Origin of the sequence: Endozoicomonas sp. NE40, from assembly GCF_040549045.1 — a bacterium.
In the GTDB taxonomy this organism is placed as follows: Bacteria; Pseudomonadota; Gammaproteobacteria; order Pseudomonadales; family Endozoicomonadaceae; genus Endozoicomonas_A; species Endozoicomonas_A lisbonensis.
On the sequence record NZ_JBEWTB010000002.1, the window covers coordinates 527,501 to 585,171 of the forward strand.

At 48.7% G+C, this 57,671-nt stretch carries 49 protein-coding genes; 22 read left to right on the forward strand and 27 right to left on the reverse strand.

Going from position 1 to position 57,671, the window contains the following annotated elements; genetic code table 11:
- Positions 1–408 precede the first annotated feature (408 nt).
- Positions 409–1,794, reverse strand: coding sequence for a hypothetical protein (locus V5J35_RS03390; RefSeq protein ID WP_354009906.1), 1,386 nt, complete (start codon positions 1,792–1,794; stop codon positions 409–411).
- A 641-nt stretch (positions 1,795–2,435) separates the two neighbouring features.
- Between V5J35_RS03390 and V5J35_RS03395 the strand changes: the two genes are divergently transcribed.
- Both V5J35_RS03395 and V5J35_RS03400 read left to right on the forward strand, forming a co-directional pair.
- Positions 2,436–2,726 carry a hypothetical protein gene (locus tag V5J35_RS03395; RefSeq protein ID WP_354009907.1) on the forward strand — a complete coding sequence of 97 codons (291 nt, stop codon included), beginning with the start codon at positions 2,436–2,438 and terminating at the stop codon, positions 2,724–2,726.
- A 20-nt stretch (positions 2,727–2,746) separates the two neighbouring features.
- Entirely contained in the window at positions 2,747–2,833 is an 87-nt protein-coding gene (locus V5J35_RS03400; RefSeq protein ID WP_354011366.1) for a chalcone isomerase family protein, read from the forward strand.
- Here the strand turns inward: V5J35_RS03400 and V5J35_RS03405 are convergent.
- Positions 2,830–3,927 (reverse strand): radical SAM protein, encoded by a 1,098-nt coding sequence (locus V5J35_RS03405; protein WP_354009908.1) that lies wholly within the window; start codon positions 3,925–3,927, stop codon positions 2,830–2,832. The two genes, V5J35_RS03400 and V5J35_RS03405, sit on opposite strands and share 4 nt — an antisense overlap.
- A gap of 265 nt (positions 3,928–4,192) precedes the next feature.
- Between V5J35_RS03405 and V5J35_RS03410 the strand changes: the two genes are divergently transcribed.
- Positions 4,193–5,326, forward strand: a complete 1,134-nt coding sequence (locus tag V5J35_RS03410) for a hypothetical protein (RefSeq protein ID WP_354009909.1) — start codon at positions 4,193–4,195, stop codon at positions 5,324–5,326.
- A 416-nt stretch (positions 5,327–5,742) separates the two neighbouring features.
- The gene (locus tag V5J35_RS03415; RefSeq protein WP_354009910.1) at positions 5,743–7,311 is read left to right on the forward strand and encodes an AbgT family transporter; all 1,569 of its coding nucleotides are present in this window, start codon (positions 5,743–5,745) and stop codon (positions 7,309–7,311) included.
- A 57-nt stretch (positions 7,312–7,368) separates the two neighbouring features.
- Here V5J35_RS03415 and V5J35_RS03420 read toward each other — a convergent pair whose 3' ends face one another.
- Positions 7,369–8,832 carry a protein kinase family protein gene (locus V5J35_RS03420; RefSeq protein WP_354009911.1) on the reverse strand — a complete coding sequence of 488 codons (1,464 nt, stop codon included), beginning with the start codon at positions 8,830–8,832 and terminating at the stop codon, positions 7,369–7,371.
- Between the two features lie 239 nt (positions 8,833–9,071).
- Between V5J35_RS03420 and V5J35_RS03425 the strand changes: the two genes are divergently transcribed.
- Positions 9,072–9,242, forward strand: coding sequence for a hypothetical protein (locus V5J35_RS03425; protein WP_354009912.1), 171 nt, complete (start codon positions 9,072–9,074; stop codon positions 9,240–9,242).
- An 18-nt stretch (positions 9,243–9,260) separates the two neighbouring features.
- Here the strand turns inward: V5J35_RS03425 and V5J35_RS03430 are convergent, their stop codons facing one another.
- The 5 genes from V5J35_RS03430 to V5J35_RS03450 all read right to left on the reverse strand — a co-directional run bounded on the left by V5J35_RS03430 (position 9,261) and on the right by V5J35_RS03450 (position 16,281).
- A complete protein-coding gene (locus V5J35_RS03430; protein WP_354016265.1) occupies positions 9,261–11,015 on the reverse strand; it encodes an efflux RND transporter permease subunit in 1,755 nt (584 codons plus the stop codon).
- The gene (locus V5J35_RS03435; protein WP_354016266.1) at positions 10,897–12,423 is read right to left on the reverse strand and encodes an efflux RND transporter permease subunit; all 1,527 of its coding nucleotides are present in this window, start codon (positions 12,421–12,423) and stop codon (positions 10,897–10,899) included. Before V5J35_RS03435 ends, V5J35_RS03430 begins: the two co-directional genes overlap by 119 nt.
- 10 nt (positions 12,424–12,433) lie before the next feature.
- A complete protein-coding gene (locus tag V5J35_RS03440) occupies positions 12,434–13,690 on the reverse strand; it encodes an efflux RND transporter periplasmic adaptor subunit (RefSeq protein WP_354009914.1) in 1,257 nt (418 codons plus the stop codon).
- 155 nt (positions 13,691–13,845) lie between these two features.
- Positions 13,846–14,919 carry a hypothetical protein gene (locus V5J35_RS24315; RefSeq protein ID WP_472924765.1) on the reverse strand — a complete coding sequence of 358 codons (1,074 nt, stop codon included), beginning with the start codon at positions 14,917–14,919 and terminating at the stop codon, positions 13,846–13,848.
- 57 nt (positions 14,920–14,976) lie between these two features.
- Positions 14,977–16,281, reverse strand: a complete 1,305-nt coding sequence (locus V5J35_RS03450; RefSeq protein WP_354009916.1) for a dicarboxylate/amino acid:cation symporter — start codon at positions 16,279–16,281, stop codon at positions 14,977–14,979.
- A 197-nt stretch (positions 16,282–16,478) separates the two neighbouring features.
- Here V5J35_RS03450 and V5J35_RS03455 point away from each other — a divergent pair, with 197 nt between their 5' ends.
- From V5J35_RS03455 to V5J35_RS03470, 4 genes are all read left to right on the forward strand, one after another.
- Positions 16,479–17,093, forward strand: coding sequence for a C2H2-type zinc finger protein (locus tag V5J35_RS03455; protein ID WP_354009917.1), 615 nt, complete (start codon positions 16,479–16,481; stop codon positions 17,091–17,093).
- Between the two features lie 85 nt (positions 17,094–17,178).
- Positions 17,179–18,609 (forward strand): TldD/PmbA family protein, encoded by a 1,431-nt coding sequence (locus V5J35_RS03460; RefSeq protein WP_354009918.1) that lies wholly within the window; start codon positions 17,179–17,181, stop codon positions 18,607–18,609.
- 46 nt (positions 18,610–18,655) lie between these two features.
- The gene (locus V5J35_RS03465) at positions 18,656–19,024 is read left to right on the forward strand and encodes a PmbA/TldA family metallopeptidase (protein WP_354016267.1); all 369 of its coding nucleotides are present in this window, start codon (positions 18,656–18,658) and stop codon (positions 19,022–19,024) included.
- A complete protein-coding gene (locus V5J35_RS03470) occupies positions 18,972–19,970 on the forward strand; it encodes a metallopeptidase TldD-related protein (RefSeq protein WP_354016268.1) in 999 nt (332 codons plus the stop codon). Before V5J35_RS03465 ends, V5J35_RS03470 begins: the two co-directional genes overlap by 53 nt.
- Positions 19,971–20,026: 56 nt before the next feature.
- On the opposite strand, the gene V5J35_RS03475 is transcribed toward V5J35_RS03470, so the two are convergent.
- Together V5J35_RS03475 and V5J35_RS03480 are read right to left on the reverse strand one after the other, a co-directional pair.
- Positions 20,027–20,356 carry a PBPRA1643 family SWIM/SEC-C metal-binding motif protein gene (locus V5J35_RS03475; RefSeq protein ID WP_354009920.1) on the reverse strand — a complete coding sequence of 110 codons (330 nt, stop codon included), beginning with the start codon at positions 20,354–20,356 and terminating at the stop codon, positions 20,027–20,029.
- A gap of 218 nt (positions 20,357–20,574) precedes the next feature.
- A complete protein-coding gene (locus V5J35_RS03480) occupies positions 20,575–25,143 on the reverse strand; it encodes a hypothetical protein (RefSeq protein ID WP_354009921.1) in 4,569 nt (1,522 codons plus the stop codon).
- Between the two features lie 337 nt (positions 25,144–25,480).
- Here V5J35_RS03480 and V5J35_RS03485 point away from each other — a divergent pair, with 337 nt between their 5' ends.
- Positions 25,481–28,159 (forward strand): M1 family aminopeptidase, encoded by a 2,679-nt coding sequence (locus V5J35_RS03485; protein WP_354009922.1) that lies wholly within the window; start codon positions 25,481–25,483, stop codon positions 28,157–28,159.
- Positions 28,160–28,239: 80 nt separating this feature from the next.
- On the forward strand, positions 28,240–28,872 hold the full coding sequence (locus V5J35_RS03490; RefSeq protein WP_354009923.1) for an HNH endonuclease: 633 nt from the start codon (positions 28,240–28,242) through the stop codon (positions 28,870–28,872).
- A gap of 40 nt (positions 28,873–28,912) precedes the next feature.
- Here the strand turns inward: V5J35_RS03490 and V5J35_RS03495 are convergent, their stop codons facing one another.
- Together V5J35_RS03495 and V5J35_RS03500 are read right to left on the reverse strand one after the other, a co-directional pair.
- Positions 28,913–30,550, reverse strand: a complete 1,638-nt coding sequence (locus tag V5J35_RS03495; protein ID WP_354009924.1) for an IS1182 family transposase — start codon at positions 30,548–30,550, stop codon at positions 28,913–28,915.
- Positions 30,551–30,685: 135 nt separating this feature from the next.
- Positions 30,686–31,762, reverse strand: coding sequence for a hypothetical protein (locus V5J35_RS03500; RefSeq protein ID WP_354009925.1), 1,077 nt, complete (start codon positions 31,760–31,762; stop codon positions 30,686–30,688).
- Between the two features lie 117 nt (positions 31,763–31,879).
- On the opposite strand from V5J35_RS03500, the gene V5J35_RS03505 reads away from it, so the two are divergent.
- From V5J35_RS03505 to V5J35_RS03525, 5 genes are all read left to right on the forward strand, one after another.
- Positions 31,880–32,914 (forward strand): aldo/keto reductase, encoded by a 1,035-nt coding sequence (locus tag V5J35_RS03505; RefSeq protein ID WP_354009926.1) that lies wholly within the window; start codon positions 31,880–31,882, stop codon positions 32,912–32,914.
- Positions 32,915–33,000: 86 nt separating this feature from the next.
- A complete protein-coding gene (locus V5J35_RS03510) occupies positions 33,001–33,336 on the forward strand; it encodes a metalloregulator ArsR/SmtB family transcription factor (protein ID WP_354009927.1) in 336 nt (111 codons plus the stop codon).
- A 105-nt stretch (positions 33,337–33,441) separates the two neighbouring features.
- Entirely contained in the window at positions 33,442–34,443 is a 1,002-nt protein-coding gene (locus V5J35_RS03515; protein ID WP_354009928.1) for an ArsJ-associated glyceraldehyde-3-phosphate dehydrogenase, read from the forward strand.
- Between the two features lies 1 nt (position 34,444).
- Positions 34,445–35,671, forward strand: coding sequence for an organoarsenical effux MFS transporter ArsJ (gene arsJ, locus V5J35_RS03520; RefSeq protein ID WP_354009929.1), 1,227 nt, complete (start codon positions 34,445–34,447; stop codon positions 35,669–35,671).
- 216 nt (positions 35,672–35,887) lie between these two features.
- A complete protein-coding gene (locus V5J35_RS03525; RefSeq protein ID WP_354009930.1) occupies positions 35,888–36,616 on the forward strand; it encodes a BamJ family beta-barrel-assembly machinery protein in 729 nt (242 codons plus the stop codon).
- A 70-nt stretch (positions 36,617–36,686) separates the two neighbouring features.
- Here V5J35_RS03525 and V5J35_RS03530 read toward each other — a convergent pair whose 3' ends face one another.
- The 10 genes from V5J35_RS03530 to argR form a co-directional block, all read right to left on the reverse strand.
- Positions 36,687–37,274: a PqiC family protein gene (locus V5J35_RS03530; RefSeq protein WP_354009931.1), complete on the reverse strand. Its 588-nt coding sequence runs from the start codon at positions 37,272–37,274 to the stop codon at positions 36,687–36,689.
- Positions 37,271–38,257, reverse strand: coding sequence for an MlaD family protein (locus V5J35_RS03535; RefSeq protein WP_354009932.1), 987 nt, complete (start codon positions 38,255–38,257; stop codon positions 37,271–37,273). Before V5J35_RS03535 ends, V5J35_RS03530 begins: the two co-directional genes overlap by 4 nt.
- A 39-nt stretch (positions 38,258–38,296) precedes the next feature.
- Positions 38,297–39,094 (reverse strand): ABC transporter ATP-binding protein, encoded by a 798-nt coding sequence (locus tag V5J35_RS03540; RefSeq protein WP_354009933.1) that lies wholly within the window; start codon positions 39,092–39,094, stop codon positions 38,297–38,299.
- Between the two features lie 5 nt (positions 39,095–39,099).
- The gene (locus tag V5J35_RS03545) at positions 39,100–40,233 is read right to left on the reverse strand and encodes an ABC transporter permease (protein WP_354009934.1); all 1,134 of its coding nucleotides are present in this window, start codon (positions 40,231–40,233) and stop codon (positions 39,100–39,102) included.
- A 107-nt stretch (positions 40,234–40,340) separates the two neighbouring features.
- The gene (locus tag V5J35_RS03550) at positions 40,341–41,315 is read right to left on the reverse strand and encodes an ABC transporter ATP-binding protein (RefSeq protein WP_354009935.1); all 975 of its coding nucleotides are present in this window, start codon (positions 41,313–41,315) and stop codon (positions 40,341–40,343) included.
- A gap of 10 nt (positions 41,316–41,325) precedes the next feature.
- The gene (locus tag V5J35_RS03555; protein ID WP_354009936.1) at positions 41,326–42,330 is read right to left on the reverse strand and encodes an ABC transporter ATP-binding protein; all 1,005 of its coding nucleotides are present in this window, start codon (positions 42,328–42,330) and stop codon (positions 41,326–41,328) included.
- Between the two features lie 123 nt (positions 42,331–42,453).
- A complete protein-coding gene (locus tag V5J35_RS03560; protein ID WP_354009937.1) occupies positions 42,454–43,359 on the reverse strand; it encodes an ABC transporter permease in 906 nt (301 codons plus the stop codon).
- A 21-nt stretch (positions 43,360–43,380) separates the two neighbouring features.
- Positions 43,381–44,307, reverse strand: a complete 927-nt coding sequence (nikB, locus tag V5J35_RS03565) for a nickel ABC transporter permease (RefSeq protein WP_354009938.1) — start codon at positions 44,305–44,307, stop codon at positions 43,381–43,383.
- A gap of 163 nt (positions 44,308–44,470) precedes the next feature.
- A complete protein-coding gene (locus tag V5J35_RS03570) occupies positions 44,471–45,985 on the reverse strand; it encodes a glutathione ABC transporter substrate-binding protein (RefSeq protein ID WP_354009939.1) in 1,515 nt (504 codons plus the stop codon).
- A gap of 239 nt (positions 45,986–46,224) precedes the next feature.
- A complete protein-coding gene (argR, locus tag V5J35_RS03575; RefSeq protein ID WP_354009940.1) occupies positions 46,225–46,683 on the reverse strand; it encodes a transcriptional regulator ArgR in 459 nt (152 codons plus the stop codon).
- A 167-nt stretch (positions 46,684–46,850) separates the two neighbouring features.
- Here argR and V5J35_RS03580 point away from each other — a divergent pair, with 167 nt between their 5' ends.
- The 4 genes from V5J35_RS03580 (at position 46,851) to artM (ending at position 49,827) form a co-directional block, all read left to right on the forward strand.
- A complete protein-coding gene (locus V5J35_RS03580) occupies positions 46,851–47,585 on the forward strand; it encodes an ATP-binding cassette domain-containing protein (protein WP_354009941.1) in 735 nt (244 codons plus the stop codon).
- Between the two features lie 71 nt (positions 47,586–47,656).
- Positions 47,657–48,418, forward strand: coding sequence for a lysine/arginine/ornithine ABC transporter substrate-binding protein (locus tag V5J35_RS03585; protein WP_354009942.1), 762 nt, complete (start codon positions 47,657–47,659; stop codon positions 48,416–48,418).
- Between the two features lie 33 nt (positions 48,419–48,451).
- Positions 48,452–49,150, forward strand: coding sequence for an arginine ABC transporter permease ArtQ (artQ, locus tag V5J35_RS03590; RefSeq protein WP_354009943.1), 699 nt, complete (start codon positions 48,452–48,454; stop codon positions 49,148–49,150).
- Entirely contained in the window at positions 49,147–49,827 is a 681-nt protein-coding gene (artM, locus tag V5J35_RS03595) for an arginine ABC transporter permease ArtM (RefSeq protein ID WP_354009944.1), read from the forward strand. Before artQ ends, artM begins: the two co-directional genes overlap by 4 nt.
- A gap of 45 nt (positions 49,828–49,872) precedes the next feature.
- On the opposite strand, the gene V5J35_RS03600 is transcribed toward artM, so the two are convergent.
- The 5 genes from V5J35_RS03600 to V5J35_RS03620 form a co-directional block, all read right to left on the reverse strand.
- On the reverse strand, positions 49,873–50,403 hold the full coding sequence (locus tag V5J35_RS03600) for a hypothetical protein (protein WP_354009945.1): 531 nt from the start codon (positions 50,401–50,403) through the stop codon (positions 49,873–49,875).
- A 91-nt stretch (positions 50,404–50,494) separates the two neighbouring features.
- On the reverse strand, positions 50,495–50,860 hold the full coding sequence (locus V5J35_RS03605; protein ID WP_354009946.1) for a hypothetical protein: 366 nt from the start codon (positions 50,858–50,860) through the stop codon (positions 50,495–50,497).
- 453 nt (positions 50,861–51,313) lie between these two features.
- Positions 51,314–51,880 carry a hypothetical protein gene (locus V5J35_RS03610; RefSeq protein ID WP_354009947.1) on the reverse strand — a complete coding sequence of 189 codons (567 nt, stop codon included), beginning with the start codon at positions 51,878–51,880 and terminating at the stop codon, positions 51,314–51,316.
- Positions 51,881–51,987: 107 nt separating this feature from the next.
- Positions 51,988–53,085: an ankyrin repeat domain-containing protein gene (locus V5J35_RS03615; protein WP_354009948.1), complete on the reverse strand. Its 1,098-nt coding sequence runs from the start codon at positions 53,083–53,085 to the stop codon at positions 51,988–51,990.
- A 199-nt stretch (positions 53,086–53,284) separates the two neighbouring features.
- A complete protein-coding gene (locus V5J35_RS03620; protein WP_354009949.1) occupies positions 53,285–55,255 on the reverse strand; it encodes a DNA topoisomerase III in 1,971 nt (656 codons plus the stop codon).
- A gap of 101 nt (positions 55,256–55,356) precedes the next feature.
- Here V5J35_RS03620 and dgt point away from each other — a divergent pair, with 101 nt between their 5' ends.
- Together dgt and V5J35_RS03630 are read left to right on the forward strand one after the other, a co-directional pair.
- Positions 55,357–56,805: a dGTPase gene (gene dgt, locus V5J35_RS03625; protein ID WP_354009950.1), complete on the forward strand. Its 1,449-nt coding sequence runs from the start codon at positions 55,357–55,359 to the stop codon at positions 56,803–56,805.
- 13 nt (positions 56,806–56,818) lie between these two features.
- Positions 56,819–57,634, forward strand: coding sequence for an aldo/keto reductase family protein (locus V5J35_RS03630; RefSeq protein WP_354009951.1), 816 nt, complete (start codon positions 56,819–56,821; stop codon positions 57,632–57,634).
- Positions 57,635–57,671: the final 37 nt, after the last annotated feature.

Here is a 57,671-nt window from a genome sequence, read left to right on the forward strand (position 1 = left end):
ACATTGCTTTTCTGATATTCCCTCAATGGCTTCTGTTATTGGCAGATACAGCGATTCCCCACCCAAATGTCCAGAGCGAAAGAAAAGCCAGGACTCTTTATTTATTCAGGCGTTAACCAAAAGGTGTCGATGAGTCTTACTATGAATTCATTCGTAGTCGTTCAACTCAACCGGTATATTTTTTGGGCAGGTTCGGTTTTTGGGCAGGTTCGGTGGAACTCCAAACCATAGATTTAGTCAGAGACGCAGATTGGCAGGCGGTGCCGCACAGGACACGCTCCGAAATAGTAATCCGGATATTAATGAGGGAGAACAAACTGATATTCCTTTTAGCGAGTTCAATAGTCGCAATACACGATTACTGTATCATCAGGTTGATCAATTTTTTCTAACCCAGATCAATAAATTCTATTTTTTCAAGGCTTTACAGGCTGCCAGGCATCGCCACACCCCTTGCAGGCGGGAGTTTTTCAGAAAGCTGATCACCCAGTCACCGTGCCTGGAGAATTTAGGGTTGTATTTTAACCACGTTTCCTTATCGAGTGGTTTTTCAAGCTCTTCAGGAGAAGCTTTTTGTTGGAAGTTCAGGAGTGAGGATACAATGTCACGATCGTCTAAACCGTGTTTGGCAACGACCTCTCTGTGTCGACCGACCTCCAGAATAAGATCGTGCAGATAGGGAAGTGTTGTTCTACTCTCGTGCAGGTTTTCAGTGGATTTAATACTATCGCCCTGCGTAAATGTCCCTTCAATACCAGCGATGTGATCTGCAAACTCGTCATCAGTAAACGTTTTCAATGGTAGCTTCTGCAACCATAGACAGGCCTGTTCAGCCTCAGTATGAGTCACATCCCAGTACTGTTTTGGTAAGCCTTCAAAAAACATTTCATGGGTGTGCTCATGGATTGCTTTAAAAAATGCGCCATCGGGGGAGTAATTCTCTTCATTAAAATAAGCCTCCTCATGGAGGGTATAAAAAAGAGCCAGCTCTATCGCTTTAAAATTGACGCTCTTTATTTGGTTCTTGTTCTCATAAAGTTGTCTTATCCAGTGAAACAGGGTTTCATAGCTATTTTCAGTGGCTACTTTTTTTTCGTACTTCGCGCTTAGATGATACAGGTCATGTTCAAAAAAAGTAGCTGGATACAAGTCAAAGCCATCAGCCTGGGTAAACTCTGACAGGCTGAAACCAGTCAGCCACAGGTGCAGTGGCCATAAGCGGTTGAGATCTTCGATGCCAAGTTCCCGGGGGTAAGGGATGATAGGAATATTTCGGCCTAAACCGGACTCAGCGCCTACATTTAACACCCGACTGTAATGCACCTTTTTCAAAAGCGTCATAAACTGATCTGTATCTTCAAAAAGCATCGACCAGGGCAGGCGTTCGAGATCTTTCAGAGAGCAGTTTTTCTTATATAACGAAAGTAGTTTGGCGCCCTTAGACTCAAAAAATTCATATACATCAAATCGACTGGAACGAATTCGAATATCATGGTCAATGGTTTGGTCTGAAATGGATAATCTTTCCCTGAAATAAAGTAAAGATCGATAGTGCAGGTATTTATAAGTAACAATTAAAGAGGGTTGATAAGGGTATTCTGGTGACAAAGCCTCTAACTCTCGCCTGAGGTTCCGTAGAATGTCGTCCTCTCCCGGCAGCAGGGAGTAATTATTTCTGGCTTTTTCTAAATCAGTCCTGATCAAATCGGCAGTAATGGCCATGCAAGGCATTGGGAACTCATTGGGGTGCTTGTTTATCAGCCTCCTCAACTCATTTACTTTTGTTGGCCCCATGCTAATAAGGCGGGCTGAAAAATGCTCATCCGTAGTAAAATCAGGTACAAGTGAGCCATCTTTCAGGGTGACTGAATGAACCGGTTGCAGAGCCTTTTGTTGCGTTGTTGCGTCAGTGACCCTGTAGTCCGATAGTTCTTTTTGAAGCGTATGGGACACTTTTTCCGGAATATAGGGTGTAGTGGAATTGTTATCGGACCTGATTCGGTCAACAGGTTCAATGGGTAACGTTATTGAGCCAACTGCAGCATTGGGTAAAGCATTCATTTCAAGTCCTTTTGTACGGAAATGGAACAGCTCACGATTTCACTGGAGGCCATCGGGATTTTATTGAAGAGTTATAAGTTATGACTTTGGTTTTAAATAAGAGTTCCCCTCTGACTCAGGAAATTGGCTTGAAAATGGGGGTATGGCATCTGAATCGTCCTGCGTGAACTTAAAGGCTGATGCTTTATAGCGCCCTTACACACAGCGTATAATCCCGACGAATTCTGATATATATAGAAAGGAACAATAGTCCGGATATTAATGAGGGAGAACAAACTGATATTCCTTGTAGCGAGTTCAATAGTCGCAATATAACCCGTTATTCCAGAGTCGATATTGGCCGGAAAAAAAGACTGAGTATCGATAGTGTTATAGTGATTTTTGATCAAAACAAAAAAGTCAGCCCCGATACCGCCAGCTATATCCTGGGGCATTACGTATTAAGTCCATGGAATAACAGCGCTATACACCCAAAAACCAATGTTTCCTGGTTAAGCGACTCTTCACTCCTCGGTATTGTAGAGGCAGCCGTGATCGCCCTGGTGATGCCCGTTTTGTCAGACAGCTTACTGAAGCCTCCAACCCCCGACTGCGGGGATGGTAAATTACAGTTCCGTGGTTACGGTGGCGGCTATGGCGGTGAAGGGGCATCTCAGGCGTTTTAGGCTCTGTTAAAGGAGACAATTTGGGTCGTACACTGTTAAAAATCTGGCTGGGTGAAACGCCTGCCGATCGCAACCTCAAACGAAGTATGCTGAACAGTTGCATTTAACAATAATAGCGAAATCTCTGCATTTGATAGGGAACGATCTGTGCATCACTGCAAATGGATAAGTGCTTTTTCATCAGGCGTAACTCTTGTACACGCAGACTTCGGTCTACATTCGCGGATTCCAGTGGTGACAGATAGACAATATCCTTCCTTTCAAGTCCCAATGCTTTAATAAATGCAGCGGTACGTTGAACATTTTCCTGCTGGTATCCGGGTTCGCTGGCTCCGGCAAGAACCGTTATCCCCACACTGATGCCTGCCCGTTTGTAATCATGAACCGCGCGACAGACTCTGGTCAGATCAGCAGATTTTCCCAGCCTTCCTCTTAAAGCCCCCCATCCGGTTTCCAGACCAATCACCAGACGGGTAACGCCAGCATTCGCCAACTCCTGCCATTGCGCTGTGTTTCTCGGTGCTGAAAAGTCCGGATCGGCAAAGGCTGCGATCCCCCGTTTAAATGGATCAAAGCAGGAGTGAATTTGCTGAAGGTAAGCCATCAACCGACGCTGCGATAAAGCCATGGCATTGGCAGAACCAATAAACAGTCCGTCTTTTATCAAACATTGACCTCCAAGCAACGTCTGTACGCCCAGCAAGTGTTGTGCAAACCGATCAGACGGCAACATTTTATAGGGTTTGTCCTTATAAAACGCACAAAACGTGCAGGCACGATTCGGACAACCTGTGACCGGCTGAACCACCAGGTCGCCATAGCGATCAGGAGGAAGAATAGGAACGCCTTCGGGATAGACCGCCCTGTAAAGCGCAGCCTGATGGTTGTAATAGTTAAAGTCCAACCCGGAGGCAGTCTGTAAAACCGACTTTACCCGTTTGCACCCTTTCCAGCTCTGGCTCCACTGATCCAGTGTAGTAGCGATTTTCCCGACCAGCAGAACCTTATCCGAGCGGTGCAGTGGTATCTCACCCTTTCCGCAAACCACATCGCCGCCCATGCAGCGCCTGTAAAAACTGGCTCCACAGCGATAACTTAACCACCGTCCCTGACGATCCAGCCTTATCGTTATTTCACTCTGCGGGTGTTCAAATTTATAACCTGAAGACAGTTCCCGAACCTCGGGCTGGGAGTAAGACATCAGCAAACAAGCTCATCAGAAAACAGCCAACAGTTTGCCACCGGTTTATTGCCATCGCAAAGCCATCAAACACCATTGTTTTAAATTAACCTGAGTTTCAAATTAACCCACAGTGTCAAATTAATCTGGATGAATGGCTATCCCCCTGAAACCTTTTCAACCCGTTATGGATTTGACACAACATAGCTGACTCGCACAGCACACTATAGCTGTATTTCCTACTGCTATAGTGTTTAGCAACAAGACGTAAATCAGGACTTTAGCTATGCCACAGGGAGTCAGCGGTTCTAATAGCCCACAAAATACACGCATACCAGAAGGCGTAAATCCAATACCCAAACCTCCGCGCGCTGGCACTATGAAAAACAATAGTGTCACACCCAACGAAGTTGACCCAACGCTTCTTCTGAAAAAGCAACAATCTGACAATCCTTCTCAAAAAGAAACCCCTCTCAGTAAAAGAAACGTTGGCGATTCAAACACCACTGATCAGAGCAGTTCAGTACCGGCTCCTCCTCCGCCTCCTCCTTTGAGAAATAAGGCTTCTTCACAGATAGCAACACCTGCACCGATGGACGACACTGCAGCGCCTTCAGACAGCATCCCTGATGCTCAACAAAAGGCAGAGGTTTCCGACTCTGTTGACGAAAATACCAGTGCTGAAACAAACCGGAAAACAAGTAAGAGAGGCGGTATCGCAAAGAAAATTGCACATATTTTTGGAGAACTGAAAAGATTTATCACTGGTACAAACTTTGAAAAGCTCCCTCAGACCTTACTCAATGATGTGAAAGCTACTGCAGCATTACTCGATGAGAAAAATGCGACAACTGAAAAGCCATCTCTGTTTAGCAGTCTTGATCAAGAACTGAGCGAATGGAACAACAAAGTTGATCGACTGGCACAACTGAAAGAAGACGAAGGTGCAGACTCTCAAGAGCGCACAGAACTGAAAAAAGAATTAAAGGAACGCAAGCAAAAAATAGCAAGCATAGCTAGTGCCGCTGAAACACTTCTGGAGATAAAAGAAACTGAAAAACGCCTGCAAAGAGATATTACTCAGCAGATAGCCACACCACAACAGAAAGAACTGGTTAAGCAGCTCAATGAAACCGTAACAGCATCGTCTGCTGAAGCACCCAGACCGTCCTCACTGGCGCAGGAACTGAAAGCCGTTAAGCTCAAAAAAGCTGGCAGCCGCCCTGAGCAAAAGTCACCAGAACAGACAACGACTTCTTCTGGCGGGCTGATCCTTAACCAGGAAATGCTGACCAAAGCCAGAGGAAACCTGAAGCGCAAAGCCGAGCAGAGCCAGCCATCTCAGGTAACACCTGATGAGCCTGAATTCATAAAAAAACGACGTGAAATACAAGGTCATAATACCGATCGCGAAGAATAAGAGAGCAACCTCTTAAATCTCTCTATTATTTCTAAAGCTGACAGTCCGATGTCGGCTTTATTTTTCCCGTCTTCAGTGAGCCATCCGTACCGCTCAATGCCCCTACTGAAAAATACGTCAGTAGGCATATAAATCAAAGTTTTTAACCACTAAAGTTCGTCCCCTGGCCTCCATGCAAATCGTCGCAAAGCAGCTAAACTATTGGTGCAATAAGCGTATAGTTTCGCCCGGTTCTGGCCACAACATCCCAGACTCACAAATGATTCACTCTGATTCCTGAAGGCCCTCCGGGAAACATTTAGACTGTTCATTTTTAAAACACAAACTCCAGCTTTGTTGATACAGGTCATTTCGTGTTCAGCTTTGCTGCCGCTAAAGTTAGCCGCCGTAAACCCGTATAAATTTTCTGAGGTATTATGAGTCAACAGGCCTCCCCTTTATCTACAGCTCAAGGCAGTCCGACATTGATGGATCGTTTCCTCAATGGTGTTGAACGGGCTGGCAACAAGCTGCCTGACCCATCCCTGATGTTCCTGTACGGAACCATTCTGGTATGGATTCTGTCCGCCCTGCTCTCCACAGTCAGCTTTGATATGATTCATCCGACCACAGGCGAAGCCATTGTGGTCAACAACCTGTTAACCGGCGACGCTTTTGCAGCATTTCTGTCGTCGATGGTAGGCAACTTCACCGGTTTTGCCCCTCTGGGGATTGTACTGGTTGCTATGCTGGGGGTTGGTGTGTCGGAGCAGTCCGGCTTTATTAACACCGGCCTGAAGAAGATGCTGGCGGTGACTCCAAAGTCCCTGTTGACACCTGCCCTGGTGGTGGTAGCCATTCTGTCACATCTGGCTGCTGACGCAGGCTACGTACTGGTTATTCCATTGGGTGGTATTATTTTCCATGCCGCTGGCCGTCACCCTCTGGCAGGAGTTGTTGCCGCATTTGCCGGTGTATCCGGCGGTTTTGCTGCCAGCTTTGTTCCGACACCAACCGATCCTCTGCTGCAGGGCTTTACCCAGTCCGCTGCCCAGCTGTTTGATCCGGAGTACCTGGTCAACCCGCTGAGCAACTGGTTCTTTGCAGCCGCTTCAAGCATCATCGTGACCATTGTGATCTGGTTCGTGACCGAGCGTATTGTTGAACCTCGCCTGAATGCCCACATGCCCATCGATGACGATGTTGAAGCCGCAGAAGACATGGGTTCCGTCAGCGATGTAGAAAGCCGTGCTTTCCGCATGGCCAGTCTGGCCATGCTGGCAGGACTCGGCCTGCTATGCGCCTTTGTGCTTCCGGAGTCTTCCCCAATGCGTTCTGCTGACGGCGAGCTGACTTCCCTGGCCTCGCCACTAATGCAGTCCATCGTGCCTCTGATCTTCCTGATCTTTGTTCTGCCGGGCATCGTTTATGGTTTGGCTTCCGGCGTGTTCAAAAAAGCCAAGGACATCATCGACGCCATGGGAAAAACCATGTCCACCATGGGTTCCTACATGGTGATGGCATTCTTCTGCGCTCAGTTCCTGGCGGCTTTTGGCCAGTCGAATCTGGGAACCGTACTGGCTTTAAGTGGTGCCGAAGTGCTACAGGCAATGAACCTGCCAGGACAGGTGACCATCGTCGGTATGATTCTTCTGACAGCTGTCGTTAACCTGGTGATTGGCTCTGCTTCAGCCAAGTGGGCGTTGATGGGACCGATCCTGATCCCAATGCTGATGGCCGTGGGTATCTCGCCGGAACTGGCACAGGCTGCCTATCGTCTGGGCGATTCGGTATCGAATATCATCTCTCCGCTGATGGTATTTTTCCCGCTGATCGTGGTTTACTGCCAGCGTTATATCAAGAGTGCCGGCATTGGTACCCTGGCGTCCCTGATGATGCCATACTCTCTGTCCCTGACCCTCATCTGGACAATCTTCCTGCTGCTGTACTGGGCAATGGGGCTTCCCCTGGGTATCCAGGGAACTTATACCTACCCGATTATGTAAATGTTGAAATCACAAAGGCAGCTTTGCTGAGCTGCCTTTGTGTACAGACGCCAACAGTCAAAATAACTTCTTCTTAGCGGCTGTAGGTTGATTGGCTACAGTACAGGATCTTTTATGCGCTTTCGGTATCTTTGTTTGCTCAATGAAATCAATCAGAAAACCTTTAGCTTCTGTTAACGTTAACCGACTCTCCGGCGAATGATTCATACACAGCCAAACCATTTTTTGTAAAAAATCTGCCAGATCTTTTTCCTTCACGTCCTTCTCATTATGCAATTCTTTGGCTATCTTCTTCGCATCGAGAACACTGGTTATGACAGGTTTACCGTTTACCTTCTCCTGCTCAACTAAATCTGTGTTTACAAAATACTGCCGATAGGCCTCATAAAGCTTCGGACTGTATGAAAAATTTTTCCTGCAATGATTGGGATTATTCACCCAGGCATGATAAATCGGTTTCCCTGTTAATAACTGCAAAGCAATAAATCCCAGACAAAAAACCTCAGTTTTTTCGCTCATATATTCACGCTGCTGACACGTTAACTCCGGTGCCATATAAAAGCAGGGTGGTTCACTGGATAGCGTTCTTGGCTGATCAATGCTGGAGGCAAAACCAAAGTCGGTAATTTTGGCTTCTAATTGCCCATTCAGTAGAACATTCTTGAGCTTTATATCACCATGTAACACCCTTAACTCTTTGTGAAGGTACTCAACACCACGAAAAATACCTTCCAGAATATTAAGTAAACTGTCCAGGGTGATTTTTTCATTTGGCTCCTTCAGGAATTTCTCCAGATCACAGGACATTGGCTCCATCAGGAGCATTACAGAATGACCTTGTACATGGTAAGCCAGAGTTCTGACGACATTTTGATGATCACATTCAATATGGGTATAAACTTCTCTTGCCGCTTGCCGATGTTGTCGTTCTGAAACCCCGTTTTCATGTGTAATAAACCGTTTAAGCGCTCCCCTGTCCACACCTTTGATGTCCTTATCCACCAGATAGACATAGCCGTAGCTTCCTTTTCCAAGACATGGAAGCCCCACCAGCCTGTCAGGCACTCCAGGGCTTATCTCATCGAGTTTTCCTCCGCGCTTCAGTGGTAATAAATGCATTTTCCCGGGGGTTTCCGCCGCTAAAGGGGCAGGCTGTATGTTCCCTGCTAGATTGAGTGGTTCATCCGAGTCCATCGACAAAAACATTTTGGAAACATCCTGTGAATCAAACTGGGAAAACGACTTGGTGAACGGCGACTCTCCAGAGAACCCCGGAGTCTTGTTTAAACAGGCCTGCGATGTATCAGAAGCTTTGTTCTCACAGGTTTTAGTCAACCCGGTTGTTCTGGTTGCATTTATTTTTGATACTGACGTATCACTTTTAGTATCGGCGCTGCTATCTCCACCGCTGGTTGAATCCGATGACGTACGTAAACTCTCTTCACACGAGCTGCACTCAGTGGGTTGATTGAGGGCCTCTCTGAAAGTCATTGGAAAACTGACTGCGTTGGACACATTCATACAAACCCTCCCTTTCTGGCTAACCTATTTGAGCCAGCCAGATAAGGTAGGTTCATAACAATATGGTCAGCAATCCTGACACCAATCCAGCCGTTCACCGGAACTAACCCCACCCCAAACTCTCTAAAGAACAATCAGGCAATTTTCAGATCTGCGACTATCCTGAACCCAGGAACCAGTCCTAACAATAAAACATGTATGAGGTTGTAATGTTTAATCTTCATCAAATGCTGGAAAACATGACGCTCACTAGTTGGATAATCGTCATTATCTGCCTTGGCCTCTGGACGTTTGCCACTTATATCGTCGGAGAATTCTCTGAAAGAAAGTGGGGAGACCGGGAATCCGGAGCCCTGGTCGGCTTCTTTGCCCCGGGGCTTATCTTTATGCTCTGCCTTTACCTTTGCTGACCCTGACCAGCTGAAAGCTTACTCCCCCAGGGGCTTTGATACCTTCTCCCCATACCAGAGCCGCCGGCAGCCCTGCCCCAGCTCGGCAATAACGACATACAGGGTTGGAGTCAGGATCAAAGTAATGGCTGTGGCAAACAGTATCCCGAACCCAAGGGAAATCGCCATAGGAGACACAGCCTGAGCCTGAAGGCTCTTTTCCATGGTAATCGGCACCAGCCCAAGAAAGGTCGTCAGCGATGTCAGGATAATCGCCCTGAAACGTTCACGCCCCGCAAAGATAGCCGCCTCATAAAGCCCTTTGCCCGCTGCTTTTGCCTTGTTGATAAAATCCACAAGGATCAGGCTGTCATTCACCAGCACACCTGCCAGGGCGATCAGGCCGAAGGTTGACATCAGGCTGAACGATTTACCCATCAACAAATGACCCACCAGCGCCCCCACCAGCCCAAACGGAATAATGGCCATAATAATGACCGGTTGCACATAAGAACGCAGAGGAATGGCGATCAGAGCATAGATCATCAACAGCGCCATGGAACCCAGAACCGCCAGCTGCTCCACAGTCTGTTTCTGCTCCAGGCTGGCACCATCCAGACCACTGGTCACATCAGGGTAGCGGGCATAAAGATCCGGCAGAAAATTATCCCTGACATCCTTAATGACCGCATCAGGTTCAATACGTTTTACATCAACATTGGCAGATACCGCCAATGCCCGTTTACCATTGGTTCGCCGGATATAACTGGTACCCTGTCCCGGCGTAATAGTCGCTACCTGATAGAAGGGTACCTCGCTGCCATCCGCTGTCCGGATACGCACCCGGTCCAGATCGGTTAGATCATCCCGGTCTTCCCTCGGGTAGCGCAGAATAACCTTCACCTCTTCACGTCCACGCTGAATCTTCTGGACTTCCTGACCATAAAAGCCCTGACGCACCTGGTTACCCAGGCTGGCAAGGTTCAGCCCCAGCGCCTGGGCGCCCGGAAGAATATCCAGAATGACTTCATCAATGGCAGACTCTGTCGTGTTTTCAACATCATAAACACCGTCGTATGATTGCAACTTCGCTTCCAGTTCTGCAGCCGCCTGCTGCAGTTGTCTGTTATCATTGCTGCTCAGGCGAAAATAAACCGGCTTGGAACCACCGGCATGACGCTCTGTAGAAAAGTCCAGTTTCTGTAGGCCGACGATTGAGCCGGTTTCATTGCGCCATAAACTGGCTACGTCATCTACTTCAATGGAACGTTTCTCAGCCTTGCTCAACTCGGCAATAATCACGCCCTCATCGTCACCTCTTGACCAGAGCATAATGCTTTCGACGAGGTTTTCACCCTCGTTTTCCTGCCGATAGCGTTCGTCTACACGCATCGCTGCCTGTTCAATACGTATCAGGGCGGCATTCCTGTCCGCAATAGAAACACCCGCATGCATATCGAGCGTCACTTCAATCATGTCGCTGGGAATTTTCGGGAAGAAGACAAACCGGATGAGCGGGCTGACCAGCACACTCACGGTTATGATCATAACCCCGGCAAACACACTGAGGGTGACATAACGATTACGCAGCGCCTTTTCCATCAAAGGCTGGTAAACCTTACTCACAAACGATTGCAGCCCACGGTCAACCCGATCCTGTAGTTTTGCCAGCCGGTTAGCAGGAAGCTTGCCAGCCTCGACTTTGCGCATATGGGCAAGGTGTGCAGGTAGGATAAGTTTTGATTCCACCAGTGAAAAGAAAAGACAAAGTATCATCCACCAGCCCAATCGCATGAAAGAAAGGCGATGCCTTTCCGGTGACAAACAACACCGGCAGAAAGGCTGCAATCGTCGTCAATACACCAAAGGTGGCAGGCACCACGACCCGCCGGACACCGGCCACCACATTGTCAGTGGTATGACCATACCGTGAAATGCTGGTATAGACGCTCTCGCCCATAATGATGGCATCATCCACCACTACACCAAGCACCAGGATAAACCCGAACAGGCTCAGCATATTGATGGAAACCGGCATAAAGGCATTGGGCATCAGCCAGATTGCCCCCAGAAAGCAGACGGGAATTCCCACTACGACCCAGAAAGCTACCCGCATACGCAGAAACAGGGTTAATAACAGGAACACCAGAATCCCGCCGCTCAGCATATTTTCCATCATCATGCTCAGGCGGCTTTTCAGATAATAGGCACCGTCCCCCCAGGGCTGCGCTTCTACCCCAACAGGTAATTGACTCTGATATTGGGTTAGAAACTGACGTACATCCCTGGACGTTTGCAAGGCACTGATATCCCCTTCAGAGATAATACTGATGGTAATGGCTTCCCGGCCATTGAAACGGACTATGCCTTCGTCCTCAACAAATCCGTCGTGTATTTCAGCAATATCCCGCAGATAAAGGCGACTACCGTCTGCATTGGTTCGCACGACAAAGTCTGCAAAATCAAATCCGGTATACGCCTGTCCCCGGGTTTTTACGGAAATATCGCCGTCGCGGGTTTTAATAGAACCACCCGCCACATCAATGGAGGCACTCTGCAAAGCCCTTGAGACCTCATCAAACGTCAAACCGTATTTTCGAAGCGCAGACTCAGACAGCTGGATAGAAATTTCCAGATCATCTTCACCCAGCAGCCGGGTTTTGGTGACAGTGGGCAGTGTCAGTAATGCTTCCTGTAAAGACTGTGCTGTTCGTTGCAGTGACAGCCGATCTATGTCACCGAACACGGTCACCAGCAACACACGTCTTTCTGGTTCAATTTTGGTAATAACCGGCGTCTCTGTCTCTACCGGCAAAGTGGTTAAACCTTCTACCGAGACTTTGACATCGTTATAGAGTGTATCAAGGTCAAACCCGGTTTCCACTTCAATACGGACACGCCCGAGACCTTCCCGGGCGGTACTGACCACTTTCTTGATACCGGACAGAGTCCGAACCGCTTCCTCAACTTTCAGGACAACACTCTGTTCAATATCATCAGCCCCAGCACCGGGGTAGCTGATGGAAACCTGAATGGTATCTGCCTCAAAATCCGGGAATATCGTTTTCTTGATCGTAAATACGCTCAGCAGGCCAGCAGCAATAATACTGACCATCAGCAGGTTAGCCGCCACAGGATTGTTGGCAAACCAGGCAATCACCCCTTTCCTGTTGACACTGTTATCATTGTTCTGGGACATCATGCCACCTGCCTTAGCTGTTGTTGTTCAGGGGGTCACTTGATGTGGTGGAAAATCCGGAAGGGACATCGTCGTCAGCCAGTCGAACTTTCATACCCTCAACAGGGTTGGTCAGCGGAGTCAGGCATAAGCGTTCACCTTCAACCAGTCCTTCAGCCACATAAACCGTGTTTTTGTCCGCATAAACCGGCCGTATCTGCCGGTAACGCAAACTGTTGTTCTCATCAACCACCAGGATTTTTCCATCGCCGTAAACCGCACGCCGGGGAATTCGAAACAGTCCTTCTATCTCGCCGCCCTGCAAACGGGCAGTAACAAAACTGCCTGCTTTCAAGGGCTCAGAACTTTTGCCGGTAAACCTGTTACCGGAGATAACGTTTGTCTCACGATTTAATGCATAAGGGTCAGCCACCCTGACCACCACATAGTGCATACGGCTCTTCTCATCAACGGTTCCTTCCACCCTTGCCAGCTCGGCTTCCCAACTGATTAATCGCCCTCCCAGTGACTGGCTCAGGGTGACCCGGATATCAGAAGACACCTGACGTCCGGCGGCAGGCAGTTCGATAAAGGCAAGATCAGCGGGCTTCAGTGGCAGCCGCACCTCTGAAAATTCGACCGAGAACACCATGCCGAGTGGTGAACCAGTACCCAGAAACTGACCAATATTGACAGTGCGTTCCCGAACCATGCCGTCATAAGGCGCACGAATAACGGTTCGTTCCAGATCCCTTCTGGCTTTGTCGAGCTGTGCGCCTGCGGCCTTGACCTGCGCCCGGACTTCAGCCACATAAGGCTCCCTCAGTAGCAGTTCAGGAGCATCATCCAGCTTACGACCACTGCGTAGCCAGCTCTGTTTTTCAGCCTTTGACCGGGCTACTTCTTCAGCCAGACGGGCTTCACTGGCTGCCAGGGTTGCTTCAGCCTGACGAACCGCTACCCGATAATCGCTGTCGTCAATTCTGACCAGCAGATCACCTTTCTGAAAAACACCACCACTGACAAATACCGGGGCGACTTCAGTAATCAGTCCGGATATCTGGGCCACTAATATTGTTTCAACAGACGGGTGAACAACGCCCTGACTGTTAATTGAAAACCGGACAGATTCAGTAGTGAGTAAACGAGATTCAACCAGAGGAATGGTGGCTGTTTTTTTCTCTTCTTCAGGGGGGTTAACCAGCCTGGTCAGACCAAAGCCGATGCCACTGCATAGTGCCAGAACAGCCAGAGAGATAAACAACTGGCGACGTGCGTTACTGCTTGCCATGATGATTGTCCGTAAATCGATTTATTATTGTTATACCCTCAAAAAGCCAGCTAAAGGCTTCGGATGCTCAACGGATCATAACAAATATTGCAGATAATGAGCCACCCCACTTCTCACTCCCGCAGCGGTTAGCGGGTGGCCAATCTTTGAAGGGGTTATAAGTCCTGATGCTCCTGAGTACCATCAACAACTTCATCAACAGTAACTTCATCAACAGTGACTTTATCAACAGTAACTTTATCAACAGTAACTTTATCAACAGTAACTTTATCAACAGTAACTTCATCAACAGTAACTTCATCAACAGTAACTTCATCAACAACAATTTCATCAACCACCCGGGAGGTAGTTTCAGCCTTGCTGTCAGGCTGCAGATCTATATATAGCACTTCATAGGCATAGTTTTTGCCATCATACTGGTCTTCATAATTTATATATTTACCTGTCTGATAACGTCCTTTGTAGTCAACAGAACAGTATTGGTGGCCACGAATGAATGCCTGAAGAATGCAATAATCAACGTCGTAGCCCACCCCATAAGGAGAATGAGAAGCAAAGGGTTCTCCCTGACGTCCAGCCCAGGCTGCATGAACGAAGGGATGTGACAACTCTTTCAGCCGTCTGGCTTTTTCAGCCAGCTCATACAGTGGCAACGATGGTTTTTTGTCGGATAACGTGGCATCAAATACCTTACATTTTCCACTGCGACTGAACGTACCAAAGTCCAGGGTTTTGTTGTCTGTTGACTTGATGCAGAGTTTTGTTTCAGCAGTATTCATTTCTGCTTGCTGCTGATCAGTTGGTTTGTCTCTAGCATCACAATATTCAAACCGCTTAATAAATTTTCCCAGTTCCAGCTTCCGTTTTTCAGATTGATCAGGACTATCAGCGGCATTTATAACTATTGGTTCTTTCTGTACTGCCGCCCTGACCTTCTCTTCTTTGCCATGTAACCAGAAATATGTCTTCTCCCGGCGAACCTCCCCTCCCGCTTCGATAGCACAAAAGTGTTTTATACTGCCGTTACTGACAGATCCAAGATCCAGTGCCGAACGACCATAGAAAACACGTTCTGTCGAATCTGGCACAGCGTGAGTGAATGCAACACAAAGTCGTCCATCTGGTGGTGCCTCAGTCGTTGAAGATTGCCAGCAAGCGGCCGGAGCTGAAAAGGCATTGACTGCCTGAACTAATAGCACGAACAGACCACTCTTAAAGAGCCACTGCATTGATCGCCTCCAGAAACAATTACACAGATTTGTAAGGCAGCCTCAAAAGTTAACGATTCATCGGATATGATAAAAATCAATTTCCTCTTCTTTGAGGCCAGCTTCAGGGTTAGTAAATATAGCAGTGTCCAGCGCACCTTCACTCTTTGCCACAATACAGGTAACAGCACTGTCGCCGGTCACGTTAACCGCACTGCGAATCATATCCAGTAGACGATCAACGCCCATTATCAGAGCAATTCCTTCTACCGGCAGCCCCACCTGCTGTAACACCATAGCCAGCATGATCAGTCCCACTCCCGGTACTCCGGCGGTGCCAATGGAAGCCAGAGTAGCCGTCATGATGACGGTCACATAATCGGACAACCCAAGGTCAATGCTGAATGCCTGGGCAATAAACACGGTAGCCACACCCTGCATAATGGCAGTGCCATCCATGTTAATGGTGCTGCCCAGCGGCACAGTGAACGATGCTACCCGGTTGGCAACACCCATCCGGTGCGTCACTGTCTCCATCGTGACAGGAATCGTGGCATTACTGGAGGCGGTACTGAACGCAAACATAATCGCGTCTTCCATCTTCTTCAGAAAGACGACAGGGTTTAGTCGGGTAAAAAGATTAAATAGCAGACAATAGGTCACCAGAACATGCAACAGCAGAACCCCTATCAACACCATGACGTATTGCAGAAGACTGAAAATTGCACTGACTTCAATGGTGGTAAACAGCCTCGCCATCAGACAGAACACACCGTAGGGTGCCAAGTTCATCATCAGCGCCACCAGCTTCATCATCACTTCGTTCATAGACTCAAAAATTCTGGCAATCCTCTCACCGGGTTCACCTGCTGCCGAGATGGAAATGCCAAACAGCACTGAAAACACTATAATCTGCAGCGTATTACCCGATGCCAGCGCCTCTATCGGGTTGCTGGGAAACAGCCGGATAATCACTTCCGCCAGCGACGGTGCCTCACCGGGGGAAAAGCTGGCCGTTGCTTCCAGATTGGCACCTTCTCCCGGCTTAAACAGAAGCGCAGCGATAATGGCCAGGGTAATAGCAACAGCCGTCGTCAGCATATACAGACCCAGCGTCTTACAGCCCAGTCTGCCCAGTGTCGAAGCGTCAGACAGCGAACAGGTTCCACAGATAATCGAAGTGAAGATCAGGGGAACAACCAGCATTTTCAGAGAGGTGATAAAAATCTGGCCAACAACATAAAAGAAGCCATTAGTAATGTAACTTTCAACAAAGGCATTACCTGGAAGTAGCGTTCGGGAAAGAATGCCGACCAACAGTCCAGAGATCATCCCCACCATCACTTTGGTGGTCAGTGATAACTCTTTCCACTTCTTGTACATGAGACATTCCCGGCAGTAGCAGACGACAGAGGTATAAAAAGATGGCAAGCCATGATAAGGATAGTCGAAGAATTTATGCCTTATAAGACAACATAAGAAGACAGCAAACAGTTAGAGTTTATTCAGCGATTTATTGAAACAGGCTTATGATTTGAAATAGTTCTGATTGTTAGTGTGACACAAAAAGAGGTTCTGCCATGCCAAAGATTCATACATGCGAAGTGTGCAACAAGGCTTTTCCGTACAAGGGCGAACTCACCAGGCATATGCGGAGCCATGAAGGTCCAAAGTCATTCACTTGCAAAATCTGTGGACAAAAATTTTCACAGAATCACCACCTCACCGATCACATGCGAACCCATACAGGTGCCAAGCCATACAGTTGCCCGGTCTGTGAAAAAGCGTTTGCACAGCAGGGTACCCTCACCAATCACATGCAAACCCATAAAAGTGAAAATGCACATGTTTGCCCAACCTGTAAACGTACTTTTACACGAAACAGCTCCCTTCAACGGCACAAACTAAACGCTCACCCAACCCCGACAACTGAAGTGACGACAGTAACACATCAAGAACCTGCCGGAACGGTCACAACAACAACACACACTATTAGCACAGCCTCTGGTACAACCAGCGTAAGCTATATTCAGTCACCAAACACTAAACAACAGCCCCCTGTTCAGGTGGTTACTCAATCTGTCGGAGCAATAAAGACAACCGTTGTAACGCAAAGTAGTGGAACGATCAGTCACAGCGAATCTTTCGATGTTTTTCAAGAACAGCTTGCAAGGACATTACCCGACCCGCAATGACGCGTTACAGATAGAAAGTGCGATTGGTAACCTGAGATCGTCAGGCTGAACGTTAATCCGTCATGACACCACAATTGGCGTTATAATGGATAAATCGTTACATGGAATCTGCCCTCAGGATTACGGGACAATGACCGTCAAAGACCACCCTATTCCAGATCTGACAAACCATTCGCTGTATACCGAACTGCGCCTTCAGGAAAACTCCCGACAAACGTTGCAACTGATGAACGGCGATGTCACCAGCAACTCTGTCGAAACAGTCAGCGGCGTATCAGCCAGAGTATGTGACCAGGGACAGTGGGGGTTTGCTTCACTGCCAGAAATCAACGATCACTCAATCAGGCAGGTGTTGCAGGAAGCTGGCAATAATGCCGCCTTTCTGGCAGGTCAGCAGGGGAGCCAGAGCGCCCGCTTACCAGACGACTCATTCTCTGTCAGCAAAGATTTTTCCAGTCAGCAGCCAGCCGCCACGCAGGAACAGAAGCTGGCTTTTCTAAAAGCGATTGACCGTTATGTTCAGGACAACTGTCCAAGTCTTGAAAGCCGTATTATCCGCCTGCATCTGGAAACCATCAGCAAACGGGTTCACACCAGTACAGGGTCGCAGGGCTTTACCCGTATTCCCAGAACCATCCTGACGGTCTGTCTGGTGGCCAGTAATGACCAGCAGGAGCCGGTAGAGTTGCTGCATATTGTCAGTGATCGTGGAGAGTATCAGGATGTTCTTACTGAACCATCCAGCCTGTACGCTGACATTGACAAGCTGTATCAGCAGCTTCTGGATAAAAAAGAGGCCGTTCCCGCCAGCGCCGGATATAAAGAAGTCATTCTGGATTCGGAACTGTCCGGACTGCTGGCTCACGAGGCGGTTGGTCATCCTGTCGAAGCCGATCTGGTTCTGGCCGGATCGGTGGCAGCGGAACTGCAGGGAGAAATGGTGGCCAGCCCTATTGTCAGCATGGTGGACTTTGCCCACTCCTGCAACGGCGAAACTCTGCCGGTACCGGTTTTTATTGATGATGAAGGCAGTAAAGCGGAAGATGCGGTACTGATTGACCAGGGCAGGCTGACAGGCTTTATGCACAATCGCTACAGTGCTGCACAGCTTGAACAACCATCGTCGGGCAACGCCCGGGCCTTCAAGTACTTTGATGAACCGCTGATTCGTATGCGCAACACGGCTATTTTACCCGGCCACGATAAGCTGGAAGCAATGATCGCCTCAATTGACGACGGTTACTACCTGATAAAAAGCAACAACGGCGAGGCAGACGCTACTGCCGAGTTTATGTTTGGTATCACCCTTGGCTACGAAATCAAAAACGGTAAACTGGGGCGCGCCATTCAGGATACCACCATTTCCGGCATGGCGTTCGACGTCTTAAAAACCGTCACTATGGTGTCCGATGACCTGCACTGGGAATGCTCTGGCTATTGTGGCAAAAAACAGGACATTCCTGTCGCCTGCGGTGGTCCGGCGATTAAGTGCAAAGTCCATATTGGCGGAGAATAATCCGGATGACTGTTAACAACCTGTTGGCCTTATACCTGAGGTGCCCATGAGTCAGCCTTCCAATCACCCGGACTACACTCAGGGCAGCACCCTGAACTATACGATGGAGCAACTGCGTCTGGCTGGCTTTGAGAAAACCCAGTGTTCCCTGTCCAGCGACTACAGGCAGGAACTCAATGTTGAAAAAGGAGCCATAACTCTGCTGCGCAGCGGTAGCGACAGGGAACTGTACCTGAGTGGCATTATTGACCAGAAGAAAGCCTCACTGTCCATTAATGACCTGAGCCATGACAGCATTGACTCAGCCGTTGCCGAACTCCTGCTGATGGCAAAAGGCTCTGAAGCAGACGACGCCTACACGATTGCACCGGCACAACCCACAGGCGTTTTTTTCCGCCGGTCCACAACAGGCTGACCTTGAAGCCATGTACGGCAGCCTTAAAACATTCCTGACGTACCTGAAGCAAAATCATCCCAGTATCGTTATGACCGAATGTTCACTGGATTACACCCGTATCCATTCCAGAATGGTTAACAGCAACGGCATCGACTTTACTGAAACCCGGGGCAACTATAATGGCTCTCTGATGTTTAACGCGAAAAACGACAATGACATCACCTCCCTGAACTATACCGGGTTCACAACCTTCACCCTCGACAAACCCTTCCACCAGTTTGGCTCCATTGAGCAACTGCTGCGAAGTTCGGAAGCAGAGTTCCGGGCGCAACCCCTGCCAGCAAAGTTTACCGGCGACCTGATTATCACTCCGGATGCCATGGATGATTTCATTGGTTTTCTGGTGGGTTCTGTGACAGATGCCCCCCTGATTGCCAATAGTTCGTTGTATAAAGACAAACTGCACGAAGCGGTGACAAGCCCCTGCCTGACCCTTAAAAGCCTGCCTCTGGACAGTACCATGCCCAATGGTTATCCATTCACCAGCGACGGTTTTAAAGCCGAAAACCTGACCCTGTTGAGTAACGGTGTGCTGGAAAGTTTTCTGTTGACGGATTACGGCGCCCGAAAAACCGGTCTGAAAAAAGCCGTTAACGAAGGTGGTTGTATGGTGCTCGAGCCCGGTGAACAGACACTGGCCGATATCATTTCCAGTACTCAGGAAGGTGTCATTCTGGGTCGTCTGTCAGGCGGCGCACCTGCTGACAAAGGGGATTTTTCAGGCGTTGCCAAAAACAGCTACTACATCAAAGACGGACAAATACAGTTTCCACTGACTGAAACCATGATATCAGGCAACATGGCCACCATTCTCAGGAATATTGTGGCAGTATCAAAAGACGTGGTGGATTTTGGCGACAGCCGCTATCCATGGCTCAGGTCGGCAAAGGTCAATTTTTCCTGACCCTGACCAGACCGGGGGATAAAGGATATCCCCCGACGATCAACCACTGAGCTTTATTAGCCGCAGCACTTCTTGAATTTTTTACCACTGCCACAGAGGCATGGGTCATTACGGCCAGGTGTTTTTTCAACAACTGTGGTTTTAGGAGTGTTCATTAAAACATCCAGATCGACGAGGTTCTCTTCCTTCTCTTCGTTCAGTTCAATATCCACAAACCAGCCATTTTCGCTAAAAACAGCCTCAATTTCCTTAAAACGCTCTTCAGTCTGAACCACTACACAGGCCGGGTTCTTTTCCGTACCCAGTTTGGCGGCTTTCTTGCGCTCAAAACCACGATTGAACTTGTCAGCCTGATTCATCAGTCGGTTGCCATCGGTATAAAGCATGAATAACCACCATCTACATCAATTGAAAAAAACGTTATCAACAGAGACATCAGGCGCTGAAACAGCCAAACCCACATGTTTTCGTTGATCTGAACCGACCTAATTTACTTGATTTGCAGGCATTTAGCCAATAATACCAGAAAAACCCTGACCCTCTGCCAGTGATTCAGTAACGGATGGAAAGATGCAACCTTTTGCACCAGACCATCCGCCATGCCTTAAGGCTTCACTGTACCCGGACAAGAGTCCGTATATTTCTGCCCATCTCTGTAGATGGTCAGATCAAAGTGGCGCAAACCCTGTTCAACTGGCTCAGGGCTACTTATATGAAGAAGGTTTTGATTGTAATGGGTCACTGAGTCGCTGCCTGGTGTTAGTGGCACTTTTTTTATCTCTTGCCACCCATCATCGTATGTATAAGTATTCATTGCTTCGTTGTCCGATGTAATGCCAGGAGTGACTACTGTGCTGTCAGGATTATCAACGGGCATGTATTTAGTAATTTCGTCGCCTTGTACCCATACTGGCAGGGGGTGACTGTAAAAATTTTTACTGTTTTCAAGTTTCCAGGCTTGCATCATTAATACACATTCCGTGGACTCTGCACATAATTGATCTTTTTGTAATTTGTGCATAATGCATTCAGAAAACAGGTTATGTGGCTTATCATTTTTTTCGAAGACCAGCTGGTAGCTTTCTTTATAGAAATGCTTTATTACTTCACCTTGAGTACCAGGGAGTATTACTAAGCCAACTTCAGCCAGTGATTCGGTTATAATTGTTGAGTCGATCAGCTTCACCATTCCTGAACGGTCTTTACCATAAAAAGAATCGATTGCATCGATATGTTTTTCTAACCGTTCAACGGAAAGGTCTTTAAAATGAATTCGACCACTAAAACGAAAATACAGTTTTTCCTTGTTACCACCATGCTCTAGCTCCGGTCTGTAAACTGCTATCCACGGTGACTTCCTGATCCTTGAGTTTAGTAAAAATATCAGGAATTTCTTTTGGTTATTATCTGAAACTTTTTTACAGAGATGAAATAGATTAGAGTAGTCCGCGTCTATTTCATGGCACTCCTTTACTCGAACATCGTTGTCTTCATACCATTTAATCATGCGGTTAGAGGTTGGAGGTAATAATTCATTCTTATCAAGAATGACCGGATGTATTGAATGAGCATTATCCATGTCTGCTATTTGAAATACGGCTGTTTTATGCCATGGAAGCACCCAGAGCGATTGGGTCTCGTTATCATAGGCCGATATGCCGCTTATTTGGGGAATAACGCTGTATTTTTCGCCCTTTAAAGACAACACCGGAGCAGGCGGTTCAACCCGGGGGGTTTCTAATAAGTTCCGGAGGTATCCCTGCCATGGATTATTGAAATAGAGGTCTAATTCAGGTCGCCTTTCATTGGCTATGATCATAGGGACAATACTATGCGTATTAAATTGAGAATTAAGAATACCAAGCGGGTAGCGGGTCTCAGTCCAGTCATATTGGTTTACAATGATTTTCCATACATTTTTTGACTGATTTTGTTTCCACATAGCTTCGCAGGATCGAATCTTCGTGGTTGAACACATAGTCAGGTAAAACTGTATAAAATCAAGATGCTCAGGATTTTGTGAGTCGCATGACGTGTTGCTAAAATATCTGGCGCAGCGTTCTACAGCCCGATCAAAAAACTTTTTCTGTTGTTTAAAGCTTACATAGGATAAAGGTTCATAATAATTAGCGATCAGCATATTCTTTGATCCACTCTCTTTGTCGGTCGAGTAGTGAATAACACCCAAAGGCGCTTCCGTATCAGAGAGCAAAGCGGTTAAAAGATTGTGATGCGGGTAGTTATTTTGATCATTCAGATAATAACTGCGTAGTTGTTTCAGCCTGCGGTACCGCTCGGCAGCTTCTTGTTCCGGGTCAGCATAAGGTGGACTGTACACAAGGCTGCTAAGAAGAGTAGCGAGTAATTCATGATAAGCGGCCACAGAAACACCGAGTGTAAGGCCTAATCCTGATAATAGTAAGGGAGAGTTAGGGATTGGGTAATTAGGGGCAGCTTTTATAATAAGGGGTATATGTGCAGCTATCGACGCTAGCTTCACTCCAGTCCCAAATTGAGTTTGCCGCACGCTGTTTAGATAAGATATTGTGTCCTGCCTTACTCGCTGCGACCTGATTTTTTCCATATCATTTTGTTGATAAAGCCAATAACGATCACTCCCGGGTGCTGAAGAGGCCGAATTGATTACGGAAACATCCTGTGTTTTTGTTTCGGTGCCTGCCGGGTGTGACTCAATCATTTGCCGGTTATTAAACGCCAGAATCCGGCTCGGATCATCCTCTCCTGCTGCCTGTATACCATAGATCGCAGCCATGTTGAGTTCAATCATGGATGCTGTATCGTTGTACGCCTGAGCCAGCCTCCAGTCTCCTTCACGAGGATAATACAGAAGGTTAAATTGTTTTGGCAGATACTCGGGTGACCACATAAAGATTTGGCCAGAGTCTGCAAAAAAAGGTTTGTTCAGGGACGGAAATGGAGCGTCAGCGCTTTGTCTGATTCTTGGTGCATAAGACAGTTTATCGAGGTGTGTGCATTGCTGGTTCAGAGAAAAATTAGGCACAAAAGTCAGGCTCGTCGGATGTCCCGTTAATTCATGACGTTGAGTATTATGCATGGAATGCATGTGCATGCCTTTTTGGTACCAGTCAAGGCCATTTTTACCAATTATGTCTGCAACAGTTGTCACGCACTCTTTGTGCAATGCCTGCCCGGGCTTGCCTATAGGGATACCGCACAACATCAGCGTTTGAGCGATTGTCTCGATAACTGCCGGGTTTTCAGGATTCAGTAAGTTGGGAATCCTGTCAAAAAGATGGGTGATAGTTTTTGTCACCCGCCTGGAAAATTGTTTGTGACTGACCGGAAAATTGGGACCGGAATGATCTAAAGGTTCAATGATCGCTTCCGGTGCCGGATTATAACCGATCATACCAAATCTCATAGACTTGCAGTTCTGCCATCCATGAAGAGGATCATCTATATAGCTTGTATGGGAATCTTTTTCATAAACGGCTGTGATGGGAAAATGGTGTTTTTCCCAATGACTTTGGGAGAACCGATCAATTAATTGAGCTATTTGTTTTTGTTTTTTTACATATGGTTCTTCAATAGCTTTTTTAAAAAATCTGGCTTTTTCCAGAAGGTACAGACTGGTGATGTCAGATCGCTGGTTTGCTTTTTGAAGATTATTCTTCACATCCCAATAATAATAACCAGCCACACTAATAAGCCCACCAATAGCTGAGAAAACGACATAATGGAAAGTTGTAAGAAGGGGGGCAGCTGTCACCCTGCGGTTTCTGCCTAAACGACGGTTTGTTTGTTTTTTGCTTTTGTTATGTGCTGATAAAACAGGCTTCACAATGCCACTGGCCCGATTGTATAAATAGCTTACAACCTTAGCTCCTTCGTGTCCTAAGTATTTTGTGGCACTCACCACACCGTTACCCAGAGACCGGGCAGCACTAATTGCACTACTGACCCGATTGTATAAATAGCTTACAGCCTTAGTTCCTCCGTACCCTAAGTATTTTTTGACACTCACCACACCGTCCCCCAGAGACCTGGTAGTGCTGATTGCGCCATTGACCAGGCGTTTGGGTATATAGGCCATACCGTTGGCAATAGTCCCTGAAGTCAAAGCTATCTGTTGCCTGAGTTGTGAAAAAATACCGGGTGCATTATTTTCATTGTCCTCCCCGCCGCATTGTGCAGCCACTGCCAAAAGTGCCGGTACTACCGGATTTTCAGTAGCAACAACGTCTTCTGGATCTATGGTTACCATTTCAGTTTCAGTGGCAGCTTGCACTGTTGCGGGAGGCTCTGCATCGGCTTGTATTGCTGATTCATCGGTTTGTGTTCCCGCCTCGGCGGTTTCTAAGGTGCCAATTTGAGTTTCTGCCTCGGTGGTATCTGAGGTACCGATATGTGTTTCTGCCTCGGTGGTATCTGAGGTACCGATTTGTGTTCCTGCCTCGGTGGTATCTGAGGTACCGACTTGTGTTCCTGCCTCGGTGGTATCTGAGGTACCGACTTGTGTTCCTGCCTCGGTGGTTTCTGAGGTACCGATTTGTGTTCCTGCCTCGGTGGTTTCTGAAGTACCGATTTGTGTTCCTGCCTCGGCGGTTTCTGAAATACCGGTTTGAGTTCCTGACTCGCTGGTTTCTGAGGTGCCAATTTGAGTTTCTGCCTCGGCAGTTTCTATTGGTTCATGTAGCGTATTCTGTGGACCAAATCTTGGAACCATCATTTCCGTAAAGTGATTCAACAGTAAATGCAGCAGATAATTGATGGTTTCTGGGTTAGGATAAACTGTTAATTGGGTTAATATCCCATTATATTCGGTAATAAATTGACCGTGTAATTCATTTTCCATCCATTCCACAGTTTCGTGTGCTTCACTACTTGAATCTATAGTAACAACTTCATTATTTATAATGACCTGGTAAGGCCTAGGAGTAGCGTTGGGTAAAAACCTCTGGTATAGACGAATTTGAACCATGTTTGTGCCTTCTCTGGTTAAGCGCAGGCCTGAGTTTCCATTTACAATGAGTCCATATTGCTCCAGTTCAGCTATTGTTGATAATGTTACCTCCTTTGTTGGTGGTGCCGCATAACCATTACCCAACATAGTCATCATCAACAAAAAACCAGATAGCGTGTTAGACAGCATGCGCTTAATGTCATAATTCAATAAAACACAACACGTCATTAAATGGCCTTCCTGTCGTTTGAATATTATGTGTACCCAAAGCGTGACTTTCTTCTACCATTTCCAGCTTTGGAAAGCGTTTTAGCATAGACGCGATCATCAAACAACGAAGTGTCAATTAGACAAGATGTATGGATATTAAGTGTGAATCGTACCAACTGGATAATTGGCAAGTTTTAAATCAACACCCTGCACCTTGCCACCAATGACAAAGACTGCCCGCTGGCAGCTAAAAAGAAAGCAACAGTTGAACTACGTATAAGCTGGTCTATCTTTATCTCTTTTATTTTGTGCTTTTAAAGGCTTCCGGGTCGCCATGATGTTACAGGTGGGATGAATGCTCAGGTACTGTTTAACCCTTCTCAGCACTGTTTTGATCAGAGCTGTCATCAGTATTGCACTGCTGACCGGTCTGACAAGCTGCCAGTCTTCCGCCCCCCCTGAGCAAAACGCCCGTAAGGTTCAGGTGACTGTCTCAGAGCCTTCACTGACGCTGGCACAGGCTCAGCAGCGCAAAGCCATGATCAGACAGGCCAGTTATGATGTCTATCTGGATATTACTGACGGTGAAGCTTCAGAATACTCCGGCCGAATAACCATCCACCTGGATCTGCATAAAGCGGACAACCCACTGACCGTGGATTTCCAGCAGGGGCAGATTCACCGGCTGTTGGTTAATAGTAACAGCCTGACACCGGATTATAATGGCCAGTTGCTCACCTTGCCGCGCAAGAGTCTGAAAACCGGTGAAAACACCATTGAAATTGAATTCACCCACACCTACAGCGACAGCAGCAACAGCGATACCGGGCTGACAAAATTCACCGACCCGGAAGACAATAACCACTATCTCTACAGCCAGCCCGGCGTGTATGCCACCAGCCAGATACTGCCACTGTTTGACCAGCCTGATATCAAAGCCAGCTTCAGGCTGACGGTCAAAGCGCCCCCACAATGGCAGGTCATCACCCAGACTCAGGAACGGCAGGCGGTTGGTGGCGGACCTGAACGCTGGTGGTATTTTCCGGAAACCCGGCCTGTCAGCCCCCATTCATTCTCTCTGCAGGCCGGACCTTTCAAAGTCAGCCGCTATGAACAGGGTAAACTGCCTATACGCCTGCTGTTACGTCAGTCATTTCATGATGAACCGAATCCCCGGGAACTGTTTGCAATGGTCGATAACGCCAGAGTCTTTTATCAACAGTACCTTGAGCAGCCCTATCCATTCTTTAAATACGATATGGTTGCACTGCCCGTCGATGTCCTGAACGCTGAAATGACTTCAGCCAATGTTGTACTGAATGAAAAATACCTGTTACCAGAACACTCTGCCGATCAGCCAGAAACCCGGCAGCAACTGCTCGAACATCTGGCTCACAGCTGGTTTGGTGGCAGCATCAGTATGGACTGGTGGAGTGACCAGTGGCTGATGGACGGTCTGGCCAGGTACCTTTCTTATATGGCCCTGGCTCGTTCCGAAACGGATACTCGCTCTAAAGAAAGTAATGACGAAAGCTGGTCCATGTTCCACAACCAGGTGAAGCAGTCAGCGTATTTTTATGATCAGCTGCCAGCGGCAGAACCTCTGCGTCACAATGCTGAAATCAACATTTTGGCGACCCTGAACAGCGATATCAAAGCCAGCAAAGCCGCTGCCGTTCTACAGCTGCTTCACCACAACCTTGGAGACGATGCATTTCGGCAAGCTTTACAGCAGCTGCTGCAACAATACGCAGACAGCAGTACCCGGGCTCAGACGTTCTTTGAGCTGATTCACAACACATCGGGTCAACCATTAAAAAACTGGGAAAAACAGTGGCTTGATACATCGGGTGTGCAGACGGTTTCTGCCTCTTATCAATGCAAAAAAGGCAGCCTGAGCAGCCTTCAGGTTGACCAGCCTGCCCCCGGAAAACGCTCACAAGTCGTTCATGTAGGATTGTTTAAAAACAGGCAATCCACACTCCAGCGCTACCGGACACTACCTGTTGTTATTGATGGCAAATCCACTAAGGTTGACATTCCCGGGCAACAACCCTGCCCGGACTTTGTTTACCCCAATGTTGATGATAAAGGCTATGTGCGGGTACAGCTTGATGAACAGTCTCTGAAAACGATTCTTAAATGGGCATTCAGTGAGCCTTTAATGCAGACGTTGATCGACAGCCACCTCTATCAATCCCCTGTCAGTGTCCGGTCCGCCATGACCTACGCGACTGCCAGACTACCGGATGAAACAAATGTCTGGCGACTGAAAAGCCAGCTGACCGGACTGAAACAGCTGAGTGACCAGCTGTTTCGGCTGAAGTCTGCTAATCCTGCGGTACAAACCGTCAGCAGCCACTGGTTGCTGACTCTGGAAGAACTGGCATGGCAACAGCTGAATATCGCAGAACCAGACAGTCCACTACAGAATCTCTGGTTTGATTTTTTCCTGCATATTGCCCATACCGACGACAGTGCCATGCAGTTGAAGCGCCTGCTCGAAGGGCGCTGGGAAATCAGCGATTTGCAACTGACCCCGACCAGGCGGTGGCAGATTATTATTCGCCTGAACACGTTCCCGGGAAAAACCGCCAAAAACAGCTGGGATCTGGCACGCCGTGAGTACCAGAAACATCGTTCTCCCGCGACGACCAGAATGTATCAGATGGCTGATGCCAGCCGGCCCGACACACTGGTAAAAAGCCAGTGGCTTAACCGGCTCGAGAGCCTGCCCTGGCTGGAAGCTGAAGCCATCAGTCGTGTGCTGTTTCCTGCCTCGCAATACTCCCTGGTTCCCGCACTGCGACAGAGTATCTTTACTGCCCTGCTGAACAACCAGCCTGAACGGTCGTCACCGATGCTGAATCAGCTGATCAGCAACCTGTTAAACGAGTGTTCAGCCAATGGCGTCCAGCAGTTGCAGACCTTCAGTGATAACAAGACTCTGTCGGCCAGTCAGCTGCAAATTCAGGCACAACTGCAAATGGCAAAACAGTGTCAGCACCTGCCAAAAAACGCTGTATTGAAATAAACACTTGCCGATAGCCCGCTTATTCGGTGAACATAAAGAGGTTGACCTTTATCAGGGACTGATAAGCGGGGGTTCTGTTTGTGTATATTCTGCGCCTTAACGCTGCAGGCCAGCCGGTTCAATGGCTGACCTGGCAACAGACAGTGTGTCTGTATTCAAGGGAACTGGTCGTCTGGAGTCTGGGCGATATCATTTATCGGGTCAGGGGCGGACGCAACCGATGTCACGATGCCACCACGGTGATTGAAGTTCCCAGTATTGTCGCCTGCGGCGGTCGTCGTTTATTTCCTTTCCGTAACAACCCGGCATTAACCAATTCTTCCCTGTTTGAACGCGATAATTACCAATGCCTTTATTGTGGTAAATACTTCCGCCGAACCATGCTGACCCGCGATCATATTATTCCAACCTCGCGAGGCGGAAAAGACGACTGGATGAATGTCGTTGCTGCCTGTAAACGCTGTAACCAGCACAAAAGTAACTACCTGCTTGAAGAACTGGAGATGCCGCTGCTGGCCCTCCCCTATCGTCCAAATGCTGCCGAATACCTTGCCATGGTGAACAGTCGCAGAATCCTGCCTGAACAGGTGGAATACCTGAGCAGCCAGTTCTCTGCCAACTGTCGCTGGAGCATAAGAAGCAGACTGAATGTTCATTCACAAAAGGACAGTCTCTGTGAAAAGAACGGAATCCGATTTACTTCAGGCTCGTGACTGCTCCCCCAACTAAAGAGGGTGTCTTAAAAGCCAAAATTCAAACCCAGTGAAGCACTTTTCTCTGCAAAGAATGACGCTTCACTGGATCTCTTTCCCAGCTGCCCCATTTTCTCTCAAATGGCCGATACCGCTCAAAGTGCAACCAGAGAATCATCCTGTTGTATCTTAAAATAGCGTAAAGACTGGCTTTTACAGCCCGTCTCAGGTTATAGGCCAGCAGGTGTAAGCCAAACTCCAGTTTAACTTTCTCCAGCCCCCTGCGACGAAAACGGTTTAACCCCTGTATATCCCGTAAATAGGCAAAGACAGGCTCAACCATTGCCTTTCTTTTGCTGAAAGACTTTTTAGCTTTCGGGTGCTGCATAACCTGCCTCAGTGCATCCTTGGTATCATCCATCGCATAGCGTTTTATGCGGCGGCCTTTCTTATTGCTCGTACACTGATCTTTGAGGAGGCAACCTTCACACGGCCCATTGCCATATATCTTTTGCTCTTTTGTGCGAGTGCTTCCCTTTACCTGGCCGATGAGAACCAGCTCTTTTCCTACAGGGCAACGATAAACGTCATTGGTTTCATCATAATAAAAATGCCCCTTCTGGAACTTTGCTGACTCTTTGGGCTTTCCTGGCTCTTTGCCCTCAGGACATAGCAAACTGATATCGCGCTCCAGACTGGTTGCAATGACTTCATCATTGAAATAACCCGCGTCCAGTAGCATTTCATCAACGGGTTTATCCGTGACTTGCATTGACTGGTCAAGCATTGGGCTTACGACAGTGGTTTCATTGGTTGGGTCAACAGCTTGAGCCAGTACCACCCGCTTGCTATTGGCTAATACGGATGGCTTGTAACCCGTTGTGTAACCTCGCCCCCGTTTCATCTTTTGAACAACAGCTTCAGGCTCTGTAGGGCTTACGACAGCATTTCCTGATTTGCCGTTCTTCTTTCGCTTCGCATTGCGTTCAACTACTGCCTCGAGAGCACTGCTGGTCATCTCCAGATTCTTTTTGCTTTCAGGGCAATCTGGATGGTTATCAGCTTGATTTTGTGCTGCTTCATGAGCCTGTTGCGCAGCTTCCTGCTTCATCAGGTTGTAGCTTGAGCAAGCGGCTTCTATGACCGTTCCATCACCAGCCAGACAACTTCCATCGGAGTCTGTTTTTTTAAGAACGGTTCGTGTCAGACTTTCAAAAAATGGACCAGTCATGGACTCGCTATGCATATTGATGAAGCGACCAATAATGGCATGGTCTGGGAAAATCCCTCCGGTAACCCACATGCAGCCAAGGTCAACACGGGCTAATCGTTCCAGAGTTCTTAGTGAGGTAATGCCCTGCATAATGCCATAGAGAATCAAACCCATCATATTACGGGGTGAATAAGGAGGGCGTCCTTCTGAGGCATACCTGTGCTCAAAATCAGACCAGTCCTGCTCATCAAGAAGGGATGCAACGGTAAAAGGTGTTTTTTGACCTGTTAGTTCAAGGTGTTCTTTCAGGTTAGTGTTGCCAAGTGTGATGGCGCTGGGGTCAGGAGCAACAAAACGTCGCTTGTCTGTTTTGTTACCTGATCTTTTGGATTTATCCTGTTTTTTGTGATCAGGACTACTGTCTACACCTGAAAAAATATCGAGCTGTGGAGCTGTATTAATTTTTATTTGCGGTCTTGTTGTCATGCTGAAGCCGGTAAAGCTACTTTATATCCAGATTACCGGCTTGTGGTGGGTTTTACGACACCCTCTAAAAGGCAGGGGGCTTACAGCGAAAATGCTAAGCTTCTCAGCACTTCCGTCCAATTTTATTTATTTTTGTTATAAGCCATATCTTTCAAAAAACTTCGTTTTATTGACTCTGCATGACAAGCCTTTCCAACCCACCACCACTACACGAGTTGTTTGCGAATACCATTTCAGTATCTCCACTCTGTATTCTTCTTCGAGATGAATGTCGTAGTTTTGATCCTGACAGGTTTTTGCATTTTGTAAATGATACACGCCTTTATGGTTGGTACACCTTACAAAAAGTGTATCGTGAATTTCATCATAGACTGTCTCTTCTGCATTGCAGTTATGAACAGGTATATTCACATTGGAATCACAGACTTCATAACCATCAAAATGTTTATGCTCCGCATTCCAGCTCTGGCATAAATTGCTGATTTTACTGTGCTTTTGAGCTGTAGCAAGAAAGTTGCTTTTATCGAGAAGGTTCGCCCTGAGCATTCCATCATCATTGACCAACACATGGTTATTATCGTTGTACAGACTTATATACGGTATAGCCGTATTAGTAGTTACTTTCGGAGTGCTGATATGTTGATTGCTCCGCATTGCTTCCCTCTCATACCCAAAACAATCCGCTGTCAACATATCTTCAGAAGGATAATAACGAATATTGATACAGCCCTTCTGGAAATGATTCTCTGGCTCCATGATCCAGCGCTCTATCAGTGTCCTTTCATTTTCAGCGACGGCCCCATTTCCGGATAGAATTCTTGTTTCCTTGTCATTTGTACCAATATACCTGATGGTTGCATGGGGATGAGTCGTTCCAAGGTAACCATATTCGGGCTTCATATTGAATTGAAATCCCTGTTTCTTTAATTTGCATATATTGCTCACAGAGTGTGTATTAACGCGGTAATAGGAATCGCTTGAAAAAAAACTCAACTCATCCAGCTCAGCGTCATAAGAGAAGGTTCTGTGAATGCAGTCTGCGTCATCCCCGCATCGCTGCTTTATATAAGGGCCAGATGGAATTCGGAAGCGATCATCCAGGCATTCATCAAGAGAAATGCTACCTTCATCACAATCCTGATCAAGGCAATCGGCAGCATAGGCGCAAGGCAGCAGCAATAATGCCCAGATAAACAATAATGCATTCTTCATAAACATCTCTTTTTAAATAGTTATTTTGAAATGCATTTGACTAATCATTACAGGAAAAAGTTCAATATTGCTGTGAGCTAAGCGTAGAATGTTCAACAAATTTAGCGGAGTTGCATCATGGAGTTTCGTCAACTGGGCCAGACCGATATCAAGGTAAGCACACTGTGCCTCGGGACCATGACCTGGGGTGAACAGAATACTGAACAGGAAGCCTTTCAGCAGCTGGACTGCGCGGTTGATTATGGCGTCAACTTTATTGACACCGCAGAGCTATATCCAACCCCTGCCAGAGAGGCAACCTATACCGCCACAGAAACCATCATTGGCAACTGGCTGAAGCGCAGAGGACATCACCGGGGTCTGGTCATCGCCTCGAAAATCTGTGGTCCTGGCTATGACTATATGAACGGCGGTCGTCTGATGACACCGCAACATATTCATCACGCGGTTGAAGGCAGCCTTAAACGTCTGGGAGTTGACTGTATCGACCTGTTCCAGCTTCACTGGCCAGACCGCAACACCAATTTCTTTGGGCAACTGGGCTATAGCACCCCTCCTGAAACAGACGGCACTCCTATAGAAATCACGCTGGAGGCACTGAACGATCTGGTACAGGCAGGCAAAATCCGCCACTACGGCCTGTCCAATGAAACTCCCTGGGGCGCTATGAAACACCTCAACACCAGCAGGGAAAAGCAGCAAACCCGTCCGGTCAGCATCCAGAATCCCTACAATCTGCTGAATCGCAGCTTTGAAGTCGGTCTTGCAGAAATCAGTCACAGGGAGCAGCTTGGTTTACTGGCGTATTCACCTCTGGCCTTTGGAACGTTAACGGGTAAGTATCTTAACGGGCAGAACCCGGCTAATGCCCGCCTGACACGTTTCAAAAAATTCACTCGTTACACTTCATCGCCTCAGTCACTAAAGGCTACCGAAGCGTATGTAAACCTGGCACGAGACTCAGGCCTTGACCCTGCCCAGATGGCTATTGCCTATGTGACCTCACGCTTTTTTGTCACCAGTGTCATCATAGGGGCCACTCATCCTGAACAGTTGAACAGCAATCTCCGTTCCAGTGAACTGAGCTTGTCGTCGGATGTGCTGGAGGCCATAGAGCACATTCATCAGCAATACCCCAACCCGGCTCCATAGGAGCCGGGTTCGCTTAAAGCTACTTATTGACAGATCAGAAATAATATATATGATTATGCATATATAGCGATACACGAGCTTATAATATGTTACCCCACGAATTCTTCAAAATGATGGCAGACGAAACCCGCTTGCGCTGCCTGCTCCTGTTAAGTCGCAACGACACACTATGCGTTCAGCAACTGGTTTCGGCGCTGGATGAATCCCAGCCAAAGGTTTCAAGACACCTGGCACAGATGAGAACCATGGGTATTCTGTCAACCCGCAGAGAAGGTCAGTGGGTCTATTATTCAGTGTCTAAAGAACTATCAGGCTGGATGACAAAGGTTATTGATAATCTGGGTCAGTCCAACTGTCTCAAGCAGGAATATCAGGAAGATATTAAACGGCTGTCTTCCATTGCAGAGGTTCCCTGCTGCTGATCAGCATTTGAATCTCCATAAAACAAATTTTCAACCAACGTTCACTGACTCGTTCAGTAAACAGCTCAGTAAAGAGCTCAATAAAGAGTTCACTGGAGTATAGGCATGACTATTAAAGTAGGTATAAACGGCTTTGGTCGTATTGGACGTCTGGCACTGCGCGCTGCATTCGACTGGCCGGAGCTGGAATTCGTACAGATCAACGATGTCGCTGGCGATGCCACCACCCTGGCGCACCTGCTGGAATTTGATTCTGTACAGGGTCGCTGGCACCACCAGACCCGTGCCGATGGCAACAACATCATCATCAATGACAAAACGATCCGCTGTACACAGGAACGTGAGATCAGCGCGGTTGACTGGTCCGGCTGTGACGTTGTCATCGAAGGCACCGGTGTTCATCGCAAAAAAGCCCTGCTGCAACAGTACCTGGACCAGGGTGTAAAACGTGTTGTTGTAACAGCGCCAGTGAAAGAAGAAGGTGTTCTTAATGTTGTGATGGGTGTTAATGATCACCTGTACGATGCTGAACAGCACCGTATTGTAACGGCTGCGTCCTGCACCACCAACTGTCTGGCACCGATTGTTAAGGTGATTCAGGAAAAACTGGGCATTGAGCGCGGTTCCATGACCACCATTCACGACCTGACCAATACCCAGACCATTCTGGACGCACCGCACAAGGACCTGCGTCGCGCCCGTGCCTGCGGCATGTCCCTGATTCCAACCACCACCGGTTCTGCTACTGCCATCACGGAAATTTTCCCGGAGCTGAAAGGCCGCCTGAATGGTCACGCTGTACGAGTGCCTCTGGCCAATGCTTCCATCACCGACATGGTGTTCGACGTAGCCCGCAATACCACCGCTGAAGAAGTCAACCAGCTGCTCAGGGAAGCCTCCGAAAATGAACTGAAAGGCATTCTCGGTTACGAAGAAAAGCCTCTCGTCTCCATCGACTACAAAGGCGACCAGCGTTCTACGATTGTCGACGCCCTCAGCACCATGGTGGTTGATGGTCGTATGGTGAAAATCTACGCCTGGTATGACAACGAAATGGGTTACTCCGTTCGTACTGCGGAACTGGTGAAAAAAGTAGGGTCTGCCTGAGATGAATCGCCTGCTGTCGTCGCTGAGTCGCGATATGCGCCAATACCTGCTGGTGACGTTTAATTACTGGAACTTCACCATCACGGATGGCGCCCTGCGAATGCTGGTTGTATTGCATTTCCATGCCCTGGGTTACCAGTCGCTGGAAATTGCCATGCTGTTTCTGTTCTACGAATTCTTTGGTGTGGTCACCAACCTGGTCGGTGGCTGGATTGGAGCCCGGATCGGTTTGAACCGAACCATGAATGTCGGTCTTGCCATGCAGATTCTCTCACTGTGCCTGTTGGCAGTCCCCTCACAATGGCTGTCGGTGCCACTGGTGATGTTTGCCCAGGCATTGTCGGGCATCGCCAAAGACCTGAACAAGATGAGCGCGAAAACTTCCATCAAAAAACTGGTCAGTGGCGGACAGCAGGGCAGGCTCTATAAATGGGTAGCCATTCTGACAGGCTCCAAGAATGCCCTGAAAGGTGCAGGCTTTTTTATTGGTGGTGCGTTACTGAGTCTGGCAGGCTTTCGCTTTGCAGTTCTGGCAATGGCGTCCGTACTGGCTGCCGTTCTCTGCCTCAGCCTGCTGTGGCTGGACAAGGACATGGGCAAAGCAAAAAGCAAGGCGAAGTTCAGCCATATTTTCTCAGGCCAGCGCAGCATTAACATTCTCTCTGCAGCCAGAATGTTTCTGTTTGGCTCAAGGGATGTCTGGTTTGTCGTGGCGCTGCCCTTATACCTGTCCAGTGTCTTCGACTGGAGTCACTCAGAAACCGGTGGCTTTATGGCAACCTGGGTCATAGGTTACGGTCTGGTGCAGGGTATTGCCCCTAAAATCACGGGGAATCAGGCTGGCCGACTGTCTGCTATTGTCTGGGCGGCTTTGCTGCTGGCAGTGTCTGTTCTGGTCGCGATGGGCATTCAATGGCAATGGCATCCCCAGTTTACCATCGTCGCAGGTCTGCTGGTGTTTGGCGCAGTGTTTGCCATTAATTCATCGCTGCATTCTTATCTGATCGTCAGTTATGCCCGGGAAGACGGTGCTTCTATGGATGTTGGCTTTTACTATATGGCTAATGCCATGGGCCGGCTGATCGGAACAGTGTTATCCGGCCTGATGTTTGGCATCGGTGGTTTAGCCATCTGTCTGTGGATTTCCAGCCTGTTTATAGCCCTTACCGTTATTATTTCCCTGGCTCTGCCAGAGGATCATGACCAGCCACATTCCTCTGCGATATAGCCGACAGTAAGGAGAGTTTTCCTCTCCTTACACACTGTCTGTTCCATGTCAAAAACGTGTCAACATCAATAAAACTGCAGATAAACGGTTCAACAATAGACACCTATGTGCGATTATTCGCATCTTATTGATTTTGGTAACCGGTGTTTTTCCTCACGTGTTTAACATCGGGCTTGTGATTCCTGCTCCCTCTGCAGGACACTTTGGAGATAAAGAGTGAAACAGATTCTCAAGATTTCAGCACTGGCGGCTGCCGTTGTTCTGGCAGGTTGTAACCAGCAAAGCGCAACTGACGCTGAAGCTAAACTGGATACACCTGAGCAGACTTCTGCTTACGCTATGGGAGCCTCCATGGGCAGCTACGCCCAGCAGACTCTGGACAGCCAGGATGAACTGGGTCTGAAAATGGATCGCGAGCTGGTCATCAAAGGTTTCGCCGATGCCGTTAACGGCAAGAGCCAGCTGGATGAAGAAGCTATTATCTCCGCCCTGCAGGAACACGATCAGGCTCTGCGTCCTCTGATCGAAAAGCGTCAGCAGGAAATGATGGAAGAAAGCCGCCAGAAAGCAGAAGACTACCTGAAAGAAAACGCTGAAAAAGAAGGCGTTAAGGTCACCGAATCCGGCCTGCAGTATGAAATCATTGAAGCTGGCAAGGAAGATGGCAAGAAGCCAACAATGGAAGACACCGTGACTGTTCACTACACCGGCAAGCTGATCGACGGCACCACCTTCGACAGCAGTGTTGAGCGTGGACAGCCAGCGACCTTCCCTCTCAGTGGCGTGATCGAAGGCTGGCAGGAAGGTCTTCAGCTGATGCCTGAAGGTTCTAAATACAAGCTGACGATTCCGGCTGAACTGGCCTATGGTGACCGTCCGGCGGGCTCCATTCCTCCTGGCTCTGTTCTGGTATTTGATGTCGAGCTGATCAAGATTGGCGAATAATAGCCAGTAATACCAAAAGGGTTTTCAACTTCGGTTGAAAACCCTTTTTTTATCGCTGTCGTTTTTCCGCTCAGGAACCTGACTTCAGGCTTTCTGACTTAAGGCTCTGTTGCAGGTCATCTGAAAATTGCTGTAACTGCTCGCTAATGGCTCTTGCCAGTTCAACAGCAGAAGGCTGTTCATTGATGGTCGCCTTATAACGATTCACACGACGCTCGCCATTTATGCGCCAGCTGACTTCCAGTTCCAGCTGCTGACCTTTCAACATCAGGTTCTGTACCTCTGCCTGAATATCGGTATCCGGCCTCTGACTCCGCAACCAGGGACCATGAAATACATCAGCCTGAGGGTTTTTACGTTGCAGATTCTGGGTCAGCACCCGGGTCATTGCCTCTGCCAGAGGTTCACCCCAGCGATCCAGGCTGAGCTGATGCAACTGAAATGCATCATCGGTGTAAGCCATATGACTGCGATCCAGCCAGGCAGGAATGGCAACCGGCATAACCCCAACCGAACCTGTCAGCCCGCTTTCCTGCCGCTCTGCCATTGGCTGCAGGGTGTAATAACGATAGGGTACCGAACTGGCACAACCTGCCAACAGCATCATTATGAGCGCAGCCAGCAATACAGCAGATGGGCGATACAACACAGCTTTCATTGTTTTCCCCGGTTTTTCCCTGATACCAGAGCATTAGGCTGCTCTTCCAGCATTTCAGCCAACCCCTGAACAGCCCTTGCCGAGCGCCCCAGATCAGTGGCACTGCGTTCCAGCTGATACATCAGTGGCGAATCCGGAGCCACGGTATCGGACAGCAGTTCAATGGTTTCATCCATAGAGTCCAGCGTCTGAGTCAGAGTCTCCAGCATTCTGTTAATGTTGTCGTTTGTCTGCGGGAAGCCATCTGCAATGGTTCTGGACATTTCTTCCATCCCCTGCGCCATGCCAACAAACTCATTGCGCATATCCGTCATGCTGGTTCCCATCTCGCCTGCCATCGTCTCAAATGAGCGCATGGCTTCGTTAAACTCTGCGGGCAGGTTTTTGAAGGCCTCGGTACTGGTCACCTCTTTAAGGTTCTTTGCCAGTACACCCAGGTCAGTCATCAACTCCGGCAGATTCATATTCTGAAATTCCTGCGCAAAACTTTCGAAATCACTGGGTACCGTCGGAATCTGTGGATACCGGGTTTCAACATCCACTTTCCGGGGGTGAGCATCTTGATAGAAGTCAACTTCCATATACAGAAGCCCGGTCAACAGGCTTTGTGATTTAAGCTTAATGCCCAGCCCACGATGATACAGCTCCTCCAGACTCAACTCAGGTTTAGCTTCATCTGAAGAAACAATCGTATCAGGGTAGATATCAACATAGACCGTATTCAACACCAGGTGAGAGTCATCATAGAGCTTGGCCTTGATATCAGCCACCTCACCAATCTTGACGCCTCGCAGGGTCACTGGCGCCCCGACATTCAGACCCATAATGCTTGTGTCGTATATAACGACCATGCGTTCCCTGTTTCTGCCTGAGAGCTTGCCCTGGTTTACAAACACGATAAGTGCTGTAATCAGGGCAGCCATAGCCAGCATGAAAATGCCAACCATAATCGGGCGGGATAGTTTATTAGCTGTGCGACTCATTACAGCCTGTCCTTACTCCTTAGGTCATTTTGGTGAAAGTCATACAGGATTCGAAGGTACTTCACCACGGGATAAAAATTCACGCACCAGGGGCTGCTCACTGTGCCTGAGCATATAAGACGGCGCCCCGGTATCAAGCTGGGTTCTGGATTGGGCATCCAGAAAAACACCATTATTGCCAATCGCAAATATACTCGCCAGCTCATGGGTAACAATCACCACTGTCGCTCCGGACGACTGGCTCAGTTCCAGTATCAGGTCATCAAGACGTCCGGCACTGAGAGGGTCAAGTCCAGCGGAAGGCTCATCGAAGAACAGAATCTCAGGGTCCAGTGCCAGCGCCCTCGCAAGCCCTGCCCGCTTGTTCATGCCGCCACTGATTTCTGATGGGTAATAGTTCTCATAGCCTGCCAGACCTACCAGGGCCAGTTTATAGGCCACGCGGTCGCTGATTTCAGCCTTGTTCCAGTCTGTGTACTGCTGCATCGGCAAGGCGATATTTTCAGCCAGGGTCATGGCGCTGAACAGAGCGCCGCCCTGATAGGTCACACCCCAGCGCATGCGCATTGATAACTGTTCATCTTCACAGGCAGAAAAATAGTCCTGACCATGATAAAGAATCTGTCCCCGGGCAGGAGAATAAAGGCCAATCATGTGCTTTAGCAGTGTACTTTTACCACAGCCACTGCCGCCCATTATGACAAATACGTCGCCTTTATGGACATTGAAATTCAGGTCTTTCTGAATCAGTTTGTCGCCGTATTGTAACCTGAGGTTTCGTACTTCAATGGCATTGTCACGAATAAAATTGTCACGATTTGAATTGATAGGGTTCATGTCGTTTAAATGCCCAGATGGAAGTACAGGATGTTCAGCCCCGCATCAGCGATAACCAGATAAACAATCGCGGTCACCACCGCAGCCATCGTCGCCTGTCCCACCGCTGCCGATGACCGCCCACATCTAAGGCCGGCATAACAGCCGGCAAAACCGATCAGGCCACCAAAGACAACACTTTTGACGACGCCGGTCATCACATCCATCATCGAAAACGCCTGGGATAACTGGTAGTAATACATTCGTGGCGTAATATCCATACTGACAGCCACCATAGCGCCCCCGAGCATCCCCAGAATATTGCTGTAAATCACCAGCAGAGGCATGGCAACTATCAGGGCGAGCATTCTGGGCAAAACCAGATAATCGACAGGTTTGATGCCCAGCGTTGTCAGTGCATCAATTTCCTCATTAACCTGCATGGTACCCAGTTGTGCAGCATAGGATGCGCCAGTGCGTCCGGCCATAATAATAGCAGTCATCAGAGCGCCCATTTCCCGCACCATGCCCAGCCCCACCAGGTTAGCCACATATACCTCTGCGCCAAACTGCCGCAATTGCACTGTCCCCAGATAGGCAAGGATCATTCCTACCAGAAAGCTGAGCAGGGTAACGATAGGAACGGCTGACGGCCCTGCCTGATGCAGAAAATTAATACCATCAGACCAGCGTGCATCGCTGCGCCCCCGAATCATGTTCTGAAGACTGAGCCCGACTTCCCCGAAAAAACGCAACCAGTCCTTAATCCATCCCAGGCTCTGACGAAAGACCTGAAAGTAATCAATGTACTTTTTATTGTCTTCCTGATTAGGAGGAACACTGGTAGCCAACTTTAGCAGCGACTGGATATCATCAGGCAGTTGGCGAACATCCAGTGTGCAGTTGTGACTCTGGCAAAGCCGTTGGCAGTAAAGGATAAATGCCATAGTGCCGGAGTCCCAGCGAAAGCCTTTACCTTCGGCAAAGTAGATAACCTCGATTTCTTCCTGCTGCAAAACATCAGATAATTGTTGCTTAAATGGCTGAACAGGTGCGTGGGTCCAGTCGCCACTCAGCTCAAAACAGGAAGACAAACGGCGATCGTTATCTGACTTCAGAGTCTGATGACTGTCGTCTGGAAAGAAGGTCGGGGAAATCATTCAGCTCAGTAATGCCAACGGAAAGAACTGAACGAAGAATATAGACTATTGTCAGTGCGGTAAACCGCACTGACCTATGTTTACATTGGTGTAAACCCTTTGAATCACTAATGGGTAAAACGATCCAGCTGGCTACATGCAACAAAATGATTATTGCCAATATCACGCAGTGGCAGATCACCGGCTGAGCAATCATCAGTCGCATATTTACAGCGCCCGGCAAAGCGACAACCCGGAGCCGGATCAATGGGTGAGGTTATTTCTCCCTGCAACACTTCACGCTCCATCATCTGATCCAGGTCCGTCGTTGGAATGGCTGATAAAAGCGCTCTGGTATAAGGGTGGGATGGTCGCTCAAACAGTTCCTTTGCCGTTGCTTTTTCAACCATCTGCCCCAGATACATCACCGCAATATCATCAGAGAAGTGTTTAACGACAGAGAGGTCATGGGTAATAAAAATATAAGTCAGTCCCAGCTTGTCCTGAAGATCCTGCATCAGGTTTAACACCTGAGCCTGAATAGAAACATCCAGCGCCGACACAGGCTCGTCACAAATAATAAATCTCGGGTTCAGTGCCAGCGCCCGGGCTATACCAATACGCTGTCGTCTTCCTCCGTCCAGTTCGTGAGGGTATGTGTTGACCAGACGCCTGCTCAACCCCACCAGATCCATCAGTTCCTCAACCCGTTCGGCGAGTTCAGCCTTGTTTTTCACCAGTTTGTGGATAATCAGTGGTTCACCAATAATCTCACTGGCGGTCATACGGGGGTTCAGGGAAGCAAAGGGATCCTGAAAGATAATTTGCATATCTTCCCGCAGCAGCCGCATCTGCTTTTTATCCAGGCTCCGGATATCCTGCCCTTCAAACAGAATTTCTCCTTCGGTCGCCTCAAGCAAACGCAGGATCACACGGCCGGTAGTGGACTTGCCACAACCTGACTCTCCAACAATCCCCAGCGTTTTGCCTTTTTCAATGGAAAATGACACACCATCAACGGCATGCAGTTTACCTTTTGGCGTATCAAAGTGTTTTTTCAGTCCTCTGACTTCAAGCATGATTTCAGACATAGCTTCAGACATAGTAATTTCCTTATCCCGCCTGTTCGAACGCTGGCTGGCACAGATGACAACTGACAAAGTGATCACTTCCACTGGTCGCATTAACCGGTTTCGGTGAAACCTTGCCACAGAGTGCTGTCGCATCCGGACAGCGTGGATGAAACTTACAGCCTTCGGGCAGGTGGGTTGGGTCAGGCATCAGTCCTTTTATAGGTATAAGACGATCGGCGTTTTTATTCAAATCGGGTATGGAGCCGAACAGTCCCCTCGTATAAGGGTGCTGGGTATTTTTATAAACGTCACGAATTGGCCCGCTTTCAACGATTTCACCTGCGTACATAATGGCGACTTTATCGCATACCTGCGCAACCACACCAAGGTCATGGGTAATCATTACCATGGCCGTGTTGTATTTCTGCTTCAGCTCTTTCATAAGATCCAGAACCTGCGCCTGAATCGTTACGTCCAGTGCCGTTGTCGGCTCGTCAGCAATCAGCAGGTCGGGGTTGCACGCCAGGGCAATCGCAATGACCACACGCTGCTTCATGCCACCGGAAAACTGATGGGGAAATTCACTGTAACGCCCGGCAGGGATACCCACCATTTCCAGCATCTCTTTCGCCTTGTCAACGGACCGGGCTTTATCGACATCCTGATGAATCAATATCACTTCAGCAATCTGATCACCCACACTCATGACCGGATTCAGGGAGGTCATGGGGTCCTGAAAGATCATGGAAATATTGTTGCCACGGATGGTTCGCATCTGTTCTTCTGGCAGGTCCAGCAGGTTCTGTCCATCGTACACGACCTTGCCACTGGTAATGCGACCTGGCGGGTTGGGTACCAGCCTCATCAGTCCCAATGCCGTTGTGGTTTTTCCCGCACCGGTTTCACCGATCAGCCCAAGGGTCTCTCCCTTTTGCAGCGTCAGGTTAAGGTGACTGACGGCACGGGTAACTTCCCCATCGACTTCATAGACGATGCTCAGGTCTTCAACTGACAGCAAAGGCTGTCCATTATTATTTCCAGACATACTACATTCTTGTCCTTGTCATTCTTTACGACATTGGACTGCCGTGTTGGGTATTACCCAAGGGCATAAACGCATTCGCTCGACCCAACCTACACAACACGTCAATGTCATTGAATTCATGCACTAGTGCTTCAGGCGGGGATCCAGCGCATCGCGCAAACCATCACCCAGCAGGTTCAATGCCAAAATCGTAATCATAATGGCCAGTCCGGGGAACGTGGTCACATGCCAGGCATGACGCAGATACTGACGACCACCGGCAAGCATTGACCCCCACTCAGGCTCGGGGGGCTGGATGCCCAGACCTATAAAGCTCAGGCCAGCGGTTGACAGAATAGCCAGCGCCACCCCCAGCGCCCCCTGCACAATAACCGGAGCCAGTGAATTAGGAATGATATGGCGAAAAATAATGCGCGCGTCACTGGCACCAATGGCATGTGCCGCCTCTATAAACTCCTGGTCCCGGATTGACAGCACCGAGGCCCGGACAACACGGGCAAAGGTCGGAATATTGGAAATGGCTATTGCCAACATCAGGTTCGTCAGGTTGGCTCCCAGTGCAGAGACAATAGCGATCGCCAGCAGAATACTGGGAACCGCCAGAAAGACATCCATGATTCGCATGATAATGTCGTCCAGTCTGCCACCGTAATACCCGGCAACCGCCCCCAGCGCACCACCAATAACGATGGAGATGCCAACCGACAGAACCCCCACCAGCAACGACACTCTTGCGCCATGAATCAGGCGGGCAAAAATATCCCGGCCAAATTCGTCGGTTCCCAACCAGTACTCGGCGCTGGGACCCTGAAGCCGGTCTCCCAGGTTCTGGGCAACCACCACCGTTTCATAGTCGGCAATCACACCGGCAAACACCGCCACAAAAACGACGATGGACAGAATAAACAGCCCCAGCATAGCCATTTTGTTACGCTTCAGGCGTTGCCAGACTTCCAGCCAGGGACTGCGTTTTTTTGGTGCAGCTCTGGAAGGCTCTTCACAAGTTTCCAGAGTCATTTCCTTCGACATAATCAGCTCTCCCTGTAGACCTTAAGCGTATTGAGACTTGATGCGTGGATCGACATAACCGTAAAGGACATCAACCAGCAGGTTAACCAGAGTAAAGGCGGCGGCCAGAAACATCACAGCTCCCATCACCATTGGCGTGTCTTTCTGGCGAATGGCATCGACCATCATCCTGCCAACGCCCGGCCATGAAAAAACCGTTTCCGTCAGCACAGCACCGCCAATCAGGTTGCCAAACTGCAGGCCAATGACAGTAATGACCGGAATCAACGCATTCTTCAGGGCGTGTTTGTTAATCACCACATTCTCGGCAACGCCCTTTGCCCGGGCAGTACGAATGTAGTCCTGACGAATCACTTCCAGCATGGAAGAACGGGTCATGCGGGTAATAATGGCTGCCGATCCGGTTCCCAGAGTAATGGCGGGCAGAATCAGTGAACTCCAGTCTGAATACCCTCCAGACGGCAGCCAGCCCAGATTAACGGAAAAGACCAGTATCATCATAAGGCCCAGCCAGAAGTTGGGCATCGACACACCCAGCAATGCCATCAGCATCGAGCCACTGTCGATAAACGAGTACTGACGTGTTGCCGATAGAATCCCCACCGGGATACCAATCAATATGGCAATCAATGTCCCAAGGGTTGCGAGAATGAGGGTGTTAGGGAAGCGTGAAAATATTTCATTGAATACATCGCGGCCAGAAGAATAGGAACGACCAAGGTCGCCCGTTGCGGCATTCCCTACATAACGGGCATAACGCATGACAAAAGGATCATTTAGCCCCATTTCTTCCCGGAGTGACTCTACCGCATGCTGCGGTGCATTTTCGCCCAGAATGAGCTGTGCCGGGTCCCCCGGAGTAAACGACATGATGGCAAAGACCAGCAGGGATACACCGAGCAGTACCGGTATCAGCTGGAACAGCCTTTTCAGAATAAAATTATGCATGAATCACCAGACAGCAACGGCTTGAACGACATCAGGAGCCTGTCGCTTAAACCGATATAGGTGTTGATTTATTGTTAGTTTCTGACAGTTATCAGTTTCAGGCAGTGGTTAGTTTCAGGTAATAGCGCCGACAGGCACAAAGCCTGCCGGACATCTGAACAGATCAGCCTTCAAAGCGAACGCCGCGAAGTTTGTGGTGGCCGGCAGGTGCCAGCTCAAAGCCTTTCACATTTTCCTGCATGCCCGCATTCTGGAACTCATTGAAAATAGAGATCGTTGGCAGCTCTTCCTGCAGGGTCATCTGAATATCACCATACAGCTTCCTGCGCTCCTCCATATCGCTGGATACCCTTGCCGCTTCCAGTCTGGCGTCAATCTGCGGGTTGCTGTAGAAAGACCGGTTACCCGCACCGCCCTGGGTGTTGGAATTGAACAGGGCATACAGACCATAATCAGCGTCACCGGTCACTGTCACCCAGCCCATCATAAAGGTCTCATGGTCGCCACGGGAGGTGCCATCGAGGAAAGCGCCCCATTCAACGACGTCAATCGCCATATGGATGTTCAGTTCACGCAACTGCGCCTGAATCACCTGGGCAATCTGAATACGAACCGGGTTGTCGCTGACCCACAGGGTGGTGCTGAATCCGTCTTCATAGCCTGCTTCTTTCAGCAGCTGACGGGCCTTGTCGTAGTTTTGCTCGTACTGTTTCGCTTCAGGACTGTGACCGAATACACGGGTACTGATCGGGGAATTTGCAGGCAGTCCACCGCCCATGATGACAGCATCGATAATATCCGGCGTATTAATGGCATAGGCAATGGCCTGACGCACTTTGACATTGTCGTATGGCGCCTTGTTAACATTAAAGCCAAAGTAGGTAATCGACAGGGATTCACCCTCAATCAGCTTGAGGTTTTTGTGGTTGTTAACCGTATCCTTATCGATCGGTTCGATATCGTAAGCAATATGAACCTCTCCCGTTTCCAGGGCGATGGCACGGTTAGTCCCTTCGGCAATGTTGCGGAAGATGGCATTAGGCACTTCCTGCCTGCCGCCGTAGTAATCATCAAAAGCCTTCAGCGTAACACTGTCGCCTACAGACCAGCTGACAAACTCATAAGGGCCAGTACCTACAGGGTTCTGCCCGTAGTTGTCGCCTGCCTCAGTAACGGCTTTTTCATTAAGAATGGAAGATGCGGTATGGGTCAGGTGATACAGCAACGGACCGAAAGGTTCACTGGTGGTGACTTTTACACGGTAATCATCCACCACTGCGATCGATTCGATAGCACCCACAATATGGGCCACTGTCGGCGATGCAATCATACGATCAAGGGTGAATTTCACATCGGTAGCTTTCAGCTCTTCACCGTTGTGAAACTTAACACCTTTTCGTAAATTAAAGAGTACTGTCGTATCGTCCAGCTGCTCCCAGGACTCTGCCAACCCGGGAACAATATTCATATCAGAATCGGTTTCAACCAGCTGGCTGTATATCTGAACAGCCACACGTGAAGAGGGCTGATCATTGGTGGCATGAGGGTCCAGCGTTTTAGCGTCTGACCTCTGGGCAACAATAACCGTGTCTCTTACCCCTGCGGTATCCTGAGGGCTACTGCAGGCAGCCAACAGCATTGCCGCACATGAGGCAATAGCTACCTTGAGCTTTCTCATCTTTATTCTTCCTTTATCTATTTTTGTTCGGGCAACTTGATAAGCAGCTTTACACCCCGAAATAGGATGTAAGCGCAATCTATCTCGCCCAACAACGAAAAGGCAATACGGAAGATACTGTTTTTAAAAGACTTTTGATCTGTGGCAATTTTAATTAATGGGTTTTGCTGTAGCGAACGGATGTGCTTCAGCGGAAGTTACGGGACTGCAATGCAGTCCCGTCTTACTAATGTATACGTCTAGTTAAACAACTCTTCAATACTGTCCTGTATGGCGATGATTTCCTTCACATTGGCAGGCGCAACAAAGATGGTATCATCACCGGCCACACACCCCAGAATACCTTCGGCCCGGCTGATGGAGTCCAACAACCGGGCCACCATTTGCGCAGCACCCGGACTGGTCTTGATAACAATAAGGGAACCATTGTTGGCTACTTCCTCGACCAGGTCACGAACGGAAATATTAGCATCCAGCTTACCCATTTCCGGTGGCAGACAGTACACCAGGTCGTTACGGGCATTGCGAGCCCTGACTGCTCCGTGACGGCTCAGCATCCTTGATACTTTTGACTGGCTGATATTATCAAAGCCCTGTTCCTGAAGCACACTGACTATCTGGCTCTGGGAACCACAGCTCTCGTCCTTCAGCAACTGTCGGAAAGCTTTTACAAGGTCTTCCTGTTTTTGACTGGCCATACTATTCCTGAAAACTTTTCCTAAAAACTATTCCAAAAACTATTCCAAATACTGCTTTCTGTATAAAAAACCGCAGTAATTGAATAGTTATTCAAATGAAACTTGATTTCAAGCACCGTAGTATAAGAGAATCTACCAACATTCATAATCAAAGAAACTTACAGGCAATGGGCATTGAAGTACAAAGCCTCAGTAAATCATTCGGTTCTTCTGAAGTTCTGAAAGAGATCAGCTTTTCCATTCCCAAAGGAGAGACAACGATTCTTCTGGGCGCCAGTGGAGCAGGAAAAAGCACTTTGCTACGTATGCTGAATCTGCTGGAAACCCCGGACACCGGCTCTATGGAAATTGCCGGTATGTCGTTTCAGTTCCACGACAGGGCCGATAAACAACTGAAGCAACAGGCGTGCAGCCTGAGAAAAAAAGTCGGCATGGTATTCCAGCAATACAATCTCTGGCCACACATGACCGTACTGCAGAACCTGATAGAAGCCCCTGTCGTCCAGGGTGTTCCAAAAGAGCAGGCAGTTAAGCAGGCCCATGAACTTCTGCAGCGCATGGGGCTGGGGGACAAGACTGAAGCCTGGCCTTCATCCCTGTCCGGAGGCCAGCAGCAGCGGGTTGCTATCGCCCGGGCTCTGATGCTGTCACCGGAGATCCTGCTGTTTGATGAACCCACAGCAGCACTGGACCCGGCCATCACCAACCAGGTAGTGGATATCATTAAAGAATTAAGCGACTCCGGCATAACAATTGTTGTTGTAACCCACGAAGTTGAATTTGCCAAAAAAGTCGCCAGCCGTGTGATCTATCTGGAAGACGGACACATTGTTGAAGACGGTCCCGCCAGTCACTTCTCCCAACCGGAAACTGCTGCATTCAAGGCATTTCTGGAACATTAAACCAGAAGCCTGACCGGCTTCAGGATAAGTCATACCGATAACACGAGTCATACCAGGAACAGGGGTATCGAATGAAAAAGTTATATGCCATCGCCGTAACCACTGGCGCATTAGCTCTGGGAAGTTTACAGGTTCAGGCCGCTGAAACCATCCGTTTTGGCACCGAAGCCACTTACCCGCCTTTTGAGTTTCTGGACGAAAATAATGAGCTGACCGGCTTTGACATTGATCTTGCAAAGGCCATCTGTACAGAAATAAAAGCAGAGTGTACGTTTAACAACCAGCCTTTTGACAGCCTGATTCCAAGTCTGAGATACCGTCGTTTTGACGCGGTGATAGCCGGTATGGATATTACCCCGGCGCGTCAGAAGCAGGTGGATTTCAGCATGCCTTACTTTGAGAACTCAGCTTCTTTTGTGGCGGCCAAAACCAAACCATTCAAGTCCGCAGATGACCTGAAAGGCAAAGCCGTAGGTGTGCAGAACGGCTCAACCTTCCAGACTTACATGATCGACAAATTCGAAAAGCAGGGTGTGACCATTCGCCCCTATGAAACCATTCAGAATGCTTTTCTGGACATGACCAACGGTCGCGTGGATGCCGTGTTCTCTGATACAGCCGTTGCCAACGACTGGCTGCTGGAACGGGGTGAAGGTGATTACGGCCATCTTGGTGAAACCATCAGGGACGCAGAATATTTCGGTGTCGGCTATGGTATTGCTGTACGTCAGAATGATCCTCTGAAAGAGCGGATTGACAACGCCCTGACCACGCTGAAGAAAAACGGCACCTGGCAGGCGATTCATGACAAGTACTTTCCAGAAGCCAGATAAACCGGGTAACGACTATTTTTACGGACAAAACTCATGGATGCATCTCCCCTCACCGACGCGTTTACGCGCTACTCCGGGCTGTTTCTTGATGCAACACTGATGACTCTGGGGCTGGCTCTGTCAGCCCTGGGGGTCGGCCTGATTCTGGCTATGGTGTTTGCCCTGGGAGAACTGTCCCGTTTTCGCCCCCTGGCCTGGCTAACGACATCTGTCGTTACCATTCTGCGGGGTCTGCCAGAACTGCTAATTATTTTCTTTGTCTATTTTGGTTTCACACACGCGTTCTTTCTACTGACCGATCAGTTCATTGAGCTGAGTCCGTTCACCGCAGGCACCATTGCCCTGTCGTTAATCTACTCAGCCTATGCCAGCCAGATTCTAAGGGGGGCCTTGCTGTCCGTCGTGAGAGGACAGAAGGAAGCCGCCAGGGCTCTGGGGATTAACCCTCGCCGGGCTTTCTTTCGCATTGTACTCCCCCAGGCATGGCGCCATGCCCTGCCCGGACTGGGCAACCAGTGGCTGGTGCTGCTGAAGGATACGGCACTGGTCGCTTTGATTGGTATTAACGATATCCTGCGACAGGCACAGCTGATATCGGTTCAGACTTATGAGCCCTTTACCTGGTACTGCATTGCCGCACTGATTTACCTGGTCATCACTCTGCTCAGCCAGAACCTGTTAAATCGCATGAAACAACACTCCAGCCGCTATGTCCGGGAGGTAAAAGCATGAGTATGGACACCGCGCTCTCTTATCTGCCTGAGCTGCTGAAAGGGTTGGGAACCACTCTGGAGCTGACCTTTGCCAGTCTGCTGCTCGGCTGCACACTGGCACTGCTGTTTACTCTGGTGCTGTCGCTGCGAATCAAAGTGCTGAACTCACTGGTCAGACTGCAAATACTGTTATTTACCGGTACGCCACTGCTGGTACAGATTTTTTTAATCTACTACGGCCCAGCACAGTTCGACCTGTTTAAAGAGAGCCGCCTCTGGCCATTGCTGAGCGAACCGTGGTTTTGCGCCATGTTGGCTCTGGCACTGAACAGTGCCGCCTACTCTACCCAGTTATTTAAAGGAGCCATTGATAACGTTGCTCCGGGTGAGTGGGAGGCCTGCTATGCCCTGGGCATGACCAAAGGGCAGGCGCTGGGCAAAGTGATTCTGCCCCATGCGGTTCGTCGTGCGCTGCCGGCTTATGGCAATGAGATGATTCTGATTATGAAAGGATCTTCACTGGCCAGTACCATCACCCTGATGGATCTGATGGGGTATGCCTCGCGACTGAATGCACGAACTTACGACACACTGACTGTATTTACGATGGCAGGTATTATCTATCTGGTACTGACCGGCATTATGACTTTATGTGTACGTTTGCTGGAAAGAAAAGCTTTGGCGTTCTCTCGATAAAAACAGCGTTTTAATAAAACCCTGATGCAGGAGAGCGGGTTGGAATCATACAACTACGTACTCCTGCAACAACCGTGCTATCTCAGCTTCATCCTCTTCGGTAAGATGACCCTTTTTTGGTATGACATGATAAAAATCAACTTCAGCCGCATCAAACAGTGGAGTATAAACGGGCTTTGCAAACTGAGTTCCGAACTGATTGATTGCCAAAAAACTATTTTCCTTGTGACGATCTCGCTTAATAGGGTAAGCATGATGAGTTGCATATTCTGTCGCTATAGCCAGCTCGACTTGCAGCGTAATTAATTGCCCGATTAAGGAATTACCCACAGGGCTGACAAAAATACAGTCAGCACCTGCTTCCGGAATTACTGAGTTCATAGTGCAGGAAAGGCTGATGAAGCGTCGATATTTTTTGATCAATTCGTTTGTAATATTGTCATGCCTCCAATTCATTCGCAGCTCGATCAGTATCGCAATGATGGAGTTGTGAACACAGTTTTTAAAGATTTGATGTGGAACGGGCGGAAGCATTGGAGAATCTAACGTTATTGAACAGGGAATAAGCCAGCTCATTAGCCAATGAAGCTTAAGACTCATTTCCCACAGCATCAAGCCAGAATTAACTTTTTACGGGAAACCTGTTAACAGGTTTCCCAACTCTGGCTCAGAGTTCCGGCAACTGCACAGGCTCAGGTATTTCTGAATCTTCTGGCAGCTGTACAGGTTCTGCCGGCTCATTTTTCTGGCAGGCCCAACCCCATTCTTCCTGCTGCTTCATAAAGTTCTCTGCTTTTTCTTCACAGAAGCCAATGGTATAGCTCGCATTCCAGAGGGGCTCTTCACTCTCGACACTGCCTTTTTTGGTGTAACGAACCTCACAGGGAACAGGAGACTCCCTTTGCAGATAAATCACGTCAATGATACGGGTATCACCACCGTGAAGGCAGGTGTAGGAGTAGCTGTCTCCGGCAGTGGCCAGTGCAGAGTAACAGCTTAAACCAATAGCAAGAGCAGTAGCAGCGTGTTTCATTCAGTCAACCTTATAAAAATGCAGGTGTAATGTACCATAGTACAGACCGCAAATTCATTGACTTACATGCGCCATAGCTCTAACTACCTTTTAGCTGGCGAGTACTTGCCTGTTGTTTTCGATTCAAAGCCCTCACTGCCTCTGAGGGTTCTCATACATCTTTTTGCTTATGCTGTAAAAAAAACAAACATTCGTAGATAACCAGTAATTGGCAATCAGGGCTTTTTCAATATAGAAATGTAATTTTTGATACTCTTTGCCTAAAGGACCACCGTCCCTCTCTGTTCTCTTTTTCGACAGAAAGTCGTAAAAACTATCACCGCCGCCATGTGATTCATAACTTCTGATCACTTCATTCAGGATCGGATTACGTTGGAGTACATGTGGATTCTTTTTTAAATACAGAATGATATTCCGGCCTAATATCTCTCTCTTTGTTGCAGTGTGACTATACTAAAACTCCTTCCTCTCTTCGGTAAACTGTTGAAAGTTTTTTTCAACATCAACTTCCATTCCCCTACCGAACCCTTCAAACGTTCTCTCAAGATCGGCCAGCTTTTCCGGGGGTATTGGATTTATTGCCAAAAGGTTACTTATATAACCCGCCATTCCATCGTCTTCATGATCTTTTTGAAGTTGTTTTGATGTCAAAAATTTATGAATGTCGGTAAACCCTGCGTTCTGATAATTTCTATAATCTGCGCAATAAGCATGCTTGAGCCAGTCAAAGTGAATGTCAGACAAATTAAAGTATGGGCCAAAGCAAGCCCAGTAAAAGTCATCAGAAAAAACATCTTTTTGATATTTTACCTTTAAGAAACGCAGGTAGGCTGTTAACAGCTCAAGCGTCCAACCGGAAGACCTTACAGGAGGCTCCTCAGTGCCACTGATGGGCAGCAGTCTGCTCGCAGTTTCCGGAGTGCTACCATAGCTGGGTTCGTCACCCCCGCTGTTGGCAGGTATGGTGGTGTGCCTATCGGCAATGAATGTCCCTGCGGGTGGAGTACCAGCAGTCGACATGTAATTCCTCCCCTGCCCCTGGGCTGGGTCTGAGGCGGCTCCCCCGACTGCTGTATTTGTACGAGTATTGATATCTTCCTTTCAACCTGCCTGACAACAGAAATATCTCAGTCTTCTCTCAGGCACTCTTTTAAAGGCTCTGGTAAAGGCAAGTCATCTATCTTGTTTCGTTTTACCAACTTGTTAATTTGTTTTTTGGTCGCTTCCTGAAGAGGCATTTCTTTTTCATGAAGAAGAAACCAATTCGGGGCTTTGGAACGGGTCTCCGAATCGACCAGAGCACCGGCATCGAGTAAAAGCCTGGCTACCCCAAGCTCCCCATTGCTAACCGCAGCCCGAATAGGGGAGTATGATTTTTCGACTGAAGTGTTGATGTGGGCATTACCGTTTACATCCGCCCCCTTATCCAGAAGGAGTTTGACAACATCAAAATAGCCACCGGCTGCTGCCTGGCAGATGGGGGTCAGCCCTCCGTGAGCCCTGGCGTTCACATCCGCCCCCCGATCCAGAAGAAGTCTGACAACATCGAGATGCCCATAGATTGCGGCTTGCCAGATGGGGGTCTCAAATCCCGTACTGGTGCTGGTACCATTCGCATCCATACCGTGACTCAATAAATCGGCAACCGCTTCAACGTCTCCCTTTGCGGCTGCTTTGCAGAGGGCAGTACTATCACCCGTCTCTATACCGTGATCCAGAAGAAGCTTGACGACTGCCTGGTGGCCGCGGTTCGCCGCTATGGCAATAGGAGCATATTCTTTCCCCATATCCAGGCCATAGTGATTACCGGTCACATCGGCACCTCGTTCTAAAAGGAGCCTGACAACCTCGGCATTTCCAGCAAAAGAGGCTACACCAATGGGGGTAAACAGTCCTGACTCGTGGGGGGCACCGTTAATATTCACTCCCCGGTCAAGATTAAACCTTACAGCTTCAAGATTTCCTTCACTACACGCATTGAAAAGTGACGGAACCCTTGTCCACCCTAGCTTCCAGAACAAATCATTACAGGCACTATTTATTTTACGTGCTGCCAAAGTACAACCGTAGGCACCCAGTGCTACAAGCGCAACACTACAAGCTGTGGTAACAGTGTCGGTTTTGGAAACCGCCATCGAATTCCATAAACCTGTATTGTTGTTGTCATCTCTGACATCGTTACCCGCATAGACGAAACCAGCTGCATTGATTGCACTTGATATCATAATTACCTCCATGGCCCGTTTAACCTTTGCCCTGCATTGACACAGCAATGTATAGAAAAAGATCAATAAAAGGCATAACAAAGAAGTTAGTTATTCTGACGTCCTCCTGTAATACAAATCCGGTGAGGGTTCAAAAGAATTGATAGTGTTCCCGGTAGTCAACAGGCTTTCAAAAAGCCTGGAATAAAGGCGAAAAAAGTCACGCACTTACTTTTTTTTTATAATTTCTACGGCGTGAGACGTTTTTACGCGAATATGACTTCTTCCGGTAAGAAGCTTCACCCCGGGGAAGCTGGCTGAAATCAGCTCCTCCTTCACTCAGCGCCAGCGTCAGCAAACTGCGCAGTTTACCGTCCAGACTGTCCATAAATCCGGCATAGGATCCTTTCCGTTCAACAATATCATTGAGTGCTGATTCCCATTGTGCCGTCATATCCGGTTGACCAACCGCATCGGGCAATGCCCTGATTAATGCCTTGCCGGTTGCCGTTGCATGAATCTCTTTACCCTGCCTTGTAAGGAACTGCCGATTGAAAAGCAGCTCAATAATACCCGCCCGCGTCGCCTCGGTCCCCAGACCATCGGTTTCCTTGAGAATCTTGCGAATCTCCGGGTCTTTTACAAAGCGCGCGATGCCCGTCATGGCGGACAATAAGGTGGCATCCGTAAACGCTTTGGGTGGCTGAGTCATTTTGTCTTTAATCTCAGCATCAATGCACTGCACCGAATCGCCTTTGCTCAGGTCCGGCAAAAATTCATTGGCTGCCTCGCGTTCATCGCCCGAATGGTCAGGAGCCTGCTCTTTACCCTTTCTGGCAAAAAGCACCTTCCAGCCATCCTGAATCGTCTGTCGGCTTTTCGCCACAAACAGTCCACCTTCAATCAGGATTTCAAGCCTTCGGGAAGTAAAACGATGGTCGTCGTAAAACTGGGCAACGTATTGCCGGGCGATCAGACTGTAAAGCTGCCGCTGTCGTGCATCCAGCTTAAACAGGTCCGTTCTTCGCGAGGTGGGAATAATGGCGTGATGAGCGCCCACTTTTTTGTCATTCCAGGCTTTGCTTTTTCGTTCAGGCAGCGCCTGATCCACAGCTTTGCTGAGTGATTCATCATTGCTGCGAATCGCTGCCAGCACTTCCGGCGATTCCTGCCAGTGCTCAACCGGCAGATAGCGGCAATCGGAACGGGGATAGGTCACCAGCTTTTTTTCATACAGCTTCTGACAGACATCAAGGGTTTCCTTCGCATTCATCTTCAGCTGTTTAGCCGCGTCAATCTGCAAAGACGACAAGGAATAAGGCAAAGGGGGCGACTCTTTACCCTGTTTATTCATGGCTTTACTGATTTCACCGGACTTGCCTTTTATACGTCCGGCAACATTTTCAGCCAGTCGCCGGTCCAGAACCCGACCGTCTTCATCCATCCACCGCTGACAGGCTTCACTGGGCTGCCACTTGGCACGAAACTGAACATTGTCTTCTGAGTTCAGTACGGCAAACACATCGTAAAAGGGTTTGGCAACAAAGTTTTCCCGTTCTTCGTCCCGCTGAACCACCAGCCCCAGTACCGGGGTCTGCACCCGTCCGATGGACAGCAAACCGTTATAACCGGATTTTCTGCCCAATACCGTATAGGCACGGGTCAGATTAATCCCGTAAAGCCAGTCGGCGCGGGAGCGAGCCAGCGCCGACACGGACAGAGGCACAAAGTTGCTGTTATCCTGCAAACGCTGCAGGGCTTTCTTAACCGCCGAACCATTCAGGTCATTCACCAGCAGACGCCGCACCTGTTTTTTGCGGGTTGCAGACAGCTTCAGGTAATCCAGCACCTCATCCACCAGCAATTGCCCTTCACGGTCGGGGTCGCCTGCGTGGACTATAGTATCAGCGGTTTTCAACAGTTTACGAATCACCGACAGCTGTTTGCTGACACCTTTACGGGGCTTGAGTTGCCACTGTTGGGGAACAATGGGCAGGTGTTCCAGTTTCCACTGCTTAAAGGCAGGGTCATACTGATCAGGTTCCGCCTGTTCGAGCAGATGCCCGACGCACCAGGTCACATAATCGCCCTGTGCGGTCTCTATATACCCTTCGTGTTTCTTGTGAGGCTTTGGCAACACATCGGCAATCGCCCGCCCAAGGCTGGGCTTTTCAGCAATAATCAGTCGCATAAAGTCCGTATCGTTCGTTTGAGCGGCTATGATCTCATATTGATCTACTCTCTGTTAACAGACCGTGTTAACAGATCAGCCACCCTGCCGAATTAATCAGCATGAACTACCTTCGTAAACTCACCTGTCAGCGCCCACGGTTAAGCTCTGCCGATGTGCAGCGCGACCTGGTAACTGAAACCGAAAGCAACCGGGGCAGGATCATCCAGTCTGCCGCCATTCGTCGATTACAGCAGAAAACTCAGGTTTATCCACTGGAGTCCAATGCGGCGGTGCGCAGCCGCCTGACTCACTCCCTTGAGGTTCAGCAGACAGGCCGCTTTCTGGCCCTGACCATTCTGGATCGCTGGCAGCAGAGCGGGGAATTAACAACACTCGGACTTGAGGGGCAGGAGCTGGCTTTCACCAACCTGGTCGAAATGGCCTGTCTGTTGCACGATGTGGGCAACCCGCCCTTCGGTCACTTTGGCGAAGCTGCCATCAGCCGCTGGATGGAAGATCATGCTGAGCAGTGTCACGATCAGTCCATGCAGCGGATATCAGAAAAGGACTCTTTGTTCCAGACCACCCTGTTGCCCGACCTGTGTGTATTTGAAGGCAATGCCCAGGGGCTGCGCATTATCCACCATTTGCAGAACCTTAATCTGACCTACTCCCAGATGGCGGCACTGATCAAATATACCCGTCCTCCTTACGAGCCGGCTCCAGCCACAGGGGAACTTTGTTTTTACCGAAAGAAAAAGCCCGGTTTCTATTACTCGGAAGCTACCCTGGTCCGGCAGATGCAGCAGCATCTTCATATTAACGAAGGCTGTCGTTTTCCACTGGTTTACATCATGGAGGCGGCAGACGACATTGCCTACTGCATTGCTGATCTGGAAGATGCCCTGGATAAAGGCATACTGTCGCTGAAAGAGCTGCAATTCTGGCTAAACCAGGTATGGAACGAATTTACGACAGATAACGCTTATTTACCGGACATCATGCAATCCGCAGCCCATCGAGCCGGTACCAACGAACATGAGTTTATTGTGCGTCTGCGAACCCGTCTGGTCAGGGATCTGGTGGACTATGCCGCTAACCGCTATATCAGCAAACACGACGAAGTCTTTGCCGGAAGTCTGGATGAGCCTCTGATTGAAGGGGGCTCGAATCAGCATCTTGCCCTGCAGACACTCAAAACTGTGGCGGTACGTCATGTGTTCACCAGCATGGAAAAGGAAACCCCCGAGCTAAGGGGCTACGCGGCATTGATTGGCCTGCTGGACAAATTCAAACCGCTGTTAACGCTTTCTCCTGATGATTTCCAGCGTATTGTCAAACAGGATGACCACCAGCATTTTATAGAGCAGCGCCTTTACCATCGTCTGTCGCGAAAACATAAAGCCGCTTATTGCCGGGCAGTAGAAACGCTCGCAACCCAACACTTAAGTGAAGTCGATCATCAGGATCTGGAGTGGTATTACCGTACACGTTTGTTAATCGACTATGTGAGCGGTATGACCGATCACTTCGTGGTCGATGAGTTTCAAAGTCTTTCAGCTATCTGACTCAGGACATCCAATGAAAACGACACCCAAGTGGATCTACGGCACAGCCTGGAAAGAGCAGGCTACTAAAGATCTGGTACTCAAAGCACTGGAATCGGGCTTCAGGGCTATTGATACCGCCAACCAGCGCAAGCATTATTTCGAAGCAGCGGTTGGCGACGCCCTGACGGCAGCCAGTATTGACCGACGCGACCTGTTCCTGCAAAGCAAATTCACTTTCCTTCCCGGTCAGGATGACCGCCTGCCCTATAAGCCTGATGCCAGCGTCCGGGAGCAGGTTGAACAATCCTTTGCCAGCTCACTGCAACATCTGAGGACCGATTATCTGGATGCCCTGCTTCTGCATGGCCCAATGTTCAGTGAAGGACTCTGCAACGATGATCTGGAAGCCTGGTCAGCCATGGAGGCGATCTATCATTCAGGCAAAGTTAAGGCGATTGGTGTCAGTAACTTTTCCGCCAGCCAGCTCGAAGACCTTAACCATCACTCAGCCACCCGGCCTGCCTGGGTTCAGAACCGCTGTTTTGCCGTCACTGGCTGGGATCGTGATGTCAGGCAGGTGTGTCAACGTCATGGAATTGGCTATCAGGGGTTCTCGCTTCTGACCGCTAATCCAGCCGTTGGTCAACAACCAGCCTTTCAGGCGATTGTCGCAAAAACAGGGCTGACACCCGCGCAGGTTATTTTTCAGTCTGCAAAGAGGATGAAGATACTGCCTTTGACCGGCACTTCAAGCCCCGGACACATGTACGAAGACCTTGCCTGTATCAGGGTGACATTGACTGAAGATGACGTGACAACCGTCGAGAACATCCTGCTTTCCAAATAATACCTCTCCGTCTTTTCCTATCGTTAATAAAGGGATT

Coding starts and splice junctions, on each gene's coding strand:
- V5J35_RS03390 (WP_354009906.1), bottom strand. CDS start 1,794: ATGGGGCCAACAAAAGTAAATGAGTTGAGGAGGCTGATAAACAAGCAC.
- V5J35_RS03405 (WP_354009908.1), bottom strand. CDS start 3,927: ATGTCTTACTCCCAGCCCGAGGTTCGGGAACTGTCTTCAGGTTATAAA.
- V5J35_RS03410 (WP_354009909.1), top strand. CDS start 4,193: ATGCCACAGGGAGTCAGCGGTTCTAATAGCCCACAAAATACACGCATA.
- V5J35_RS03415 (WP_354009910.1), top strand. CDS start 5,743: ATGAGTCAACAGGCCTCCCCTTTATCTACAGCTCAAGGCAGTCCGACA.
- V5J35_RS03420 (WP_354009911.1), bottom strand. CDS start 8,832: ATGAATGTGTCCAACGCAGTCAGTTTTCCAATGACTTTCAGAGAGGCC.
- V5J35_RS03425 (WP_354009912.1), top strand. CDS start 9,072: ATGACGCTCACTAGTTGGATAATCGTCATTATCTGCCTTGGCCTCTGG.
- V5J35_RS03430 (WP_354016265.1), bottom strand. CDS start 11,015: ATGCGATTGGGCTGGTGGATGATACTTTGTCTTTTCTTTTCACTGGTG.
- V5J35_RS03435 (WP_354016266.1), bottom strand. CDS start 12,423: ATGATGTCCCAGAACAATGATAACAGTGTCAACAGGAAAGGGGTGATT.
- V5J35_RS03440 (WP_354009914.1), bottom strand. CDS start 13,690: ATGGCAAGCAGTAACGCACGTCGCCAGTTGTTTATCTCTCTGGCTGTT.
- V5J35_RS24315 (WP_472924765.1), bottom strand. CDS start 14,919: ATGCAGTGGCTCTTTAAGAGTGGTCTGTTCGTGCTATTAGTTCAGGCA.
- V5J35_RS03450 (WP_354009916.1), bottom strand. CDS start 16,281: ATGTACAAGAAGTGGAAAGAGTTATCACTGACCACCAAAGTGATGGTG.
- V5J35_RS03455 (WP_354009917.1), top strand. CDS start 16,479: ATGCCAAAGATTCATACATGCGAAGTGTGCAACAAGGCTTTTCCGTAC.
- V5J35_RS03460 (WP_354009918.1), top strand. CDS start 17,179: ATGGATAAATCGTTACATGGAATCTGCCCTCAGGATTACGGGACAATG.
- V5J35_RS03465 (WP_354016267.1), top strand. CDS start 18,656: ATGAGTCAGCCTTCCAATCACCCGGACTACACTCAGGGCAGCACCCTG.
- V5J35_RS03475 (WP_354009920.1), bottom strand. CDS start 20,356: ATGCTTTATACCGATGGCAACCGACTGATGAATCAGGCTGACAAGTTC.
- V5J35_RS03480 (WP_354009921.1), bottom strand. CDS start 25,143: ATGACGTGTTGTGTTTTATTGAATTATGACATTAAGCGCATGCTGTCT.
- V5J35_RS03485 (WP_354009922.1), top strand. CDS start 25,481: ATGCTCAGGTACTGTTTAACCCTTCTCAGCACTGTTTTGATCAGAGCT.
- V5J35_RS03495 (WP_354009924.1), bottom strand. CDS start 30,550: ATGACAACAAGACCGCAAATAAAAATTAATACAGCTCCACAGCTCGAT.
- V5J35_RS03500 (WP_354009925.1), bottom strand. CDS start 31,762: ATGAAGAATGCATTATTGTTTATCTGGGCATTATTGCTGCTGCCTTGC.
- V5J35_RS03505 (WP_354009926.1), top strand. CDS start 31,880: ATGGAGTTTCGTCAACTGGGCCAGACCGATATCAAGGTAAGCACACTG.
- V5J35_RS03510 (WP_354009927.1), top strand. CDS start 33,001: ATGTTACCCCACGAATTCTTCAAAATGATGGCAGACGAAACCCGCTTG.
- V5J35_RS03515 (WP_354009928.1), top strand. CDS start 33,442: ATGACTATTAAAGTAGGTATAAACGGCTTTGGTCGTATTGGACGTCTG.
- arsJ (WP_354009929.1), top strand. CDS start 34,445: ATGAATCGCCTGCTGTCGTCGCTGAGTCGCGATATGCGCCAATACCTG.
- V5J35_RS03530 (WP_354009931.1), bottom strand. CDS start 37,274: ATGAAAGCTGTGTTGTATCGCCCATCTGCTGTATTGCTGGCTGCGCTC.
- V5J35_RS03535 (WP_354009932.1), bottom strand. CDS start 38,257: ATGAGTCGCACAGCTAATAAACTATCCCGCCCGATTATGGTTGGCATT.
- V5J35_RS03540 (WP_354009933.1), bottom strand. CDS start 39,094: ATGAACCCTATCAATTCAAATCGTGACAATTTTATTCGTGACAATGCC.
- V5J35_RS03545 (WP_354009934.1), bottom strand. CDS start 40,233: ATGATTTCCCCGACCTTCTTTCCAGACGACAGTCATCAGACTCTGAAG.
- V5J35_RS03550 (WP_354009935.1), bottom strand. CDS start 41,315: ATGTCTGAAGCTATGTCTGAAATCATGCTTGAAGTCAGAGGACTGAAA.
- V5J35_RS03555 (WP_354009936.1), bottom strand. CDS start 42,330: ATGTCTGGAAATAATAATGGACAGCCTTTGCTGTCAGTTGAAGACCTG.
- V5J35_RS03560 (WP_354009937.1), bottom strand. CDS start 43,359: ATGTCGAAGGAAATGACTCTGGAAACTTGTGAAGAGCCTTCCAGAGCT.
- nikB (WP_354009938.1), bottom strand. CDS start 44,307: ATGCATAATTTTATTCTGAAAAGGCTGTTCCAGCTGATACCGGTACTG.
- V5J35_RS03570 (WP_354009939.1), bottom strand. CDS start 45,985: ATGAGAAAGCTCAAGGTAGCTATTGCCTCATGTGCGGCAATGCTGTTG.
- argR (WP_354009940.1), bottom strand. CDS start 46,683: ATGGCCAGTCAAAAACAGGAAGACCTTGTAAAAGCTTTCCGACAGTTG.
- V5J35_RS03580 (WP_354009941.1), top strand. CDS start 46,851: ATGGGCATTGAAGTACAAAGCCTCAGTAAATCATTCGGTTCTTCTGAA.
- V5J35_RS03585 (WP_354009942.1), top strand. CDS start 47,657: ATGAAAAAGTTATATGCCATCGCCGTAACCACTGGCGCATTAGCTCTG.
- artQ (WP_354009943.1), top strand. CDS start 48,452: ATGGATGCATCTCCCCTCACCGACGCGTTTACGCGCTACTCCGGGCTG.
- artM (WP_354009944.1), top strand. CDS start 49,147: ATGAGTATGGACACCGCGCTCTCTTATCTGCCTGAGCTGCTGAAAGGG.
- V5J35_RS03600 (WP_354009945.1), bottom strand. CDS start 50,403: ATGAGCTGGCTTATTCCCTGTTCAATAACGTTAGATTCTCCAATGCTT.
- V5J35_RS03605 (WP_354009946.1), bottom strand. CDS start 50,860: ATGAAACACGCTGCTACTGCTCTTGCTATTGGTTTAAGCTGTTACTCT.
- V5J35_RS03610 (WP_354009947.1), bottom strand. CDS start 51,880: ATGTCGACTGCTGGTACTCCACCCGCAGGGACATTCATTGCCGATAGG.
- V5J35_RS03615 (WP_354009948.1), bottom strand. CDS start 53,085: ATGATATCAAGTGCAATCAATGCAGCTGGTTTCGTCTATGCGGGTAAC.
- V5J35_RS03620 (WP_354009949.1), bottom strand. CDS start 55,255: ATGCGACTGATTATTGCTGAAAAGCCCAGCCTTGGGCGGGCGATTGCC.
- dgt (WP_354009950.1), top strand. CDS start 55,357: ATGAACTACCTTCGTAAACTCACCTGTCAGCGCCCACGGTTAAGCTCT.
- V5J35_RS03630 (WP_354009951.1), top strand. CDS start 56,819: ATGAAAACGACACCCAAGTGGATCTACGGCACAGCCTGGAAAGAGCAG.